Source organism: Enterobacter sp. NFIX59, assembly GCF_900113755.1.
Classification (GTDB): domain Bacteria; phylum Pseudomonadota; class Gammaproteobacteria; order Enterobacterales; family Enterobacteriaceae; genus Enterobacter; species Enterobacter pseudoroggenkampii.
In genome coordinates, this window is record NZ_FOQN01000002.1 from 414184 (window position 1) to 470591 (window position 56408).

General features: G+C 57.9%; 57 protein-coding genes, 1 tRNA gene, 1 pseudogene and 1 riboswitch (2 of these 60 only partly in view). Of the genes and pseudogenes, 26 read left to right on the forward strand and 33 right to left on the reverse strand.

What is annotated here, in order from left to right; all coding sequences use genetic code 11:
* From ftsP to BM007_RS10765, 4 genes are all read right to left on the reverse strand, one after another.
* A protein-coding gene (gene ftsP, locus BM007_RS10750; protein ID WP_061714469.1) for a cell division protein FtsP crosses the window boundary here: on the reverse strand, positions 1-195 show its 5' portion. 1218 nt of this gene lie to the left of the window's left edge; 195 of the gene's 1413 nt are visible here — the first part of the coding sequence; its start codon is at positions 193-195; its stop codon lies off the left edge, out of view.
* Positions 196-253: 58 nt separating this feature from the next.
* Positions 254-991 carry a 1-acylglycerol-3-phosphate O-acyltransferase gene (plsC, locus tag BM007_RS10755; RefSeq protein WP_024906505.1) on the reverse strand — a complete coding sequence of 246 codons (738 nt, stop codon included), beginning with the start codon at positions 989-991 and terminating at the stop codon, positions 254-256.
* 163 nt (positions 992-1154) lie between these two features.
* Positions 1155-3413 carry a DNA topoisomerase IV subunit A gene (gene parC / locus BM007_RS10760; RefSeq protein WP_024906504.1) on the reverse strand — a complete coding sequence of 753 codons (2259 nt, stop codon included), beginning with the start codon at positions 3411-3413 and terminating at the stop codon, positions 1155-1157.
* Positions 3414-3531: 118 nt separating this feature from the next.
* Complete coding sequence (locus BM007_RS10765) at positions 3532-3933, reverse strand: YgiW/YdeI family stress tolerance OB fold protein (RefSeq protein WP_090418683.1); 402 nt, start codon at positions 3931-3933, stop codon at positions 3532-3534.
* A gap of 138 nt (positions 3934-4071) precedes the next feature.
* On the opposite strand from BM007_RS10765, the gene qseB reads away from it, so the two are divergent.
* The 4 genes from qseB (at position 4072) to BM007_RS10785 (ending at position 7110) form a co-directional block, all read left to right on the forward strand.
* The gene (gene qseB / locus BM007_RS10770; RefSeq protein WP_090418686.1) at positions 4072-4731 is read left to right on the forward strand and encodes a quorum sensing response regulator transcription factor QseB; all 660 of its coding nucleotides are present in this window, start codon (positions 4072-4074) and stop codon (positions 4729-4731) included.
* The gene (gene qseC, locus BM007_RS10775; protein ID WP_090418689.1) at positions 4728-6077 is read left to right on the forward strand and encodes a quorum sensing histidine kinase QseC; all 1350 of its coding nucleotides are present in this window, start codon (positions 4728-4730) and stop codon (positions 6075-6077) included. Before qseB ends, qseC begins: the two co-directional genes overlap by 4 nt.
* Before the next feature lie 105 nt (positions 6078-6182).
* Positions 6183-6764, forward strand: coding sequence for an NAD(P)H-dependent oxidoreductase (locus BM007_RS10780; protein WP_047650114.1), 582 nt, complete (start codon positions 6183-6185; stop codon positions 6762-6764).
* 31 nt (positions 6765-6795) lie between these two features.
* A complete protein-coding gene (locus BM007_RS10785; protein WP_008502984.1) occupies positions 6796-7110 on the forward strand; it encodes a putative quinol monooxygenase in 315 nt (104 codons plus the stop codon).
* 96 nt (positions 7111-7206) lie between these two features.
* Here BM007_RS10785 and BM007_RS10790 read toward each other — a convergent pair whose 3' ends face one another.
* The 5 genes from BM007_RS10790 to BM007_RS10810 are packed head-to-tail and all read right to left on the reverse strand — an operon-like array spanning position 7207 to position 11868.
* On the reverse strand, positions 7207-8082 hold the full coding sequence (locus tag BM007_RS10790) for a MurR/RpiR family transcriptional regulator (RefSeq protein ID WP_090418692.1): 876 nt from the start codon (positions 8080-8082) through the stop codon (positions 7207-7209).
* Positions 8079-9029 carry an iron-siderophore ABC transporter substrate-binding protein gene (locus BM007_RS10795; RefSeq protein WP_090418938.1) on the reverse strand — a complete coding sequence of 317 codons (951 nt, stop codon included), beginning with the start codon at positions 9027-9029 and terminating at the stop codon, positions 8079-8081. The genes BM007_RS10790 and BM007_RS10795 overlap by 4 nt, the downstream gene beginning before the upstream one ends.
* A gap of 9 nt (positions 9030-9038) precedes the next feature.
* Positions 9039-10079, reverse strand: coding sequence for a FecCD family ABC transporter permease (locus BM007_RS10800; RefSeq protein WP_090418696.1), 1041 nt, complete (start codon positions 10077-10079; stop codon positions 9039-9041).
* Positions 10076-11059 (reverse strand): FecCD family ABC transporter permease, encoded by a 984-nt coding sequence (locus BM007_RS10805; protein WP_090418699.1) that lies wholly within the window; start codon positions 11057-11059, stop codon positions 10076-10078. Before BM007_RS10805 ends, BM007_RS10800 begins: the two co-directional genes overlap by 4 nt.
* Complete coding sequence (locus BM007_RS10810; RefSeq protein ID WP_090418941.1) at positions 11056-11868, reverse strand: ABC transporter ATP-binding protein; 813 nt, start codon at positions 11866-11868, stop codon at positions 11056-11058. Before BM007_RS10810 ends, BM007_RS10805 begins: the two co-directional genes overlap by 4 nt.
* Positions 11869-12250: 382 nt before the next feature.
* Between BM007_RS10810 and BM007_RS10815 the strand changes: the two genes are divergently transcribed.
* Positions 12251-14392 (forward strand): TonB-dependent siderophore receptor, encoded by a 2142-nt coding sequence (locus BM007_RS10815; protein WP_090418702.1) that lies wholly within the window; start codon positions 12251-12253, stop codon positions 14390-14392.
* Between the two features lie 83 nt (positions 14393-14475).
* Here BM007_RS10815 and parE read toward each other — a convergent pair whose 3' ends face one another.
* Genes parE through nudF form a run of 5 tightly spaced genes read right to left on the reverse strand, consistent with a single transcriptional unit; the run spans position 14476 to position 18884 of the window.
* Positions 14476-16368 carry a DNA topoisomerase IV subunit B gene (gene parE / locus BM007_RS10820; protein WP_024906494.1) on the reverse strand — a complete coding sequence of 631 codons (1893 nt, stop codon included), beginning with the start codon at positions 16366-16368 and terminating at the stop codon, positions 14476-14478.
* Between the two features lie 28 nt (positions 16369-16396).
* Complete coding sequence (yqiA, locus tag BM007_RS10825; protein WP_008502976.1) at positions 16397-16978, reverse strand: esterase YqiA; 582 nt, start codon at positions 16976-16978, stop codon at positions 16397-16399.
* Positions 16978-17805, reverse strand: coding sequence for a 3',5'-cyclic-AMP phosphodiesterase (cpdA, locus tag BM007_RS10830; protein ID WP_090418705.1), 828 nt, complete (start codon positions 17803-17805; stop codon positions 16978-16980). Before cpdA ends, yqiA begins: the two co-directional genes overlap by 1 nt.
* 27 nt (positions 17806-17832) lie before the next feature.
* Positions 17833-18255, reverse strand: coding sequence for a DUF1249 family protein (locus BM007_RS10835; RefSeq protein WP_014833293.1), 423 nt, complete (start codon positions 18253-18255; stop codon positions 17833-17835).
* Positions 18252-18884 carry an ADP-ribose diphosphatase gene (nudF, locus tag BM007_RS10840; protein WP_024906492.1) on the reverse strand — a complete coding sequence of 211 codons (633 nt, stop codon included), beginning with the start codon at positions 18882-18884 and terminating at the stop codon, positions 18252-18254. Before nudF ends, BM007_RS10835 begins: the two co-directional genes overlap by 4 nt.
* 204 nt (positions 18885-19088) lie before the next feature.
* Between nudF and tolC the strand changes: the two genes are divergently transcribed.
* From tolC to BM007_RS10860, 3 genes are all read left to right on the forward strand, one after another.
* Positions 19089-20576 (forward strand): outer membrane channel protein TolC, encoded by a 1488-nt coding sequence (gene tolC / locus BM007_RS10845; protein WP_024906491.1) that lies wholly within the window; start codon positions 19089-19091, stop codon positions 20574-20576.
* 190 nt (positions 20577-20766) lie between these two features.
* Positions 20767-21435 (forward strand): DUF1190 family protein, encoded by a 669-nt coding sequence (locus tag BM007_RS10855; RefSeq protein WP_024906490.1) that lies wholly within the window; start codon positions 20767-20769, stop codon positions 21433-21435.
* 2 nt (positions 21436-21437) lie between these two features.
* Positions 21438-22598 (forward strand): glutathionylspermidine synthase family protein, encoded by a 1161-nt coding sequence (locus BM007_RS10860; protein ID WP_090418708.1) that lies wholly within the window; start codon positions 21438-21440, stop codon positions 22596-22598.
* A gap of 93 nt (positions 22599-22691) precedes the next feature.
* Here the strand turns inward: BM007_RS10860 and ygiD are convergent, their stop codons facing one another.
* Entirely contained in the window at positions 22692-23480 is a 789-nt protein-coding gene (ygiD, locus tag BM007_RS10865; protein ID WP_090418712.1) for a 4,5-DOPA-extradiol-dioxygenase, read from the reverse strand.
* 196 nt (positions 23481-23676) lie between these two features.
* On the opposite strand from ygiD, the gene zupT reads away from it, so the two are divergent.
* Complete coding sequence (zupT, locus tag BM007_RS10870) at positions 23677-24450, forward strand: zinc transporter ZupT (RefSeq protein WP_024906487.1); 774 nt, start codon at positions 23677-23679, stop codon at positions 24448-24450.
* Between the two features lie 32 nt (positions 24451-24482).
* Here the strand turns inward: zupT and ribB are convergent, their stop codons facing one another.
* The gene (gene ribB, locus BM007_RS10875; protein WP_010435670.1) at positions 24483-25136 is read right to left on the reverse strand and encodes a 3,4-dihydroxy-2-butanone-4-phosphate synthase; all 654 of its coding nucleotides are present in this window, start codon (positions 25134-25136) and stop codon (positions 24483-24485) included.
* A gap of 106 nt (positions 25137-25242) precedes the next feature.
* Positions 25243-25393: riboswitch (FMN riboswitch) on the reverse strand.
* Between the two features lie 119 nt (positions 25394-25512).
* Here ribB and ubiK point away from each other — a divergent pair.
* Positions 25513-25809 (forward strand): ubiquinone biosynthesis accessory factor UbiK, encoded by a 297-nt coding sequence (gene ubiK / locus BM007_RS10880; protein ID WP_014071796.1) that lies wholly within the window; start codon positions 25513-25515, stop codon positions 25807-25809.
* An 80-nt stretch (positions 25810-25889) separates the two neighbouring features.
* On the opposite strand, the gene hldE is transcribed toward ubiK, so the two are convergent.
* From hldE to BM007_RS10895, 3 genes are read right to left on the reverse strand one after another with little or no spacing between them, the layout of a single operon-like run.
* Entirely contained in the window at positions 25890-27320 is a 1431-nt protein-coding gene (hldE, locus tag BM007_RS10885; RefSeq protein ID WP_003862540.1) for a bifunctional D-glycero-beta-D-manno-heptose-7-phosphate kinase/D-glycero-beta-D-manno-heptose 1-phosphate adenylyltransferase HldE, read from the reverse strand.
* Between the two features lie 40 nt (positions 27321-27360).
* Positions 27361-30216 (reverse strand): bifunctional [glutamate--ammonia ligase]-adenylyl-L-tyrosine phosphorylase/[glutamate--ammonia-ligase] adenylyltransferase, encoded by a 2856-nt coding sequence (gene glnE, locus BM007_RS10890; RefSeq protein WP_090418718.1) that lies wholly within the window; start codon positions 30214-30216, stop codon positions 27361-27363.
* A gap of 21 nt (positions 30217-30237) precedes the next feature.
* A complete protein-coding gene (locus BM007_RS10895) occupies positions 30238-31539 on the reverse strand; it encodes a CYTH domain-containing protein (RefSeq protein WP_090418721.1) in 1302 nt (433 codons plus the stop codon).
* 229 nt (positions 31540-31768) lie between these two features.
* Here BM007_RS10895 and BM007_RS10900 point away from each other — a divergent pair, with 229 nt between their 5' ends.
* Complete coding sequence (locus BM007_RS10900; protein WP_024906484.1) at positions 31769-32389, forward strand: TIGR04211 family SH3 domain-containing protein; 621 nt, start codon at positions 31769-31771, stop codon at positions 32387-32389.
* Positions 32390-32449: 60 nt separating this feature from the next.
* Positions 32450-33691, forward strand: coding sequence for a multifunctional CCA addition/repair protein (locus tag BM007_RS10905; protein ID WP_032650479.1), 1242 nt, complete (start codon positions 32450-32452; stop codon positions 33689-33691).
* A 10-nt stretch (positions 33692-33701) separates the two neighbouring features.
* Here BM007_RS10905 and bacA read toward each other — a convergent pair whose 3' ends face one another.
* Complete coding sequence (bacA, locus tag BM007_RS10910; protein ID WP_048990523.1) at positions 33702-34523, reverse strand: undecaprenyl-diphosphate phosphatase; 822 nt, start codon at positions 34521-34523, stop codon at positions 33702-33704.
* Between the two features lie 105 nt (positions 34524-34628).
* Positions 34629-34997: a bifunctional dihydroneopterin aldolase/7,8-dihydroneopterin epimerase gene (gene folB, locus BM007_RS10915; RefSeq protein ID WP_032645073.1), complete on the reverse strand. Its 369-nt coding sequence runs from the start codon at positions 34995-34997 to the stop codon at positions 34629-34631.
* A 107-nt stretch (positions 34998-35104) separates the two neighbouring features.
* Here folB and plsY point away from each other — a divergent pair, with 107 nt between their 5' ends.
* The 10 genes from plsY to ureG all read left to right on the forward strand — a co-directional run bounded on the left by plsY (position 35105) and on the right by ureG (position 42877).
* Positions 35105-35725, forward strand: a complete 621-nt coding sequence (gene plsY, locus BM007_RS10920) for a glycerol-3-phosphate 1-O-acyltransferase PlsY (RefSeq protein WP_023309216.1) — start codon at positions 35105-35107, stop codon at positions 35723-35725.
* A gap of 84 nt (positions 35726-35809) precedes the next feature.
* Entirely contained in the window at positions 35810-37276 is a 1467-nt protein-coding gene (locus BM007_RS10925; RefSeq protein ID WP_048990527.1) for an MFS transporter, read from the forward strand.
* A gap of 115 nt (positions 37277-37391) precedes the next feature.
* Positions 37392-38219 carry an urease accessory protein UreD gene (locus BM007_RS10930; RefSeq protein ID WP_090418724.1) on the forward strand — a complete coding sequence of 276 codons (828 nt, stop codon included), beginning with the start codon at positions 37392-37394 and terminating at the stop codon, positions 38217-38219.
* A 10-nt stretch (positions 38220-38229) separates the two neighbouring features.
* Positions 38230-38532: an urease subunit gamma gene (locus tag BM007_RS10935; protein WP_090418727.1), complete on the forward strand. Its 303-nt coding sequence runs from the start codon at positions 38230-38232 to the stop codon at positions 38530-38532.
* Positions 38533-38542: 10 nt separating this feature from the next.
* Positions 38543-38857 (forward strand): urease subunit beta, encoded by a 315-nt coding sequence (locus tag BM007_RS10940; RefSeq protein WP_024906478.1) that lies wholly within the window; start codon positions 38543-38545, stop codon positions 38855-38857.
* Positions 38850-40553 (forward strand): urease subunit alpha, encoded by a 1704-nt coding sequence (gene ureC / locus BM007_RS10945; RefSeq protein ID WP_090418730.1) that lies wholly within the window; start codon positions 38850-38852, stop codon positions 40551-40553. The genes BM007_RS10940 and ureC overlap by 8 nt, the downstream gene beginning before the upstream one ends.
* Positions 40554-40562: 9 nt before the next feature.
* Positions 40563-41027, forward strand: coding sequence for an urease accessory protein UreE (ureE, locus tag BM007_RS10950; RefSeq protein WP_090418735.1), 465 nt, complete (start codon positions 40563-40565; stop codon positions 41025-41027).
* A 9-nt stretch (positions 41028-41036) separates the two neighbouring features.
* Complete coding sequence (locus BM007_RS10955; RefSeq protein ID WP_090418738.1) at positions 41037-41576, forward strand: HupE/UreJ family protein; 540 nt, start codon at positions 41037-41039, stop codon at positions 41574-41576.
* Complete coding sequence (locus BM007_RS10960) at positions 41576-42250, forward strand: urease accessory protein UreF (protein ID WP_090418741.1); 675 nt, start codon at positions 41576-41578, stop codon at positions 42248-42250. The genes BM007_RS10955 and BM007_RS10960 overlap by 1 nt, the downstream gene beginning before the upstream one ends.
* A gap of 9 nt (positions 42251-42259) precedes the next feature.
* A complete protein-coding gene (ureG, locus tag BM007_RS10965) occupies positions 42260-42877 on the forward strand; it encodes an urease accessory protein UreG (protein WP_024906473.1) in 618 nt (205 codons plus the stop codon).
* An 87-nt stretch (positions 42878-42964) separates the two neighbouring features.
* Here ureG and tsaD read toward each other — a convergent pair whose 3' ends face one another.
* Positions 42965-43978 carry a tRNA (adenosine(37)-N6)-threonylcarbamoyltransferase complex transferase subunit TsaD gene (tsaD, locus tag BM007_RS10970; RefSeq protein WP_032650276.1) on the reverse strand — a complete coding sequence of 338 codons (1014 nt, stop codon included), beginning with the start codon at positions 43976-43978 and terminating at the stop codon, positions 42965-42967.
* A gap of 236 nt (positions 43979-44214) precedes the next feature.
* Between tsaD and rpsU the strand changes: the two genes are divergently transcribed.
* From rpsU to rpoD, 3 genes and pseudogenes are all read left to right on the forward strand, one after another.
* Complete coding sequence (gene rpsU / locus BM007_RS10975) at positions 44215-44430, forward strand: 30S ribosomal protein S21 (protein WP_001144069.1); 216 nt, start codon at positions 44215-44217, stop codon at positions 44428-44430.
* Positions 44431-44544: 114 nt separating this feature from the next.
* Positions 44545-46348: pseudogene (gene dnaG, locus BM007_RS10980) on the forward strand (DNA primase).
* Between the two features lie 95 nt (positions 46349-46443).
* Positions 46444-48291 (forward strand): RNA polymerase sigma factor RpoD, encoded by a 1848-nt coding sequence (rpoD, locus tag BM007_RS10990; RefSeq protein WP_023309228.1) that lies wholly within the window; start codon positions 46444-46446, stop codon positions 48289-48291.
* A 102-nt stretch (positions 48292-48393) separates the two neighbouring features.
* Here rpoD and mug read toward each other — a convergent pair whose 3' ends face one another.
* Positions 48394-48900 (reverse strand): G/U mismatch-specific DNA glycosylase, encoded by a 507-nt coding sequence (gene mug, locus BM007_RS10995; RefSeq protein WP_024906471.1) that lies wholly within the window; start codon positions 48898-48900, stop codon positions 48394-48396.
* 125 nt (positions 48901-49025) lie between these two features.
* Here mug and BM007_RS11000 point away from each other — a divergent pair.
* Positions 49026-49101 (forward strand) — tRNA-Ile (locus BM007_RS11000).
* A gap of 82 nt (positions 49102-49183) precedes the next feature.
* Here BM007_RS11000 and BM007_RS11005 read toward each other — a convergent pair.
* The 10 genes from BM007_RS11005 to BM007_RS23425 all read right to left on the reverse strand — a co-directional run.
* On the reverse strand, positions 49184-49384 hold the full coding sequence (locus BM007_RS11005; protein ID WP_032650280.1) for an ogr/Delta-like zinc finger family protein: 201 nt from the start codon (positions 49382-49384) through the stop codon (positions 49184-49186).
* A gap of 67 nt (positions 49385-49451) precedes the next feature.
* On the reverse strand, positions 49452-50606 hold the full coding sequence (locus BM007_RS11010; RefSeq protein ID WP_090418744.1) for a phage late control D family protein: 1155 nt from the start codon (positions 50604-50606) through the stop codon (positions 49452-49454).
* Positions 50603-51067, reverse strand: a complete 465-nt coding sequence (locus tag BM007_RS11015; RefSeq protein ID WP_090418747.1) for a phage tail protein — start codon at positions 51065-51067, stop codon at positions 50603-50605. Before BM007_RS11015 ends, BM007_RS11010 begins: the two co-directional genes overlap by 4 nt.
* A gap of 17 nt (positions 51068-51084) precedes the next feature.
* Positions 51085-53358 (reverse strand): phage tail tape measure protein, encoded by a 2274-nt coding sequence (locus tag BM007_RS11020; RefSeq protein WP_090418750.1) that lies wholly within the window; start codon positions 53356-53358, stop codon positions 51085-51087.
* On the reverse strand, positions 53351-53470 hold the full coding sequence (locus tag BM007_RS11025; RefSeq protein ID WP_023616176.1) for a GpE family phage tail protein: 120 nt from the start codon (positions 53468-53470) through the stop codon (positions 53351-53353). The genes BM007_RS11020 and BM007_RS11025 overlap by 8 nt, the downstream gene beginning before the upstream one ends.
* A gap of 32 nt (positions 53471-53502) precedes the next feature.
* Entirely contained in the window at positions 53503-53811 is a 309-nt protein-coding gene (locus tag BM007_RS11030; RefSeq protein WP_024906448.1) for a phage tail assembly protein, read from the reverse strand.
* A gap of 56 nt (positions 53812-53867) precedes the next feature.
* Positions 53868-54386 carry a phage major tail tube protein gene (locus BM007_RS11035; protein ID WP_023309235.1) on the reverse strand — a complete coding sequence of 173 codons (519 nt, stop codon included), beginning with the start codon at positions 54384-54386 and terminating at the stop codon, positions 53868-53870.
* Positions 54387-54397: 11 nt separating this feature from the next.
* Complete coding sequence (locus BM007_RS11040) at positions 54398-55585, reverse strand: phage tail sheath protein (RefSeq protein ID WP_090418752.1); 1188 nt, start codon at positions 55583-55585, stop codon at positions 54398-54400.
* A gap of 154 nt (positions 55586-55739) precedes the next feature.
* A complete protein-coding gene (locus BM007_RS11045; protein WP_254780648.1) occupies positions 55740-56348 on the reverse strand; it encodes a tail fiber assembly protein in 609 nt (202 codons plus the stop codon).
* Positions 56348-56408, reverse strand: the end of a protein-coding gene (locus BM007_RS23425) for a phage tail protein (RefSeq protein WP_244319931.1). The gene runs 1697 nt beyond the window's last position; 61 of the gene's 1758 nt are visible here — the last part of the coding sequence; its start codon lies beyond the right edge, outside the window; its stop codon occupies positions 56348-56350. The genes BM007_RS11045 and BM007_RS23425 overlap by 1 nt, the downstream gene beginning before the upstream one ends.

A 56408-nucleotide genomic window follows, 5' to 3' on the forward strand; every position in this document is an offset into this window, starting at 1 on the left:
TGCACGCGTCCCCTGGGTAAAGGACCAGTGGCTGCGCTGCAGCGTCAGAAAAAGCGGCTGACCGCGACGGGATTCAATGAGTGGCGGAATAGGCAGCGGCTGTTGCTGCCCGGCGGCGCTGGCTGTCAGCGGCATCGCACCCGCACAAAGGGCGATCCCCGAAGCCTGAATAAACTGACGCCGACTGAGTGACATATAAGCTCCATCTGAAACGACTAACAACGCGGGAATTCGTTTTCCCTTCAACGCCGGATTAAATCTTACCGGCGGCTTCTCTCTCTGCGACTTCTTTGTCGAGCAGCGCAATATGCTCAGCCATCAGATCACGGCAGTGCGCGGCCAGCTCGCGCACCTGATCTTTACCGTATTTGCTGGTATCGACGGGTGGCAGCATTTCGACAATCACCAGCCCGTTATTCAGGCGGTTAAGATTAATCTTATTCGAAGTATTGGAAACGCACACAGGAATAATTGGAACACCTGCCGCAATTGCGGCATGAAACGCACCGGTTTTAAACGGCAGCAGGCCGCGGCCGCGGCTACGCGTCCCTTCCGGGAACATCCAGATTGAAATTTTGCGCTTTTTAAAATGATTCACCACTTCCGCAATGGTGCTATGCGCTTTTGCACGGTTGTTACGGTCGATCAGCAGGTTACCGGTAAGCCAGTACAGCTGACCAAAAAACGGGATCCACAGCAGGCTTTTTTTGCCCACCGTCACGGTCGGTGGAAGCACGATATTAGAGGCCGTCACCATATCGTAGTTGTTCTGATGGTTGGCGATATAGATGGCGTTACCGAAATTCTCCGCCCCTTCCGGCAGACGTTTTTCAACTTTCAGACCAAACAGCGGTGCAAGGCGCCCGAACATATGGCCAAAGGTGGCGACATGCTTCGGATTACGCGGGCTGAACAGGCAGTAAATAGAGCCGAAAATACAGACCAGAATACAGTAGATAACGGTAAGAATAAGACGAACAATATATAGCATAGCGACCTCTGAAGCCCCAACAGCTGACAATTATACTTCACCTGTGGCCAGGTAAGGACTTTATTACGAGCGCGTATTGTTAATCGCAACGCACGAATTAACAACGATTTTACGGGAAATTTTATTGAAATTCCCCCTCCGGACAGAGGGGGGTATCACGACATTACTCTTCGCTGTCACCCGCGGTGCTGCGTGCAGGAGAGTCAATCTCCACGCGGTCGATGCGCTGCAGACCGCGCATCAGCGAGCCGCGGCGACCGCGCTCACCCACCACCTTCTGCAGCTCTTCCGGACGAAGCTTGATTTTGCGCTTGCCGACGTGAATGGTCAGCGTGCTCTGCGGCGGCAGGAGGAAGAGGTGCGCCAGGCCATCTTCGCCTTTCGCGGCCTCCGCCGACGGGATGTTGATGATCTTGTTGCCCTTGCCTTTCGACAGCTCCGGCAGATCGCTGACCGGGAACATCAGCATACGTCCGGCGGTGGTGATCGCCAGCAGCATGTCGCTTTCGTTCTCAATCACCAGCGGCGCCATCACGTGAGCGTTGTCCGGCAGGCTAATCAGCGCCTTACCGGCACGGTTGCGGGAAACCAGATCGTTAAAGGTACAGATAAAGCCGTAGCCCGCATCGGACGCCAGCAGCAGCTTCTGGTCATCGGCTTCCATCAGCATATGGTCAACCGTCGCGCCCGGCGGCAGCGTCAGCTTGCCGGTGAGCGGCTCGCCCTGCCCGCGCGCGGAAGGCAGCGTGATCGGGTCGATGGCGTAGCTGCGGCCGGTGGAGTCGATAAACGCCACCGGCTGGTTGCTCTTCCCTTTCACCGCCGCTTTGAAGCTGTCGCCCGCTTTGTAGCTCAGCCCCGGCGCGTCGATATCGTGGCCTTTGGCGCTGCGCACCCAGCCGCTCTGCGACAGGACAATGGTCACCGGCTCGGACGGCTGCATGTCGTGCTCGTTCATCGCCTTCGCTTCTTCGCGCTCGTGCAGCGGAGAACGACGGTCGTCGCCAAACGCGTCGGCATCGGCCTGCAGCTCTTTCTTCAGCAGGGTGTTCATCTTGCGTTCGGACGCGAGGATTGCCTGCAGCTGATCGCGCTCTTTTTCCAGCTCGTTCTGCTCGCCGCGGATCTTCATCTCTTCCAGTTTGGCGAGATGGCGCAGCTTCAGCTCGAGGATCGCTTCGGCCTGGGTTTCGCTGATGCCAAAGCGCGACATCAGGGCGGGCTTCGGCTCGTCCTCGGTACGGATGATCTCAATCACCTCGTCGATATTGAGGAACGCCACCAGCAAACCTTCAAGGATATGCAGGCGCTTAAGCACTTTCTCCAGACGATGGTTCAGACGACGGCGTACCGTATCGCGGCGGAACGTCAGCCATTCGGTGAGGATCTCCAGCAGGTTTTTCACCGCCGGGCGCCCGTCGAGGCCGATCATGTTCAGGTTGATACGGTAGCTTTTTTCCAGATCGGTGGTGGCAAACAGGTGGTTCATCACCTGCTCCATGTCCACGCGGTTGGAGCGCGGCACAATCACCAGACGGGTCGGATTCTCGTGGTCAGATTCGTCGCGCAGATCGTCCACCATCGGCAGCTTTTTATTGCGCATCTGGGAGGCGATCTGCTCCAGCACTTTGGCACCGGAAACCTGATGCGGCAGCGCGGTGATCACCACGGCGCCGTCTTCTTTATTCCACACCGCGCGCATGCGCACGGAGCCGCGACCGTTCTGGTAGATTTTGCGGATTTCCGCACGCGAGGTAATGATTTCGGCTTCGGTCGGGAAATCCGGACCCTGCACGATATCCAGCAGATCGTCGAGCGAGGCTTTCGGCTGCTCTATCAGGGTGATGGCGGCTTTCGCCACTTCACGCAGGTTGTGCGGCGGAATGTCCGTCGCCATACCGACCGCAATACCGGTGGTGCCGTTCAGCAGGATATTCGGCAGACGCGCAGGCAGCATCTTCGGCTCCTGCAGCGTACCGTCGAAGTTCGGTACCCAGTCAACGGTTCCCTGACCCAGTTCGCCCAGCAGCACTTCGGCATATTTAGACAGACGGGATTCGGTATAACGCATCGCCGCGAAGGATTTCGGATCGTCCGGCGCCCCCCAGTTCCCCTGGCCATCCACCAGCGGGTAGCGGTAAGAGAACGGCTGGGCCATCAGCACCATCGCTTCATAACAGGCGCTGTCGCCGTGCGGATGGTATTTACCCAGCACGTCACCGACGGTACGGGCGGATTTCTTGAACTTGGCGGTGGCGTTCAGCCCCAGCTCGGACATCGCATAGACGATGCGGCGCTGAACGGGCTTCAGGCCATCCCCGATAAACGGCAACGCCCTGTCCATGATGACGTACATGGAGTAGTTCAGGTAGGCGTTTTCCGTGAATTCATGTAGCGCGAGGCGCTCTGCCATATCGCTCATTACGTGTGATTCCTCAACTCAGAAACCGAAGGGTTTCAGGCAATATTGCCGCAGATACTACCTTATCTGGCGAGTTGAGTCACAAAGAAAAAGGGCCGCTTATGCGGCCCTTTCCGGGTTATTTGTTCAGCTTAATGACCTGCTTCACGTCGATTTCAAAATCGTTCCACTCTTTATCGACCTTGCCCTGGATTTCCACTTTATCCTGAGGAGTGACGGTCACGCCGTTCCAGCGCTTGTGGTCAATTTCCACGTTCACCGTGCCGGTCTCATCGCGGAAGGTGTAGCGGTCATCGGACAGGCGCTGGGTGATGTTCCCGCGCAGCTTCACCCAGCTGTCGTCCTTCATCTCTTTCACCTTCACCGCGCTGGTGAGGTTAGCGTCGTTATCGACAAAACCGCCTGCCTGCGTTTGGGTCTGGGTCTGTGCGGCAGACGGGCCGTTAAATCCGCCCTGCGCGGCAAAAACGGGGGCAGTGGTCATCATCATGATGGCGGCAATAGCAGCGAATTTTTTCATATTAACTCTCCCTTTAATCTGGTTTCGCAGTCCATTAAACAGGGTAATCCTTAACAACTTCTTAAGGGAAAAATTTATTTATTATTGCTGTACAGCAGGCGCTTACAGAGGGTTTACTGACGGCATCAAGGAGGGAACATGCGCATTTTACTGGTAGAAGACGACAGGTTAATCGGTGACGGTATCAAGGCGGGGTTAAGCAAAATGGGCTTTAGCGTGGACTGGTTTACCGACGGTAAAACCGGTCAGGCCGCGCTCGCTTCTGCGCCCTATGATGCCGTGGTGCTGGATCTGACGCTGCCGGAAATCGACGGTCTGGAGATCCTGCGCGCGTGGCGCGAAAGCGGGCGCAGCGAGCCGGTATTGATCCTGACCGCACGGGATGCGCTTAACCAGCGCGTCGAAGGATTGCGTCTTGGCGCGGATGATTATCTCTGCAAGCCGTTCGCGCTGATTGAAGTGGGTGCCCGCCTTGAGGCGCTGGTCCGCCGCAGCCACGGCCAGACGCATAGCGAGCTACGCCACGGCAAGGTCACGCTCGATCCGACCCGACTCGTCGCCACGCTGGACGGTGAGCCGCTGACGCTGAAGCCGAAAGAGTTCGCGCTGCTGGAGCTGTTAATGCGTAACGCGGGTCGGGTGCTGCCGCGAAAGCTTATCGAGGAAAAACTGTATACCTGGGACGACGACGTCTCCAGCAACGCCATCGAAGTTCACGTTCATCATCTGCGCCGCAAGCTTGGCAGCGAGTTTATCCGCACCGTGCACGGCATCGGCTATATCCTGGGTGACGCATGAAGCTGACGCAACGCCTGAGCCTGAAGCTGCGCCTGACGCTCCTTTTTTTAGCGCTTTCCCTGACGGCATGGTTTGCCGCCAGCCTGGTGGCCTGGCAGCAGACCACCCACAAGCTGGATAAGCTCTTCGATACGCAGCAGATGCTGTTTGCCAAACGGCTGCTGACGATGGATCTTGACGAGATCCGCGCCCCCGAACGGATGCGCGAGATCCCCAAAAAAGTGAAGCATGGCCGTCTCGATGACGACGCGCTGGCTTTCGCCATTTACAGCGTCGAGGGCAAAATGCTGCTGAACGACGGCGAGAACGGGCGCGATATTCCGTACCACTATCGCCGCGACGGGTTTGATAACGGGCAGCTCCAGGACGACAACGACGAATGGCGTTTCCTGTGGCTGACCTCACCCGACGGGAAGTACCGCGTGGTGGTCGGTCAGGAGTGGGAGTACCGCCAGGATATGGCGCTGGACGTGGTCAGCTCACAACTGACCCCCTGGCTGGTGGCGCTGCCCGTGATGTTGCTGCTGCTGGTTCTCCTCCTCAGTCGGGAGCTGAAGCCACTGAAAAAGCTGGCGCTGACCTTGCGATCCCGCTCGCCGGATGCCACAGATAACCTGCCGACGGAGGGCGTACCAACAGAAGTACGTCCCCTGCTCGACGCGCTGAATCACCTCTTCGCGCGTACCCAGGAAATGATGACCCGCGAGCGCCGCTTCACGTCCGATGCAGCCCACGAGCTGCGCAGCCCGCTGGCGGCCCTGAAGGTGCAAACTGACGTGGCGCAGCTCTCTCATGACGATCCGCAGGCGCGGGAAAAGGCGCTGATGCAGCTGCATGCGGGAATCGACCGCGCTTCCCGGCTGGTGGATCAGCTCCTCACGCTGTCGCGTCTGGACTCGCTGGACAACCTGGACGATGTCGAACCGATAACGCTTGCCGATCTACTGCAGTCGGCGGTGCTGGATATCTGGCATCCGGCGCAGCAGGCGGGCATTGATGTTCGCCTCAACAACCATGCCCCGCAGGTCAAGCGACAGGGACAGCCCCTGCTGCTCAGCCTGCTGGTGCGCAACCTGCTGGACAATGCCATCCGCTACAGTCCGCGCGGCAGCGTGGTGGACGTGACGCTGGACGCGCGTAGCTTTAGCGTGCGCGACAACGGTCCCGGCATTTCAACGGACGCGCTGGCGCGCATCGGCGAGCGCTTTTATCGTCCGCCGGGGCAGGATGCCACGGGCAGCGGACTGGGACTCTCTATCGTCAGGCGCATTGCCGCGCTGCACAGAATGCGCGTCTCGCTGAGCAATGCGGTGGAAGGCGGCTTTGAGGTGAAGGTCAGCTGGTAACGGATTATTGCATCTCCAGCAAAAGACTTTGCACATTTTGCTCATTTTTCCACTCCGTCCTCGCGCGTAGAATACCCGGCATACTCTCATCGTCGAGGACAAATAATGAGCAACATTCTGATTATTAACGGTGCAAAAGAATTTGCGCACTCTAAAGGCCAGCTGAATGACACCCTGACCGAGGTCGCGGACGGTTTCCTGCGCGACGCCGGGCATGATGTTAAGGTCGTGCGTGCAGACAGCAACTACGACGTGAAAGCCGAAGTGCAGAACTTCCTGTGGGCTGACGTGGTGATCTGGCAGATGCCAGGCTGGTGGATGGGCGCGCCGTGGACCGTAAAAAAATACATGGACGACGTGTTCACCGAAGGTCACGGCTCACTGTATGCCAGCGACGGTCGCACCCGCTCTGACGCGTCCAAAAAATACGGTTCAGGCGGTCTGATTCAGGGCAAAAAATATATGCTGTCACTGACCTGGAACGCGCCGCTGGAAGCCTTCACCGAGAAAGATCAGTTCTTCGAAGGCGTGGGCGTGGACGGTGCGTACCTGCCGTTCCACAAGGCGAATCAGTTCCTGGGCATGGATCCGCTGCCGACGTTTATCGTCAACGACGTAATTAAAATGCCTGATGTCCCGAGCTATATCGCAGAATATCGCAAGCATCTCGCGGAAATTTTTGCTTAACTGGTAGCCTGGAATTAAAGGAGTAGTAAACATGCTTACCGTTATCGCAGAAATCCGTACTCGTCCAGGTCAACATCACCGCCAGGCGGTGCTGGATCAGTTCGCGAAAATCATCCCGACCGTACTGAAAGAAGAAGGCTGCCACGGCTACGCGCCGATGGTGGATGCCGCCACTGATGCCAGCTTCCAGGCGACCGCGCCAGACTCGATCATCATGGTTGAGCAGTGGGAAACCGTCGCGCATCTTGAAGCGCACCTGCAGACCGCGCACATGAAAGCGTGGAGCGACGCGGTGAAGGGTGACGTGCTGGAAACCCACATCCGCATTCTGGAGCAAGGGGTTTAAGTTCGTGGAATTTGCCGGGTGGCACTGCGTTTACCCGGCCTACAAAACCTGAACCGTAGGCCCGGTAAGCGCTAGCGCCACCGGGCTTTGTTGTTTTTAGCTGCTTTTCTTCCCCGGTTTTAACCCGCGATGGAGCTCGTTGATGCGCTTCATTGACTTAATGGTGCGCTGCGGCTCGGTGGAGGCGACGGACAAAATGATCATCTCCAGACACAGCAGCACCGTGCCGTGGAGCGGGATTTTGCCCTTTTCGCCGCCGCGCGGAACGTGGATCACCACGCTGGCCTCCTTACTGAAACGCGAATCAAGGGCGTTGGTCAGCAGGATGGTGGGAATGCCCAGACGTTTTGCTTCACGCAGGGTGGTTTGCCCCTCCCGGTGCGCGGATTTCTGCGCCATCATTACCAGCACGTCGCCGCGCTGAAGCGCAATCAGCTGTTCGGCAAGCCCGATCCCGGTACGGTTGAGCGGCGTGGCGGGTAACCCCATACGGCTGAAAAGCCTGGCGGTGTACTCGGCCAGAATGCCGGATGCACCAATGCCAAATATGGCGACCTGCCTTGCCTGCGCCAGAAGAGAGACCGCCTGCGCCATCGCGTAGCGGTTGTGGGGCTCGGATAACACCTCGCAGGTGTGCTGATGCCCCTCCAGCACGAAATCAATGCTCGCGTTGACGTCGCTGGCGAGCGTGTTCACCGTGGTGGACATCTTTTCGCTGGAGGTGACCACTGGGCCAAACCACTGCTCCAGCGTCTGCTTGAGATCGCGCAGCCCGGCGAAACCCAGCGCCTGAATGGCGCGGACTACCGTGGCGTCCGAGGTTTTCAATACGGCGGCAATCTCCATGGCGGTCTGCTCCATTACCACCTCGCGGTTGTCATGAATATAGCGTGCGACCTGCAGCAGACGCGGCGTCAACTGATGCGCCCGCGAGCGGAATCGCTCACCGTAAACATCGACTCTTCGGATCACCGTGACGCCTCCGGCAGCGGACGCCCGGCAATCTGCGACTGCACCTGCGCGGCCATCAGCCCTAATGACGCGAACGAATTCGAGATCGCCTCTTCACGCGAGATCAGCACGTAGCGCCCGGTTCGGCAGGCATTCAGGAACTGACACCAGCCCGGCATGACCGCATCCATCGCCGCCAGCTCGTCCTGCGGTTTACCGCCCGTATCCCCGCGCCAGGTGGCGAAGACGAAATCGGCATCCAGCTCCGGCAGGCGCTCGGCGCTGACGTCAATCCGCCCCCCTTCCGGGATGGACTCAATCAGCGGCGGGAATTTGAATCCGGCGTCACGCAGCACGCGGCCCAGCGAGTGGTAGCTATGCATGGCGTTGATTTTCCCCTGATTAGCCTGGATCACGGACACGGTCACCTTGCTGGTATCAATTGTCGCCTTCAGCGCCTTAATCTGCTCCTGATAGCGCCGCTCCAGAACCTTGAGCCTCGCCTGCGTTCCCGTCAGCTGAGCCAGCTTGCGGTAGATCTCCGGCGCGCCGCCGTCGAGATGATCGATGCTTACCGTCGGGGCAATTTTTTCCAGCTGTTCCACCGGGGTGTTGCGCGTCGGCTCGGTGATAATCAGGTCAGGCTTTGCGGCGGCGATGGCCTCTATGTCGATATCGGCCGTGCCGATAAATTTAATATCGGAATTATCGAAGTCGACGCCGGTTAACATGCCGCTGGAGCGCAGAAAGTGGCTGCCGTCCGGCCGCGTGCGGCCATGGCTCGCCACAGGCGGCACGCCAAGCTCAATCAGCGGAATGGTGATATCCAGATCGTGTAATGAAACAATCCGCTTCGGATGAACCGGCACAACGACTTCGCGTCCCAAATCGTCGGTAAATACCTGCGTCGGCTCCGCCGCGCTCACCGCGAACCCCACCAGCAACAGCATCGAAAACAGTACGCGCATCATAGTCCCCTAAAATCTGTCCCGACGCTGCCAGAGCAGCAGCAGGAAAAACGGTCCGCCAATCAATGAAATTACAATCCCCGCCGGCAGCTGCAGCGGGAGGAATGCCAGACGTCCGACGTTATCCGCCAGCAGCACCAGCAGCGCCCCCAGCACGGCGCTTCCCGTCAGGAGCGCGGTTTGCCCACCGCGCAGCAGCAGGCGCGCCATGTGCGGGGCAATCAGCCCCACGAAGCCAATGCTGCCCACGCAGGAGACGCAGGCCGCCGTCAGCACCACCGGGGCGAGAACCCGCAGCAGCGCCAGCCGGGTTGTGCGCACGCCAAGACCTGCGGCGGCCTGATTGCCAAGCAACGCCACGTCCGCGGCCCGCGCGGTAAACAGCAGCAGCGCAAACGCGGGAGCCGTCCAGAGCGCGGCCAGCCCTACCAGCGTCCAGTTGGCCGCGTGCAGGCTTCCCGCCAGCCACAGCATCGCCGTCTGCACGTCGCGCACGTCGGCGGTGGTCATAAAGACGCCCATCGCCGCGGCAAACGCCCATGACACGCCGATACCGATCAGGATGAACCGCGGACGCGAGATATCGCGCGCCAGGGCGATGACCAGCAGCGCGGTGAGCAGCCCGCCGGCCATGCCGACCAGAGGACGCCAGGCCAGGCCCAGCGCCGGGAACTGAAAAATCAGCAGCAGTACCGCCGCGCTACAGCCCTCCTTCACGCCGATAAGCCCGGGGTCAGCCAGACCGTTGCGGGTGATGGACTGCATTGTCGCCCCTGCCATGCCGAGCATGGCGCCGCACAGTATCGCCATCAGCAGGCGCGGCAGGCGGATGTCCATCACGACGTAGCGCGTCTCGGCCGCCAGGCTTTCTGGATAAAAGAGCGCGCGCCCGATGGCAGAGGCGGGAATGGGTAGAGAACCGTGCGTCAGGCCAAAGCCCAGCAGGCTTAGCGCCGCCAGCGCGAAAAGCGACAGGTACGCCAGCGCCTTCGGACGAACCAGCGCCGACAGGTAGCCAACGCGGATCGCGCGGAGTCCGGCCCGGTTCATTTGAACATCCTCGACGCCATAAAGATGAACACGGGCGCGCCGACCAGGGCCGTCATGATGCCGGTTGCCAGCTCCCAGGGGGTAAACAGCGTGCGGGCAGCGATGTCCGCCAGCAGCAGTACCAGCGCGCCGCACAGGGCCGACAGCGGCACCATCACGCGTAAATCGACCGACACCAGACGGCGGATGAGCTGCGGCACGACCAGGCCGATAAAGCCAATCGGCCCGGCGATGGAGACGGCCGCACCGCAGAGGAGCGCGATGGCCAGCAGGGCGAGCAGGCGAGTTTTCAGCAGCGACACGCCGAGCCCCTGGGCCATTCTGTCGCCCAGCGCCAGCATGTTGAGCGAGGGCGACAGCCCGATAGCGAGAACAAAACCGGCTGCTGCCGCCCACAGGGCGCTCTGAAGCATCTGCGCATTGACCCCGGCGATATCACCCGCCAGCCAGGTGCGCAGGGCGAGCAGCGTCTGTTCATCCAGAATTAACACCGCGGCGGTAATCGACGAGGCAAACGCCGACATCGCCACGCCGCACAGGGTGACCTTCATCGGCGTGAGCCCGGTGCGACCGGACGAGGAGAACATCAGCACCAGCAGAAACAGCGCGGCGGCACCGGCGGCGGCAATCAGCGGGCGACCAAACGGCAGCGACAGCCCAAGCGCGCTGGTAATCACTACCGCCAGCGCGGCCCCGGCGTTGAGTCCCAGAATATGCGGCTCGCCGAGCGGGTTGCGGATCACGGACTGCAGCAGCACGCCCGCCACGCCGAGCGCGGCGCCCGTCACCATCGCGGCGCAGAGGCGCAGCAGTCGTAGTCTGATGATGACGTTATGGTCGAAATTGCGCGGTTCGAAATGGAAGAATGCCTCCACCACCGTTCGGGGAGGAATAAACCGCGCCCCGATGCCAAGATGCATAATCGCGCCCAGCGCCAGCAGCAATGTAAAAATCAGGAAGGCCAGAGAGGAGCGCATCATGGTTGAACAGCGCCCTGCCGAAACGGCATAAAGAACGGCTTGCCGGTCAACGGGTTTAGGGACATATGCACGTCCACATCAAACACCGCTTTGATCAGCTCCGGCGTGCAGGCATCGCCCTCATGCAATACGCCCTCAACTTTTCCCTGACGTAAAAAGACCAGCGAATCGCCGTAGTTCACGGCGAAGTTGAGATCGTGCAGCACCACCACCACCGTACGCCCGTGCTGGCGGGTCAGGGTGTGCAGCAGCTCCAGGATCTCCACCTGGTAGCGGAGATCGAGATACGTCGTCGGCTCGTCAAGCAGGATATACGGCGTTTGCTGCGCCAGCGCCATGGCGATCCAGCAGCGCTGACGCTGGCCGCCGGACAAGCTTTCCACCGGCATAGGGGCAAACTCTGCCGTGCCGGTCAGGCGCAGGGCCTCTTCCACCGCCCGCTCGTCCTCGTCGCTCCACTGGCGCATAACGTTCTGCCAGGGAAAACGCCCGCGCGAGACCAGTTCAAAAACGGTCAACCCTTCCGGCAGCAGCGGAGACTGCGGGAGAATGCCAAGCTGACGGGCGACCGCTTTGGTGGGCTGCTCATGAATGGCTTTACCGTCCAGCAGCGCGGTTCCCCCCAGCGGCTGCAGCAGCCGCGCGACAGTGCTCAACAGCGTGGATTTCCCACAGCCGTTCGCCCCTACCAGCACCGTCATTTTCTGCGAAGGGATGGCAAGGGAGATATCATCAACGATGATTTTTTTCTGATAGCCCGCAGAGAGGTTCTCCAGAACCAGACCCGGTTTGTGTGTGTTGTGAGCCACGTGAACGCCAACGTAATGAAAAACCAACAAATAAAAATAAAACTCATTCTCTTTTGAGAGTTTGACGCTGCGCCATGTAGTAGTCAAGCGAAGAAACACCCTGAATAAATCAGGGGTAACCCAGAGTAAAGATGAACGCATTAAGGTTTATAAAAACATTAATTTCAATAAGTTAATTAACATCCCTCTGCGCTTATCCGCACGCTTAAACGCTGTAGTCGATTTTTTCTTTTTTCCATTTACTACTACATTCCCGCATGGTTGAATGATTCTCAATTACATGTCCGATGCCACTTCCGGCTAACGGACAGACCGTAAAGGGCAATGACTCACACAGTTTGCCGCGAACGCATTCGCGGTATATTTCGGGATAACAGATGTAATGGCTACGTTCACACCTTCACTCTCTGGGGTAAAAGGGCGCGCGCTCTTTTCACTGCTGTTTATGGCGCCGCTGGCGCAGGCAGCAGACACCACCGCGGCTAAAGACGGCGAAACGCTTACCGTCACCGCCGATCCAAATACTGCGGCGGAAGCCACCAACGGCTATCAGCCGCTGAATACCTCCACCGCGACGTTAACCAACATGCCGATGCTGGATATCCCGCAGGTGGTGAATACCGTCAGCGATAAAGTGCTGGAGGATCAGCACGCCACCACGCTGGACGAAGCGCTCTATAACGTCAGCAACGTGGTGCAGACCAACACCCTGGGCGGCACGCAGGATGCCTTTGTGCGCCGCGGGTTTGGCGCGAACCGCGACGGGTCAATCATGACCAACGGTCTGCGCACCGTCCTGCCTCGCAGCTTTAACGCCGCCACCGAGCGCGTGGAGGTGCTGAAAGGTCCGGCCTCGACCCTGTACGGCATTCTCGATCCGGGCGGCCTGATTAACGTCGTCACCAAACGCCCGGAGAAAACCTTCGGCGGCTCGATTTCTGCCACCTCTTCCAGCTTTGGCGGCGGCACCGGACAGGTCGATGTGACCGGCCCGATCGACGGCACGCGCCTGGCGTATCGCCTCACGGGTGAGTATCAGGACGAGGATTACTGGCGTAATTTTGGCAACGAACGCAGCACCTTTATCGCCCCGTCGCTCACCTGGTTCGGCGATGATGCCACCGTGACCGTGCTCTATTCGCATCGTGACTATAAGACGCCGTTCGATCGCGGAACGATCTTCGATCTCAACACTAAAAAGGCCGTCGATGTCGATCGCAAAACCCGCTTTGACGAGCCGTTTAACATCACCGACGGCCAGTCCGACCTCGCTCAGCTCAACGCGGAATATCGCCTCAACAGCCAGTGGACCGCGAAGTTTGACTACAGCTACAGCCAGGACAAATACAGCGATAACCAGGCCCGGGTCATGGCCTACGATTCAAAAACCGGCAACCTGACCCGCCGCGTGGATGCGACCCAGGGCTCGACCCAGCGCATGCACAGCACCCGTGCGGATCTGCAGGGGAACGTGGATATCGCAGGCTTTTACAACGAGATCCTGACCGGCGTGTCGTATGAGAATTACGATCTGCTGCGCACGGACATGATGCGCTGTAAAAACGTGAAGGATTTCAATATCTATCACCCGACGTATGGCAATCTCGGCAAATGCACCACCGTGTCGGCGTCCGACAGCGACCAGACGCTCAAGCAGGAAAGCTACTCTGCGTACGCGCAGGATGCCCTGTACCTGACCGATAAGTGGATCGCCGTCGCCGGGATGCGCTATCAGTATTACACCCAGTACGCGGGCAAAGGCCGCCCGTTCAACGTCAACACCGACAGCCGCGACGAACAGTGGACGCCGAAGCTGGGGCTGGTTTACAAGCTCACGCCAGCGGTCTCGCTGTTTGCCAACTACTCGCAGACGTTTATGCCGCAGTCGTCCATTGCGAGCTACATCGGCGACCTGCCGCCGGAAACGTCGAATGCTTACGAAGTGGGCGCAAAGTTCGACCTGTTCGACGGCATTACCGCCAACATCGCGCTGTTTGACATCCACAAGCGCAACGTGCTGTATAACGAAAGCGTGGGGGGTGAAACCATCGCCAAAACGGCGGGCCGCGTGCGCTCCCAGGGCGTGGAGGTGGATCTGGCCGGATCGCTGACCGAGAACACCAATATCATCGCCAGCTATGGCTATACCGACGCTAAGGTGCTGGAAGACCCGGACTATGCGGGCAAACCGCTGCCGAACGTGCCGCGCCATACCGGCTCCCTGTTCCTGACCTACGATATTCACAATGCGTTTGCCGGGAATACCCTGACGCTGGGCGGCGGCGGGCACGGCGTAAGCCGTCGTTCCGCAACCAACGGTGCGGATTACTATCTGCCGGGCTATTTCGTGGCGGATGCGTTTGCGGCGTATAAGATGAAGCTGCAGTATCCGGTGACGCTGCAGGTGAACGTGAAGAACCTGTTTGATAAGACTTACTACACCTCATCTATCGCCACCAACAATCTGGGTAACCAGATTGGCGACCCGCGCGAAGTGCAGCTGACGGTGAAGATGGAGTTTTGACGTAAAAAAGCCCGGTGGCGCTAACGCTTACCGGGCCTACGATCCATTCCCTCTCCCTGTGGGAGAGGGTTAGGGTGAGGGCATCAGGCCTCAATATCCGCCATATCGCCTTTCTCCTGTAGCCAGTTACGTCGGTCTTCCGAACGTTTCTTGGCAAGGAGCATATCCATCATGGCGTTGGTCTGCTGTTCGTCTTCGTCGCTGATCGTCAGCTGCACCAGGCGGCGCGTGTTCGGATCCAGCGTCGTTTCGCGCAGCTGCATCGGGTTCATCTCGCCCAGCCCTTTAAAGCGCTGCACGTTAGGCTTGCCCTTCTTACGCTTCAGCTGTTCCAGCACGCCCGCTTTCTCTTCTTCCGTCAGCGCGTAGTAAACCTCTTTGCCGAGGTCGATCCGGTACAGCGGCGGCAGCGCCACGTGGACGTGACCGTTTTTCACCAGCGTGCGGAAGTGCTTCACAAACAGTGCGCACAGCAGCGTGGCGATGTGCAGACCATCGGAGTCCGCATCCGCGAGGATACAGATCTTGCCGTAGCGCAGCTGGCTCAGATCGTCGCTGTCCGGATCGATGCCGATCGCCACCGAGATATCGTGGACTTCCTGCGAGGCCAGCACTTCATCAGACGAGACCTCCCAGGTGTTCAGGATCTTACCCTTGAGGGGCATGATCGCCTGATATTCACGATCGCGCGCCTGCTTGGCCGACCCGCCCGCCGAGTCCCCTTCCACAAGGAACAGTTCGGTACGGTTGAGATCCTGCGCGGTACAGTCCGCCAGCTTGCCCGGCAGTGCAGGGCCGCTGGTCAGCTTTTTACGCACCACTTTCTTGGCGGCGCGCAGACGACGCTGGGCGCTGGAAATGGCCATTTCCGCCAGCATTTCTGCCGCCTGCACGTTCTGGTTCAGCCACAGGGTAAACGCATCTTTCACCACGCCGGAAACGAACGCCGCGCACTGGCGTGACGACAGGCGCTCTTTGGTCTGACCGGCAAACTGCGGATCCTGCATCTTCACGGAGAGCACGTAGGCACAGCGATCCCAGATATCTTCCGCCGACAGCTTCACGCCGCGCGGCAGGATGTTACGGTATTCGCAGAACTCACGCATCGCATCCAGCAGGCCCTGACGCAGGCCGTTGACGTGCGTACCGCCCAGCATGGTTGGGATCAGGTTAACGTAGCTTTCGGTCAGCAGCTCGCCGCCTTCCGGTAGCCACAGCAGCGCCCAGTCCACCGCTTCGGTGTCGCCGGTGAAATTGCCGACGAACGGTTTTTCCGGCAGCGTCGGCAGGCCGTTTACCGCTTCGCACAGATAGTCATTAAGGCCATCTTCGTAGCGCCAGGTCTGCTCGGTGTTGTTGACGTTATCCTTAAAGGTAATTTCCACGCCCGGGCACAGCACCGCTTTGGCTTTCAGCAGGTGCGTCAGGCGGGAAACGGAAAAGCGCGGACTGTCGAAGAAGCTTTCGTCAGGCCAGAAGTGAACGCTGGTGCCGGTGTTGCGTTTGCCGCACGTGCCGACAATCTGCAGATCCTGCACCTTCTCGCCGTTCTCAAACGCGATGTTGTACACCTGACCGTCGCGACGGACGTTCACTTCCACGCGTTTTGACAGGGCGTTGACGACGGAAATCCCCACGCCGTGCAGGCCGCCGGAGAACTGGTAGTTTTTGTTGGAGAACTTGCCGCCCGCATGCAGACGACAGAGGATCAGCTCAACGGCCGGGACGCCCTCTTCCGGGTGGATATCCACCGGCATGCCGCGCCCGTCGTCAATGACTTCCAGCGACTGATCGGCGTGCAGGATGACGTCAACGCGTTTGGCATGGCCCGCCAGCGCTTCGTCCACACTGTTATCAATAACTTCCTGGCCCAGATGGTTTGGGCGCGTCGTATCGGTGTACATCCCCGGGCGGCGGCGAACCGGCTCAAGCCCGGTGAGGACCTCAATGGCATCAGCGTTATAGGTTTGCGTCATGATTTAAACTAGCAATTCGCATTGATTGTCAGTGGCTGTGCAGTCCAAGAAAATCGACAATCTGGGTGAAATGATTCTCAAAGCCCGTGAAAGCATGGTTTCCGCCCTCTTCTATTGTCTGGCGGCAGGAGGCGTAATACGCCACTGCCTGGCGGTAATCCAGCACTTCATCTCCCGTCTGCTGCAGCAGCCAGATGAGATCCGGCGCCTCGAGCGGGTCGACCTGCATAACTTTGAGATCGTAAATATGGCGTGACTCTAGCACATATTGCTGGCCCGTGTAGGGGTTCTCGTTTTCGCCAAGAAAGTCCCGCAGCAGCTCAAATGGCCGAACCGCCGGATTAACCACAACGGCGGGCAGCATAAAGCATTGCGAGAGCCAGGTGGCGTAATACCCGCCCAGGGATGAACCGACCACACCGAAGGTTTCGCCGCCGTGCGCAAGCACAATGGATTCCAGCATCTCCGCGGCTTCTGCCGGGTAAGGCGGCAGCTGAGGGATAATCATCTCAACGTCGGGGTGATGCTCGCTCAGCCACTGGCGAAACTGTGTCGCTTTTGCGGAGCGTGGCGAGCTGTTGAATCCGTGCAGATAAAGGAGCGTAGACATCAATAGCCTTCTGAAGCGGTATCCGGGCGGAATTTTGCACCGGTCAAACGGCAGACTTCCGTGGTCAGCGTGCCGTCGGCATGCAGTTCCAGCCAGCGCCAGCCTGGCGCGATGGTATCCAGCGTAAAGTTGGCGCAGTGCGGCTTAAACTGAACGCAGGTCGACGGCGTCGCCAGCATGCGGCGCCCGTTCCAGTCGAGATCCTGTTCCTGGTGAATATGCCCACACAGCAGATTTTTCACCCGCGGGAACTTCGCCAGCACGCGATCCAGCGCCGCGGAGTTGCGCAGACTGTGCTGATCGAGCCAGCTGCAGCCCGCCGGCAGAGGGTGATGATGAAGCAACAGCAGCGTATGACGTTCAGGTTCAGCAACCAGTTTGGTCTCAAGCCAGTCGAGCTGAAACTCGCTTAGTTCACCGTGCGGGACGCCAAACACCTGACTGTCCAGCAGCAGGATCTGCCACTGTTCACCCGCAAAAACACATTTCGCCGGAGAAATACCCGCATCCTGAAGAGAACTGTACATGGCAGGTTGGAAGTCATGGTTTCCCGGCAGCCAGACGCAAGGCACGCTAAAGCTCGCGATGCCTTCAGCAAAATGCTGGTAGGCCGCGGAAGATTGGTCCTGCGCCAGATCGCCCGTTGCGACAATCAGATCGCATGCACGGTTTTCAGCGTGAATGGCGCTCAGTACCGCCTGATAACTCTCCCAGGTATTCACCCCCAGCAGCGTTTCATGCTTTTCGGCAAAAAGGTGGGTATCGGTGATTTGTAATATCCTGACTGGCGCCCCACCAGCAACAGTCAGGTTCAACAGGCTTTCCAAATGGTGTCCTTAGGTAGGTTTATGACGCTAACAAACCGGAATCGCCATTGCTCCATGTGCTAAACAATATCTTAGCCAGTCGGCTAAAAACTGGTTAATTTGATGCTTTTCGTCGCGTTGATGCAACTTTTTATTCGGGTAATCATACCGCGCCTTGAAGCGAAAGATCTGCTGGCTTGAACACACTTCAGCGACCATCGCGTCGTGATAGAGACGTACCGTCATCGACGGCAGGCTCCAGTAGCTAATGCTGGGTGCCGTTTGCTCAATCTCCACCAGCGTAGTGTAGCGCGTTGATTCTGTTATCGTTAATCGATACTGCGCGTTGCTCACCTGATAGCTTACCGTTTCGCCGGGTGCGTCGTTTTTCGGCAGCAGGCGGCGCAATTGTGCGAAATTGGTTTCGCACAGGCGCATCATTTCTGGGAAGTCAGGCGTATAGCGCTTCATTTTTTCCACTCGTTTCGTAATGTCTGATAATGCAGCTGTAGCCATTGCAGGGCGATGACAGATGCTGCGTTGTCGATTTTCCCCTCTTCTACCCACTGATAAGCCTGCTCCCGGCTTACCACATGAACCCGAATATCTTCGTTTTCATCAGCCAGACCGTGAATGCCTTCTGCGGTCGTGGCGTCCACTTCGCCCACCATTATGGATAAGCGTTCGCTGGTGCCTCCCGGGCTTGCCAGATAGCTCAGCACCGGTTTGGTACGGCCGACCACCAGCCCCGCCTCTTCCAGCGCCTCGCGCCGGGCGACGTCCTCGACCGACTCGCCTTCTTCGATCATCCCGGCCACCATCTCCAGCAGCCACGGGCTCTCGCTGACGTCATAAGCGGCGATGCGGATCTGCTCCACCAGCACAACTTCGTCACGCACTGGGTCAAAGGGTAGCAAGACTGCCGCATGCCCGCGCTCAAAAATTTCGCGTCTGATTTCGCCGCTCATTTCCCCGTTAAACAGGCGATGCCTGAAACGGTAAAGATCCATTGAAAAAAAACCGCTATAAAGCGTTTCTCGTGCAATAATTTCTACATCGTTTTTGGCGAAAGTCACGGGCAACTTATCTGGTTTTTGCATGAGTCGAGTCCTGGTAGCAATGGTGATGAAATTGTGAATTTCAAGGCTGTTTGGCTGCCGTTTGTAAGGCTATATGGTAGATTGGTGCAAATTACCGCCAGATGGCACGTAACGCCAACCTTTTGGTATGGAAGATTCTGTTAGAATCGGCAATTATTTTTTAATTAGATCAGCGCTAATACTGCTTCACAACAAGGAATGCAAATGAAGAAATTGCTCCCCATCCTTATCGGCCTGAGCCTGACGGGCTTCAGTGCAATGAGCCAGGCGGAAAACCTGTTACAGGTCTACCAGCAGGCACGTCTGGGCAACCCTGATTTACGTAAATCAGCGGCCGATCGTGATGCTGCGTTTGAAAAGATTAACGAAGCGCGTAGCCCCTTGCTGCCACAGTTAGGGTTAGGTGCAGATTATACCTACAGCAACGGTTTCCGCGACGCTAACGGCGTAAACTCCAATGCTACCAGCGCCTCACTGCAATTGACACAGACGCTGTTTGATATGTCCAAATGGCGTGCCCTGACCCTGCAGGAAAAGAGCGCAGGCATCCAGGATGTGACCTATCAGACCGACCAGCAGACGCTGATCCTGAACACGGCCACGGCGTACTTCAACGTGCTGAGCGCGATTGACGCACTCTCCTACACCGAAGCGCAGAAACAGGCGATTTACCGCCAGTTAGATCAAACTACCCAGCGCTTCAATGTGGGTCTGGTGGCGATCACCGACGTGCAGAACGCCCGTTCACAGTACGACACCGTGCTGGCCAACGAAGTGACCGCGCGTAACAACCTCGATAACGCGCTGGAATCCCTGCGTCAGGTCACCGGGAATTATTATCCTGAGCTGGCGTCTCTGAACGTCGACAGCTTTAAAACGGATAAACCACAGGCCGTTAACGCCCTGCTGAAAGAGGCGGAAAACCGCAACCTGACGTTGCTGCAGGCGCGTCTGAGCCAGGACCTGGCCCGCGAGCAAATTCGTCAGGCGCAGGACGGTCATCTGCCAACCCTGAGCCTGAGCGCCTCTACCGGCATCTCTGACACCACCTACAGTGGCTCTAAAACGAATGGTGCCAATTCGCAGGGTTATAATGACAGCAATATGGGCCAGAACAAGGTGGGTCTGAGCTTCTCCCTGCCGCTGTACCAGGGCGGTCAGGTCAACTCCCAGGTGAAACAGGCGCAGTACAACTTTGTTGGCGCGAGCGAGCAGCTGGAAAGCGCCCACCGTAACGTGGTGCAGACCGTGCGTTCCTCCTTCAACAACGTGAACGCCTCGATCAGCAGCATCAACGCCTATAAACAGGCCGTTGTGTCTGCACAGAGCTCCCTGGACGCGATGGAAGCGGGTTACTCGGTCGGTACACGTACTATCGTTGACGTGCTCGACGCGACCACTACGCTGTACAACGCGAAGCAGCAGCTCTCCAGCGCGCGTTATCAGTACCTGATTAACCAGCTGAACATTAAGCAGGCTCTGGGTACGCTGAACGAGCAAGACCTGCAGATGCTGAACAGCGCACTGGGCAAACCGGTCTCCACCTCTCCGGAGAGCGTTGCACCTGAGAATCCTGACCAGGTTGCCGCGGTTGATAACTTCAACGCTAACAGCAACACCCCTGCTGCACAGCCCGCTGCCGCACGCACCACAGCGCCTGCCAGCAAGGGCAATAATCCGTTCCGTAACTAAGAGTGCCATCAGGCCTGCTGCGGCCTGATGCCCTCACCCCGCCCCTCTCCCACAGGGAGAGGGCGCATCTGAATCACATCCGAACGTAAGCCAACGTAAAGATCCCCCTGATTCCGCCCCTCTTCGCTTCATTTTCAACCACTCATCCTCTATCCTGAGCGTTATTACCACTGGGTCCTGGAAGACAAAGATGAAACGGACAAAATCTATAAATCACGCTTCGTTCCGCAAGAGCTGGAACGCGCGTCACCTCACCCCTGTTGCGCTGGCGGTCACGGCTGTCTTTATGCTGGCAGGCTGTGAGAAAAATGACGAAACGGTTTCGCTGTATCAAAACGCAGACGACTGCTCTGCCGCAACCGGCAAAGCCGCCGAGTGTAAAACGGCTTATACGAGCGCGCTGAAAGAAGCAGAACGTACCGCGCCGAAATATGCCTCACGCGAAGACTGCGTGGCGGAATTCGGTGAAGGTCAGTGCCAGCAGGCACCGGCCCAGGCCAGCACCGCACCTGAAAATCAGGCGCAGGCGCAGTCCAGCGGCAGCTTCTGGATGCCGCTGATGGCAGGCTACATGATGGGTCGCCTGATGGGCGGCGGTGCAGGCTACCAGCAGCAGCCGCTGTTTAGCTCGAAAAACCCGGCCAGCCCGGCTTACGGTCAATATACCGATGCCAGCGGTAAAGGCTACGGCGCAGCGACGCCTGGCCGCACCGTGACGGTACCGAAAACGGCAATGGCGCCGAAGCCTGCGACGACCAGCACCATCACCCGCGGCGGGTTTGGTGAATCGGTGGCGAAGCAGACCAGCATGCAGCGCAGCGCGACAGGCACCTCCTCTACTCGCTCAATGGGCGGCTGATCATGGAACGAGTCAGTATCACCGAGCGCCCGGACTGGCGTGAAAAAGCCACCGAGTACGGTTTTAACTTCCATACCATGTACGGCGAGCCGTACTGGTGTGAAGACGCTTACTACAAGCTCACGCTGGCCCAGGTTGAGAAGCTGGAAGAGGTGACGGCCGAGCTGCATCAGATGTGCCTGAAGGTCGTGGAAAAGGTCATCGACAGCGACGAGCTGATGGCAAAGTTCCGCATTCCGAAGCACACCTGGAGCTTTGTCCGCCAGTCGTGGAAAACAAATCAGCCTTCGCTTTACTCTCGCCTGGATCTGGCGTGGGACGGCAAAGGTGAACCGAAGCTGCTGGAAAACAACGCCGATACCCCAACGTCCCTGTACGAAGCGGCGTTCTTCCAGTGGATCTGGCTGGAAGACCAGGCCAATGCCGGAAACCTGCCGGAAGGCAGCGACCAGTTCAACAGCCTGCAGGAGAAGCTGATCGAGCGCTTCGCCGAGCTGCGCGAGCAGTTTGGCTTCAACCTGCTGCATCTTGCCTGTTGCCGCGACACGGAAGAAGACCGTGGCACGGTTCAGTATCTGCAGGACTGCGCTGCCGAAGCGGAGGTGGCGACCGAGTTCCTCTATATCGAGGATATCGGCCTGGGTGAAAAAGGTCAGTTTACGGATACGCAGGATCAGGTGATCAGCAACCTGTTCAAGCTCTACCCGTGGGAGTATATGCTGCGCGAGATGTTCTCCACCAAGCTGGAAGACGCGGGCGTGCGCTGGCTGGAACCGGCCTGGAAGAGCATTATCTCTAACAAAGCCCTGCTGCCGATGCTCTGGGAGATGTTCCCGAATCACCCGAACCTGCTGCCGGCGTATTTTGCGGAAGATGATTACCCGCAGATGGAGAAATACGTCGTTAAGCCGATCTTCTCCCGCGAAGGCGCGAACGTGTCGATTATCGAAAACGGTAAGACGCTGGAAGCGGTTGAAGGGCCGTACGGCGAAGAAGGGATGATCGTCCAGGAGTTCTATCAACTGCCGAAATTTGGCGACAGCTATACGCTGATTGGCAGCTGGCTCATCAACGATCTGCCAGCCGGAATTGGCATTCGCGAAGATCGCGCGCTGATCACGCAGGATCTGTCGCGGTTCTATCCGCATATTTTTGTGGAGTAAGACTGCGGCCTGATGCCCTCACCCCAGCCCTCTCCCACAGGGAGAGGGTGCACACACTAAAAACGGCAACCTGAAGTTGCCGTTTTGCTTTTATTACCCCACCTGCACCGACAGCATACTCAGACTCCCCATCTCAATACCGTCAACCGGGATCGTAACCGGCTCCTGACCATCCCACGCGCCAAGCACGTACAGCAGCGGCAGGAAGTGTTCCGGCGTCGGGTTAGAGAGCGAACCGCCCTCATGATCCAGATAGTTCACCAGCGGATGCTCCTCAGCCGAACCCTGCCAGGTCAGGTTCGCTTTAACGTAGTCGTTAAAAGCGGTCGCCCATGGATATGGCGTGTTTTCACCGTGCCAGCGCGCCGTACGAAGGTTGTGCACCACGTTGCCGCTTGCCACCAGCATGATGCCTTCATCACGAAGCGTTGCCAGCTTGCGGCCCATCTCCAGATGCCAGGCGGCCGGTTTGGTGCTGTCGATGCTCAGCTGCACCATCGGGATATCCGCATCAGGATACATTTTAATCAGCACGCCCCACGAGCCGTGGTCAAAACCCCAGGCTTCTTTATCCAGCGTTACAGGGACAGGCGCCAGCAGATCCACCAGCCTTTGTGCCAGCTCAGGCGAGCCGGGGGCTGGATAGTGCGTGTCATACAGCGCCTGCGGGAAGCCGCCAAAATCATGAATGGTCTTTGGCGCTTCCATGGCGGTCACGCCCGTTCCACGGGTGAACCAGTGCGCGGATACCACCACAATCGCTTTTGGACGCGGCAACGTCTCGCCCAGGCTACGCCATGCGCGGGTATAGACGTTGTCTTCCAGAACGTTCATAGGGCTGCCGTGACCTAAAAACAGGGCTGGCATACGGGAAGAAGTCATGGTGATATCCTTACAGAAGGTGTCAATTTAATGGTGCTACATTACGCGCAATCCGGCAAAGATGAACGCAGATAAGCGTGAAGATCATCATCAGGAAATTTGAATGTAAGGAATATGTAAAGCCGGGGTTCGCCCCTCGCTTTGCCAGAAATGAATCATTTATATTAATGAGAATCATTATCACAAGGAGTTATGCATGTCAGTCCCCTTGATCCTGACCATACTCGCGGGCGCTGCGACCTTTATCGGTGCGATCCTCGGCGTACTTGGTCAAAAGCCCTCTAACCGCGTACTGGCCTTCTCGCTGGGCTTTGCTGCCGGGATCATGCTGCTCATCTCCCTGATGGAGATGCTGCCTGCCGCGCTGGGCACAGAAGGCATGTCTCCGCTGCTGGGCTACGGCATGTTTGTCTTTGGCCTGCTGGGATACTTTGCCCTCGACCGTATGCTACCGCACGCGCATCCGCAGGATTTAATGCAGAAAAACGTGACGCCTATGCCGCGCAATATCAAGCGTACAGCCGTGCTATTAACGCTTGGTATCAGTCTGCATAATTTCCCGGAAGGGGTCGCCACCTACGTGACGGCCAGCAGCAATCTGGAAATGGGCTTTGGCATTGCGCTGGCGGTCGCCTTACACAATATTCCTGAAGGACTGGCCGTCGCCGGACCGGTATATGCCGCCACGGGCTCGAAACGCACCGCGGTGTTCTGGGCAGGTATTTCCGGAATGGCCGAAATCCTTGGCGGCGTGCTGGCCTGGCTGATCCTTGGTAGCCTGGTCTCTCCGGTAGTGATGGCGGCGATTATGGCAGCGGTAGCCGGGATCATGGTTGCACTTTCGGTGGATGAACTGATGCCGCTGGCGAAGGAGATAGATCCTAACAACAACCCCAGCTATGGCGTGCTGTGCGGAATGTCGGTGATGGGATTAAGCCTGGTTCTGCTGCAGACCGCAGGAATCGGGTAAAAAAACGCCGGGATATCCCGGCGTTTTTATTATCAGCTGGCTTTGCGCTCGTGCGCCTGGCGATACTCCACCAGATCTTCAATCGTGACCACCGGCATGTTGTGCAGACGCGCAAAGGTGATGCACTCCGGCGCGCGCGCCATAGTGCCGTCATCGTTGGTCAGTTCACACAGCACACCCGCAGGTTTGAAGCCCGCCAGCGTCACCAGGTCGATGGTCGCTTCGGTGTGACCGCCGCGGGTCAGGACGCCGCCCGCCTGCGCGCGCAGTGGGAAGACGTGGCCTGGACGATGCAGATCGGATGGCTTCGCACCGTCAGCAATCGCGGCACGTACGGTGGTCAGACGGTCAGCCGCAGACACACCGGTGGTCACGCCATGCGCCGCTTCAATAGTCACGGTAAAACCGGTACCAAAGGCGCTGGTGTTGTTTTCGACCATCATCGGCAGCTCGAGCTGCTTACGACGATCTTCGGTAATACACAGGCATACGATGCCGCTGCCGTGACGGATGGTCAGCGCCATCTGTTCAACGGTCATGTTTTCGGCGGCGAAAATCATGTCGCCTTCGTTTTCACGGTTTTCATCGTCAAGCACCATCACACCGCGGCCTTCGCGCAGTGCATCCAGTGCATGTTCAACACGTTGAGTTGAAGTGCCAAAAGAGGAAAGTAGCGTCTGATTCATGGTAAAAAAACCTCATTAACATTATGGTTACCAGAATCAGGGCAGTCTTAGGAGCGCCGTATAAGCGGCAAAAAGATAACGTGAGCGGGCCCATGCCCGACTGGATCGTTACTCTCTCCCATCCGGACTCTAACCGTCGGCCCCGGAATTACACCGGATCTGCTGACCTTTGAGTTTTCACCCAAAGCGCTCGCGGGCTTTCAGCGTCACGCTGATTTACCGCCGGTGGGGAATTTCGCCCCGCCCTGAGAATAAGCGAGATAACTATAACGCTATTGATTATCCTGGGCAATGCATAAGCATCAAACAATTTTGTTTACCCCGGGCATGACGCGCTACAATGGACACTAACACCTTTCCATCAAGGGAAACGACAATGATTGACCCGAAGAAAATTGAGCAGATCGCGCGTCAGGTTCATGAATCCATGCCAAAAGGCATTCGTGAATTTGGTGATGACGTTGAGAAGAAAATCCGCCAGACGCTGCAGGCGCAGTTGGTTCGCCTTGATTTAGTCAGCCGCGAAGAGTTTGACGTGCAGACCCAGGTTCTGCTGCGCACCCGCGAGAAGCTGGCGCTGCTGGAACAGCGTCTGACCGAGCTGGAAAACCGCAATGCGCCGGAAGAAGTGAAGCCAGCACCGGCCATTCCACCGGTGGATGACCAGGAGTAAGTGCGGCCTGATGCCCTCACCCCAGCTCTCTCCCACAGGGAGAGGGTGAAAAAATAAACGGGCCAGCTGGCCCGTTTTTCTTACTGACTGTCTTTCTGGATCTTCTTGATGATGTTGGTGGTGGAACACCCGTCCTCAAAGTTGAGCACCATCACTTCACCGCCATTGGCCCAGACCTCTTCGCTGCCCGCGATTTGCTCCGGCTTGTAATCCCCGCCTTTTACCAGCAGATCCGGCAGAATACCGGCAATCAGACGCTGCGGTGTGTCTTCTTCAAACGACACCACCCAGTCCACGGCTTCCAGCGCGCCGAGCACGATCATCCGCTGCTCAAGCGGGTTCACCGGACGCGTTTCACCCTTCAGGCGTTTCGTCGACGCATCGCTGTTGACCGCCACAATCAGGCGATCGCCCAGCTTGCGCGCATTCGCCAGATAGGAGACGTGGCCCGCGTGCAGGATGTCAAACACACCGTTGGTCATCACCACTTTCTCACCGCGCTTGCGCGCGGCGGCGACGGCCACTTTAAGCTCGTCTTCGGTCATGACGCCAAAACCGGTGTCCGCACGGCCGCGCACCGCGTTTTCCAGCTCGATTGGGGAAACGGTTGAGGTACCGAGTTTACCGACGACCACACCCGCCGCGGCGTTAGCGAAGTAGCACGCCTCTTCCAGGGAGTTTCCTGCGGCCAGAGTCGCCGCCAGCACGCCGATCACCGTATCACCGGCACCGGTCACGTCGTACACTTCCTGCGCCTGGGTTGGCATATGCAGCGGCGCCTTGCCCGGCTGCAGCAGCGTCATCCCCTGCTCGGAGCGGGTCACCAGCAGCGCGGACAGCTCAAAGTCAGCAATGATCTTCATGCCGCGCTCAACCAGTTCTTCCTCAGTTTTGCACTTGCCCGCCACCGCCTCAAACTCGGAGAGGTTTGGCGTCAGCAGCGTCGCGCCGCGATAGCGCTCAAAGTCGGTGCCTTTCGGGTCGATCAGCACCGGCACGCTGGCTTTACGCGCCAGCTGGATCATCGTCTGCACGCTCGCCAGCGCGCCTTTCGCGTAGTCGGACAGCACCAGCGCGCCGATATTGCCCAGCGCCTGGTTAATGCGCTCGTGCAGCGGCTCGGGATCAACGCCTTCGAACCCTTCTTCAAAGTCGAGGCGGATCAGCTGCTGGTTGCGAGACAGCACGCGCAGCTTGGTGATGGTCGGGTGAGTCGGAACAGAAACGAAGTCGCACTTCACGTTCACGTCCGCCAGCGACTTACTCAGCGCGCGCGCCGCATCGTCGATGCCGGTCAAGCCCACCAGACGCGAGTGCGCGCCCAGAGAGGCAATGTTCATCGCCACGTTTGCCGCGCCGCCGGGACGCTCTTCAATGGTGTCGACCTTTACCACCGGTACCGGTGCTTCCGGAGAGATGCGGCTGGTCGGTCCATACCAGTAGCGATCCAGCATCACATCCCCAACAACCATTACCCCAGCACGTTCAAACTCTGGCAGTGTTACTTTCATTCCTGACTCCAGAAAGATTCACAATTTGCGCGCGATAATATCACACTTGATTTGTTACGCACGGTTCCACCAGCCACTTCTGCCAGCTGGCCGTTACCTGAGCACGTTCATGAGCAAAACAGTCCAGCGCCACATGCCCCGGTTCCTCCTGCAGCGCCAGGTGATGAAGCTCATCGCGCAGCGTGGTGTAGGCGCGGGTTAAGGCCTGCGCCTCCTGTTCGTCCATGATGTCGTTTTGCGCCAGCAGTTCCAGAATGCGCACGTTATCAGACCAGCGGGTCAGCTTCGGCTTGTCGTGGGCGTGGAGCAGCACCAGATACTGGGTAATGAACTCAATATCGGTGATCCCGCCCTCGTCGGCTTTGATATCAAAACGATCGCGGTGTTTATTGCCGAGATGCGCGCGCATTTTCTCGCGCATCTCGCGCACTTCGGTCTGCAGCGTACTGCCCTCGCGCGGGGTGGTCATGACGTCCTTACGAATGGCATCGAACTGCGTTTTGAGCTGCGGATCGCCATACACCACGCGGGCGCGCACCAGTGCCTGATGCTCCCACGTCCAGGCTTCATTCTTCTGGTAATCGGCGAAGGATTCCGTTGAGGTCACCAGCATGCCCGCCGCGCCGGACGGACGCAGGCGCGCATCGACTTCATACAAAATGCCCGACGAGGTGCGGGTGCTGAACAGGTGCATGATGCGCTGCGCCAGGCGCAGGTAGAACTGACGCCCGTCAATCTCGCGCTCGCCGTCGGTCATCACGTCAACCGGGCAGTCGTGCAGGAAGATTAAATCCAGATCGGAGCTGTATCCCAGCTCCCAGCCGCCAAGCTTGCCGTAACCGACCACGGCAAACCCTCGCCCCTCACGGTCAGCAAGGTGCTTCGGCTGGCCGTAGCGGGCCACCATCTGCACCCACGCCTGCTGCACTACCGCGTCGATGATCGCCTCCGCGAGCCAGGTTAAGTGATCGCTCACTTTCATCACCGGCAGCGTTCCGGCGATATCCGCAGCCGCCACGCGCAGCATCTGCGCCTGCTTAAACTGCCGCAGCGCCTCCAGCTGCTGCTCTTCGTCTTCTTCCGGCACGCGCAGCAGATACTGACGCAGCTCGTCCCGGTAGGCATCCGTCGCCGTGGGTTGATACAGGGTGTTCGGGTCGAGCAGTTCATCCAGCAGCAGCGGATAGCGCGCCAGCTTGTTGGCCACCATCGGCGAGGCGGCGCAGAGCGTAATCAGATGCTTCAGCGCCCCCGGAAACTCGCTCAAAAGTTCAAGGTACGTGGTGCGCGTGATGATCCCGCTCAGCAGCGGCATCATGCGCGACAGCGGCACCGGCGCATCCGCCCGCGAGCAGACCTCGCTCAGCAGGTGCGGCATCAGGTGATCCAGCACCTGACGGCCGCGCGGGCCGATGGCGCGTTTGTTCAGCTCAAGACGGAAATCGGCGATCAGCGCCACCACGCGATGGCGCGCGTCGTCGGTTAAGTGCGTCAGCACCGGCGTGGTGTCATCTTCCTGGAGCGCATCCTGCCACAGCTCGCGCCAGTGCTCGGAAAGCGCATCGTCCTGCGATTCGCTTTCGTCATCACCGATCAGTTCGTTAAAGATGCGGCGCACGCCTGCCATATGGGCATCGAGCCGTTCGGTCAGCGTTGACCAGTCGTCCACGCGCATCCCCCAGGCCAGACGCGCCCGATTAAGGTCATCCCCCGGCAGGGTCTGAGTCTGTTCGTCGTTGATACTTTGCAGCAGGTTTTCCAGACGACGCAGGAACAGATAGGCCTCGCGCAAGGTTTGCGCGTCGCCGTCCGGCAGCAGGTGCAGCTGCTCGATGGCGCTCAGCGTCGGCAGCAGTGAACGGGACTGTAACGACGGCTCACGCCCGCCGCGAATCAGCTGGAAGACCTGGACGATAAATTCGATTTCGCGAATGCCGCCCGCGCCAAGCTTGATGTTGTCCTTCAGCCCACGACGGCGAACCTCACGGGCGATCATCCCTTTCATATTGCGCAGGGACTGGATGACGCTGAAGTCGATATAGCGACGGAACACGAACGGGCGCAGCATGGCGCGCAGCTCGTTGGCGTAGGCGTCGTCGCTGTCGCCCATGATCCGCGCTTTAACCATCGCATAACGCTCCCAGTCGCGCCCCTGCTCCTGGTAATAATCTTCCAGCGCGGCAAAGCTCAGCACCAGCGGGCCGCTGTCGCCAAACGGACGCAGGCGCATGTCCACACGGTAAACAAAACCGTCCTGCGTGGGCTGATCCAGCGCCTTAATCAGACGCTGACCGAGACGGGTAAAGAACTGGGCGTTGTCCAGCTCGCGACGGCCGCCGCGCGTGGAGCCGTTCTCAGGCCAGGCAAAAATCAGGTCGATATCGGAGGAGAAGTTCAGCTCGCAGCCGCCCAGCTTGCCCATCCCCAGAATCAACAGCGGCTGAGGAACCCCTTCCTCGCTGCACGGCGTGCCCCACTCTTTACAGCAGGCGGCGTAGAGCCAGTCGCGCGCGGCGACAATCAGCGTTTGCGCCAGCTCGCTTAGCTGCTGCAGCGTACTCTCTTCGCTCACCAGCTCCAGCGCCTGAGCCCAGGCAATGCGCACCATCACCCGACGGCGGAACTGACGCAGGACGCGCATCAGCGTCGTCTCATCCGCTACGTCTTCGAGTGCGGCATGCAGCCAGCCGGCATAGTGCCGCCACTCGTCCGCCTGCGGCGGTGCGTTCTCAAGCTCAGCCAGCCAGTCCGGGAAGACGGTGATGCTTTCCTGCACAAAATCACTGAAGGCGAGCACGCTTTTCGCCTGCTCGCTTAAGGATGACGCCGGTAATGATTCAGGCAGACGTTCGCACACGGTCTGCCACTGCTGCTGTAACGGTGAAGAAAGCGGCATTTTAGGGGTTCCTTGCCAGAGTTAACGTTTTCCGCTGTGCAGCCAGAACGGCTCCTGCGAAATGGCCTCGTTACGGAAATGCTCGATCTCAATATGCTGGCGGGTTTCGATGGCATGCTTCAGCCCCTGCCAGTTTTCCAGCCACGCCTGCGCCAGTGGCCCGTCGTAGGCACCGGAAAGGAGCAGCATGCTGTCGATGTTGCGCGACAGACGGGGAAGCTGATCGCCATACTTATCGCCGAGCGGATAGGCAAAGGTGCTCTTCAGTTCAGCGGCATGACGGGAAAGATGAATATCCGCGAAACGCTTAAAGTTTTCCGCGATTTTGGCCTCTGCTTTCGCATCCAGGAAGGCGCGCCAGCCGCGCGTCACCAGAAACTCGGTCAGCGCCAGTTTTGCCGTGGCGGTTTGCGGGCTGTAGATCGCCGTTTGCGCCGAGACATCGGAGAGCATCAGCGTTTCGGTCTGCGTCAGCAGGTCACGTAAGTGAGCGCTCGCTTTGCGAGGAACAATACCGCCGAACAGCGCAAGGGTATGGCGCACCAGAGCAATCGCCGCCAGCACGTGGGATTTGGCGTTTTTCACATTCCGCACCCACAGCTCTTCATGGTATTGCCACTGAGAAAGCGCCAGCTCCAGCGCGGCTTCCAGACCCTGTTCAACGCTGGCTTTCGGCGCAACGTGCAAAATGGTCGTCTCTTTCAGCACGCGCGGCGCATTTCCGGCGGCCAGATGGTAACCTCGCGCGGCTTTACTCAGGCTTCCCTGACGTAATCCGGACTGGTTTACCAGCCTGCGCGCCAGCTTCAGCACGTCATTGGCGTCCCCTTCCAGCAGCTCAAGCTCCAGTTCGCAAATCGGTTCCTGGAACTCACCCGCCTTCACGTCCCCCAGATCGAGGGCAATTTCGATGCGGCTTTTACCTTCCGTCACCAGCCATTTTTCGCGCCAGAAATCGGTGCTGAACAGCGGCTGCACCTGTTCCGCCAGCGTGGAAGGCAGCTCGCCTTCCGGCCAGACCTCCGCCGGAAAACGTTCCAGCTCAAGTTCTGGCTTGCTGATGTCGATATTGTATTCCGGGCGCTGATGTAAACCGCCGACCACGCGGCCGGCAATTTTCATCGTCATCTCGTAGCGCCCGCCCGCGCCGCGGATACGCAGCCCCATATCGTGGCGGCGCAGCCAGTTGTCTGGCGTTTCGTAATAGATATTAAGCAGCTGTACCGGTGCATGGTGTTCGCCGGAAAGCGTATGCAGATGCTGGCGGAGTGCGTCAACGCTGTCTTTTTCGACGATAAACTTTAATTCGATTTCTTGTGCCATAGCCTTGTACTTTTGCGTGCGTCACAGACGCGTCAATGAGGGCGAACTTCCTCGCCATTTGTTTGTCAGTACATAGTATTTTGCGCCAAATTGCCATGCAATGAGCAATTTGTCGGGCGTAAATGTGTAGAGTCGTGACACAGATGATTCTGATTGCTGACGAATGCTTTGCGTAGAGACACTGTTGCCACTACTATCGTTCCACTATTTATGAAAATAACGACTAATGATGCTTAAATTACGCCTGATTGGACTTACTTTACTCGCTTTTAGCGCCGCAACCGCCGTGCACGCTGAAGAAAAGCGTTACGTTTCTGACGAACTGAACACCTGGGTACGCAGTGGCCCCGGAGATAATTATCGCCTCGTGGGCACGGTAAATGCCGGCGAGGAAGTCACCCTGTTACAAACCAATGCGGACACCAACTACGGTCAGGTTCGCGACAGTACCGGTCGTACTTCCTGGATCCCGCTGAAAGAGTTGAGCACCGTGCCAAGCCTGCGCACGCGCGTGCCGGATCTGGAAAACCAGGTGAAGACCCTGACCGACAAGCTGAACAACATCGACGGCACCTGGAACCAGCGCACCGCTGAAATGCAGCAGAAAGTGGCGCAAAGCGACGGTGTGATTAACGGCCTGAAAGAAGAGAACCAGAAACTGAAAAACGAGCTGATTGTCGCGCAGAAGAAAGTGAATGCCGCCAACCTGCAGCTCGACGACAAACAGCGCACCATTATCATGCAGTGGTTTATGTATGGCGGTGGCGTGCTGGGCGTGGGTCTGGTACTGGGTCTGGTCCTGCCGCATCTGATCCCAAGCCGTAAGCGTAAAGACCGCTGGATGAACTAATTCGTCTTCTCTGCCAGACTTACGTATCATTCTGGAAAAGAGAAAACGGGAGAGTTGGGCGTGAAGAGTTATCTGGTCGGTGGTGCGGTACGTGATGCGTTGTTAGGTCTGCCGGTCAAAGATAAAGACTGGGTGGTGGTTGGCGCCACCCCTGAAGAGATGCTCGACGCGGGCTACCAGCAGGTAGGCCGCGATTTTCCCGTGTTCCTGCACCCGAAAAGCCGTGAAGAGTATGCCCTGGCGCGTACCGAGCGGAAATCGGGCTCGGGCTATACGGGCTTCACCTGCTATGCCGCGCCGGACGTGACGCTGGAGCAAGATCTCCTGCGCCGCGATCTCACCATCAACGCGCTGGCGCAGGACGAGCACGGGCAGATCGTTGACGCCTATGGCGGTCAGGACGATCTGCGCAACCGTCTTTTACGTCACGTCTCCCCGGCGTTTTCTGAAGATCCGCTCCGCGTGCTGCGCGTGGCGCGCTTTGCCGCGCGTTACGCCCATCTCAGTTTCCGTATTGCCGATGAGACAATGGCGCTGATGACCGCCATGACCGAGGCGGGCGAGCTGGAACACCTGACGCCAGAGCGCGTCTGGAAAGAGACGGAAAATGCGCTCACCACGCGTAACCCGCAGGTCTTTTTCCAGGTCCTGCGCGACTGCGGCGCGCTGAAGGTGCTGTTCCCGGAAATAGACGCGCTGTTTGGCGTACCTGCCCCGGCAAAATGGCACCCGGAAATTGATACCGGCGTACACACACTGATGACCCTGAGCATGGCGGCCATGCTCAGCCCTGACGTGGACGTGCGCTTTTCCACCCTGTGTCACGATCTCGGCAAAGGCTTAACGCCAAAAGAATTCTGGCCTCGCCACCACGGGCACGGTCCGGCAGGGGTGAAGCTGGTCGAGGGGCTGTGCCAGCGTCTGCGCGTGCCGAACGAGATCCGCGATCTGGCGAAACTGGTTGCCGAATTCCACGATCTGATCCACACCTTCCCGATCCTGAAACCGGCCACCATCGTTAAGCTTTTCGATAACATCGACGCCTGGCGCAAACCCCAGCGCGTGGAGCAAATCGCGCTGACCAGCGAAGCTGACGTGCGCGGGCGTACCGGGTTTGAAGCGTGCGACTACCCGCAGGGACGTTTACTGCGTAAAGCCTGGGAGGTGGCGAAAGCGGTGCCGACGAAGGACGTTGTCGAGGCGGGATTCAAAGGACCGGAAATTCGCGAAGAACTCACGAAACGGCGAATTCAGGCGGTGTCTGACTGGAAAGAAAAGCATTGCCCTCAGCCAAAAGACTGAGGGCCATCGGTCAGAAGAAGACCACGTACACCGCAGCCGCGACGATAAAGCGATAGATCGCGAACGGAATAAACGAGATACGCTTAATCAACTGCAGGAAGGTTTTGATGGCAATCAGCGCCACGATAAACGCGGTGATGAAGCCAACGGCGAACATCGGAATGTCGCCAGCCGTCAGGAAGTGATAGCTCTTATAGACGTCGAGTACAGTAGCGCCCATCATCATCGGCACTGCCAGCAGGAACGAGAACTCTGACGCGGCGTAACGGCTTACGCCCATCAGCATCCCGCCGGAGATGGTAGCGCCTGAACGTGAGAAGCCCGGCCACAGCGCCAGACACTGGAAGCAGCCAATGATAAACGCCTGACGATACGTCATATCGTCCAGCCCTTCCGCGCGCGGCGTTTTTGGCTTCAGCACTTCCGCGGCGATCAGCAGGAAGCCTCCCACCACCAGCGCGTACATCACGTTAATCGGGTTAAACAGAGATTTGATGGCGTCGTGGAAAACCAGGCCCAGCGCCACCGCCGGGACCATCCCGAGCAGAATATGGATCAGCGACAGGCGACCTTTACTCATCCCTTCGTGCTGCGGCGGACGGCCAAAATGGATACCAATCAGACCAAACAGACGGCGCCAGAACATCACGACCACCGCCAGAATCGAACCCAGTTGGATCACCACTTCAAACGTTTTTGCGGTATCCCCTTCAAAGCCCAGCAGATGGCCAACGATAATCATATGGCCCGTACTGGACACCGGCAAAAACTCCGTCAATCCTTCGACCACACCCAGTATTGCCGCCACCAGCAGCGAGTGCATATCGCTCATCTATAAACCCCTAAAAAGATATAAAAAAACGGTGTCCCACACGGACAACCGATAAGATACAGTCCTGAGACCGGTATAACCTAAATTGGTTTAGCAATTATGACGTTAATTCTTGCCTTTCAGATTTGTGCCACGCTCAATGATGACGCCAACGTTGGCGGCGCGCGCCACCGCGCCCGGTTTGCTCAGCTTGATGCGCACCCACGGTGAGTTGAATTTTTTCAGCAGCAATTCTGCGACTTCTTCAGCCACCCGTTCGACCAGCGCAAAACGTTGCCCTTCCACATGGTTGATGACCGTTTCACTGATGTCGGCATAGCTCAGACAGTCGTTCACGTCATCGCTTTTTGCCGATTTGCGGTTATCCCAGCCCATTTCGATATCGAACACCAGTTTCTGCTCGATGGTCTGTTCCCAGTCGTAAACACCAATAGTGGTGATTACCGAAAGTTGCTCTATAAATACAATATCCATCACGACCTGCCTGCTTTTTGGCTAAACCGGATACCACTTCCGGCGAATTATGCGTATTATCCACAGATGCTGAGAATACAGATACATTTTCAAAACGGAACAGCGTTATGAGTGCAATCGCGCCTGGAATGATCCTCCTCGCCTATCTTTGCGGCTCAATCTCCAGCGCCATTCTGGTCTGCCGCATTGCCGGGTTACCTGACCCGCGTGAAAATGGTTCCGGGAATCCGGGGGCGACCAACGTACTACGAATTGGCGGCAAGGGAGCAGCCGTAGCGGTTTTGATTTTTGATGTTCTGAAAGGGATGCTACCCGTCTGGGGCGCGTATGCGCTGGGCGTCACGCCGTTCTGGCTGGGGCTCATTGCTATTGCTGCCTGCGTCGGCCACATCTGGCCCGTATTCTTCGGCTTCAAAGGTGGTAAAGGTGTGGCGACCGCCTTTGGTGCCATTGCCCCCATTGGCTGGGACTTAACCGGCGTCATGGCCGGGACCTGGCTTCTGACCATTCTGCTGAGCGGCTATTCGTCGCTGGGCGCTATCGTCAGCGCGCTGATCGCCCCGTTCTACGTCTGGTGGTTCAAACCCCAGTTCACCTTTCCGGTGTCGATGCTCTCCTGTCTTATCCTGCTGCGTCATCACGACAATATCCAGCGCCTGTGGCGTCGTCAGGAGACCAAAATCTGGACGAAGCTCAAGAGGAAGAAAAAAGACGCTCCGAAGGGTTAGTTATGCCTTATAGCCAAATGTGATTTTGGTCACCTTCTGCCTGTGGTAACTGTTAGGGACACAACACAACCACATAAGAAGAAAATGGCTGAAATCACAGAATCTACTCCCCTTTCAACGGCAGGTATTCCCCCTGATGGCGACATCCAGTGGGTGCGCAGTGCATCGGATGTATCACGTCTCGTTAATGACGGTTCTCAGGGCCGGGCAAACGCCCGTATCGTAGTCGGTATCGCGCTGGGCGGAATTTTCCTTGATGCCTACGATCTGGGCGCGCTGGCATTCGGCATTAAAGACATCACCCGCGAATTTAACCTGACGCCCGCCGGTACCGGTATGGTGGCCTCGGCCATTACCTTTGGCGCCATTGTCGGGGCGCTGCTTGGCGGCTATCTCACGGATAAAATCGGGCGCTACCGCGTGTTTATGGCTGATATGGTGTTCTTCGTGGTGGCCGCCATCGCCTGTGCACTGGCCCCGAACGAATATGTGCTCGCGGGCGCCCGCTTTGTGATGGGGCTCGGGGTCGGGATCGACCTTCCCGTAGCGATGGCGTTTTTAAGCGAGTTCGCCAGGCTGAAAGGGCCCGGTAATAAGGCCTCCAGCGTCGCGATGTGGTGCCCCACCTGGTATGCCGCCATCAGCATCTCCTACCTGCTGGTGCTTTTCTTCTACGCCGTGCTGCCGGAAAGCCACAGCGACTGGCTGTGGCGTTTGATTCTCGGCTTTGGCGCGGTGCCCGCGCTGGTGATTATCGCCATCCGCAGCCGCTACATGAGCGAATCGCCGGTCTGGGCGGCGAATCAGGGCAACCTGAAAGAGGCGGCGTCCATTTTACGCCAGTCGTATAACATCAATGCCCACGTGCCGCAGGACGCGCTCAGCCAGCCCGCACCTGTCGTGAATAAAGCGAAATGGTCAAACTATCTGAACCTGTTCCGCGGCATCTACTTACGCCGCACGACGCTCGCCACGCTGCTGTCCGTCGTCTCCTCGTTTGCCTATAACGCCGTGGCGTTTGGCCTGCCGGTGATCATCTCCAGCTTCTTTGTCCAGTCGATGCTCACCACCATCCTGATATCTCTGGCGCTTAACCTGCTGTTTGCCTTCGTTGGCGGACTGCTGGCGGTACGCTACGTACCGCGCTTCGGCGCCTGGCGGATGTCGCTTGCGGGTTATGCCTGCCAGCTGGTCGCGCTGCTGGGACTGGCGCTGATTGGTCGCCCTGAAGGCGCCACCGAGGGCGTTCTCGCCGTGGCGATGCTGGCGCTATTCCTGTTCGGTCAAGGCTTTGGCCCGGGCGCGCATACCATGACGTTCGCCTCGCTGAGCTACCCGACCTCGCTGCGCGGCGTTGGCGTGGGCCTTAACCAGACGCTGATGCGCAGCAGCTCGACGCTGTCGCTGTTCTTGTTCCCGCTACTGGTCGCCTCGCTGGATACCGCCGTGTTCTGGGTAATTGCGCTGGCGCCGTTTATCGGCCTGGCATCGCTGCTGGCAATCCGCTGGGAGCCGTCCGGGTATGATGTGGATGCGGAGGATTACCGCTAGTCCCGCAAACCGGCTCACAAGAGCCGGCTTTTTTATCCATAAGCGACTCATATGACAGCCTTCATTTCTGCCAGGGCATACTGAAAAGACCCGATGATGAGCAGATGGATGCAGCATGTTAGCAGCTCAGGTCACTGATAATTCGTACAAAGGCTGGCTGGCGTCGCTTGCCCTGCAGTTTTGTCACACCCCTGAGAAAACCCTCCTGCACTCCGCTCATCACGTCGGGCCGCTTACCGTTCAGCGTCCATTTTATCCCGAAGGCGAGACCTGCCACCTCTATCTTCTGCACCCGCCGGGCGGGGTTGTGGGCGGGGATACGCTGGATATCACCGTGCGTCTGGACGCCAAAAGCCATGCGCTTATCACCATGCCCGGCGCCAGCAAGTTCTATCGTAGCAGCGGCCCGCAGGCTCGCCTGCATCAGCACTTTTATCTCGATGAGGGATCCACGCTGGAGTGGCTGCCGCAGGACACCATTATCTTCCCCGGTGCGAATGCCGCGCTGCGCTCCGTCTTCCACCTGAAGGCCTCCAGCACGCTGCTGGCGTGGGAGCTGTACTGCCTGGGACGACCGGTAATCAATGAGACCTTCAGCCACGGCACGCTGGAGAGCCGCCTTGAAGTCTGGGTTGAGGACGAGCCACGCCTGATTGAACGTCAGCACCTTGCCGACGGCGATCTCACGCCCGTCGCCGGGCATCCGTGGATTGGCACGCTGCTGTTCTACCCGGCCAAAGAAGCACATCTCGACGCGGCGCGTGCACTGCTCGCCCCGCTGGATACGTTTGCGGGCGCCACGCTCGCAGACGATCTCATGTCGGTGCGCTTTCTCTCCCACGATAACCTGATTTGTCAGCGGGTGATGCGCGACGTCTGGCAGTCGCTTCGCCCGCTTCTCACCACCAAAACCGCCTGTTCGCCGCGTATCTGGCAGACATAAGAGAAACGTTATGGAACTGACCCCCAGAGAAAAAGACAAGCTGTTGCTGTTCACCGCTGCGCTGGTTGCCGAACGCCGCCTTGCGCGCGGGGTAAAGCTCAATTACCCGGAATCGGTCGCGTTGATCAGCGCCTTCATCATGGAAGGCGCGCGCGATGGTGAAACCGTCGCCTCGCTGATGGAGGCAGGCCGCCACGTCCTGAGCCGCGACCAGGTGATGGAGGGCGTGCCGGAGATGATCCCGGATATCCAGGTGGAAGCCACCTTCCCGGACGGTTCCAAGCTCGTCACCGTCCACAACCCGATCGTCTAAGGAGCGCATGATGATCCCAGGCGAATACCAGATCCAGCCCGGCGCGATTGCGATCAACGTCGGGCGCGAAACCCAAACCGTGATTGTCGAAAATCACGGCGACAGGCCGATCCAGGTCGGATCGCACTATCACTTTTACGAGGTCAACCCAGCGCTGAAGTTTGACCGTGAGGTGACCCGAGGCTACCGGCTGAACATCCCGGCAGGCACCGCCGTGCGCTTTGAGCCCGGCCAGAAGCGTGAAGTAACGCTGGTTCAGGTCACGGGTGCGCAGCGCATTGTCGGCTTTCGCGGCGAGGTGATGGGCGAGGTGAAACATGGCTGAGATTTCGCGCCAGGCCTATGCCGATATGTTCGGCCCCACCACCGGCGATAAAGTGCGGCTGGCCGACAGCGAGCTGTGGATTGAAGTGGAAGACGATCTCACGATCTACGGCGAAGAGGTCAAGTTCGGCGGCGGGAAGGTGATCCGCGACGGCATGGGCCAGGGGCAGATGACCGCAGACGACTGCGTGGATCTGGTGCTGACCAACGCGCTGATCGTCGATCACTGGGGGATCGTGAAAGCCGATATCGGCGTCAAGAACGGGCGGATTTTTGCCGTCGGCAAAGCCGGCAACCCGGACATTCAGCCCGGCGTGACGATCCCGATTGGCGCGGCAACGGAAGTGATTGCCGCCGAAGGGAAGATCGTCACCGCAGGCGGGATCGACACCCACATCCACTGGATCTGCCCGCAGCAGGCGGAGGAGGCGCTTGTCTCCGGCGTCACCACCATGATCGGCGGCGGCACCGGACCCGCAGCGGGCACCAACGCCACCACCTGCACGCCAGGGCCATGGTATATCGCCCGCATGCTGCAGGCCGCCGATACGCTGCCGGTGAACATCGGCCTGCTCGGCAAAGGTAACGGATCCAATCCGGACGCCCTGCGCGAGCAGATTGCTGCGGGCGCCATCGGGCTTAAAATCCACGAAGACTGGGGCGCGACGCCTGCGGCGATCAACTGCTCGCTGGAGGTGGCCGAAGAGATGGACATTCAGGTGGCGCTGCACAGCGACACGCTGAACGAGTCCGGGTTTGTCGAAGATACGCTGGCCGCCATTGGCGGGCGCACCATCCACACCTTCCACACCGAAGGGGCGGGCGGTGGCCACGCGCCGGATATCATCACCGCCTGCGCGCACCCGAATATTCTGCCCTCCTCCACCAACCCGACGCTGCCCTACACGGTGAATACCATCGACGAGCATCTCGACATGCTGATGGTTTGTCATCACCTCGACCCGGATATCGCCGAGGACGTGGCGTTTGCCGAATCCCGCATTCGTCGGGAGACCATCGCCGCCGAAGACGTGCTGCATGACATCGGCGCGTTCTCGCTCACGTCGTCAGATTCGCAGGCCATGGGCCGCGTCGGGGAAGTGATTATCCGTACCTGGCAGGTGGCGCACCGCATGAAGGTCCAGCGCGGCGCGCTGCCGGAAGAGACCGGCGAGAACGACAACTTCCGCGTGAAGCGCTACGTCGCCAAATACACCATTAACCCGGCGCTGACCCACGGTATCGCCCATGAAGTGGGTTCGATTGAGGCGGGCAAGCTGGCGGATCTGGTGGTCTGGTCCCCGGCGTTCTTCGGCGTCAAACCCGCCACCATCGTCAAGGGCGGGATGATCGCCTGCGCGCCAATGGGGGATATCAACGCTTCAATCCCCACGCCGCAGCCGGTGCATTACCGCCCGATGTTTGGTGCGCTGGGCGCCGCGCGCCACGCCACCCGACTGACGTTTGTCTCGCAGGCGGCCAGTGCGAACGGCATCCCGCAGCAGCTCAACCTGCAAAGCGCCACCGCGGTGGTAAAAGGCTGCCGGACGGTGAAAAAGGCGGACATGATCCACAACGGCCTGCAGCCGAATATCACCGTCGACTCGCAAACCTACGAGGTGCGTGTTGACGGCGAACTGATTACCAGCGAACCGGCTGACGTTCTGCCGATGGCGCAACGCTATTTCCTGTTTTGAGGAGTGATGATGATCTATTTAACCCAACGCCTGGACCATGCGCATCAGACTACCGCCAGCGTCACGCTGCCGATTGACGTGCGGGTGAAAAGCCGCGCCCGCGTGGCGCTGAACGACGGCCGCGAAGCCGGGCTGATGCTGCCGCGCGGCCTGCTGCTGCGCGGGGGCGACCTGCTGACTACCGACGACGGCAGCGAGGTGATCGAAGTGATCGCCGCCCCGGAGTCGGTCTCCGTGGTGCGCTGCGCCGATCCGTTCCTGCTCGCCCGCGCCTGCTACCACCTGGGCAACCGCCACGTGCCGCTGCAGATCATGCCCGGCGAGCTGCGCTATCACCACGACCACGTTCTCGACGACATGCTGCGCCAGTTCGGGCTGGACGTGGGCTACGCCAGCCTGCCGTTTGAACCGGAAGCGGGCGCTTATACCAGCGGTGCCCACAGCCACGGCCATTCTCACGCTCATTCACATTAAGGATCCATCATGCGCAAGTATTTACCGCTGTTACTGCTGGCTTTTTCCGTTCCCGCGCTCGCGCATCCCGGCCACGGCGCCGACAGCTTTCAGGCCGGTTTTCTCCACCCGCTGACCGGGCTCGATCATCTCCTGATGCTGACCGGTGCAGGCGTGCTCTCGGCGCTGAGCGGCCGCAAGCTCCTGCTGCCGTTTGCCACCCTCGGGATGATGCTTGTCGGCGCTATTGCGGGCAGCCTGCTCGGCGGCTTCAGCGGCATGGAGATGCTGATTATCGCCTCGCTGGCGGTCAGCGGCGTGATGATGTTTAAAACGGAAAATCGTCTGCTGCTGGCGGTGCCTGCCCTGGCGATGTTCCACGGCTGGGCGCACGGCGTGGAGATGTCCGGCCACAGCTTCTGGCTCTTCACCAGCGGCTTTATGCTGGCCAGCGCCGCGGTGCTGTGCGCCAGCTTTGCCGCAGGGCTGCTGCTGCGCCGTCACGACGGTCTGCGTAAAACCTTCGGCGGCGGGCTGATTGTCTCCGCCCTGCTGGCGCTGATGAGCTGATGGAGCACGCCCGCCAGAGGCTGCGCCTGATGCAGCTCTCCAGCAGCAGCCTGCCGGTCGGGTCGTTTACCTGGTCGCAGGGGCTGGAGTGGGCCGTTGAGGCGGGCTGGGTCACGGACGCCGGGGCCTTTAAACGCTGGCAAATACAGCAGATTGAGCAGAGCTTTTTCTGCGTCGATCTGCCGCTGTTTATCCGTCTTTATCAGGCCTGTGAGCAATCCTCTCTTACAAATGCAAAACGCTGGACGGCATACCTTCTCGCCTGCCGTGAAACGCGCGAGCTGCGCGAAGAGGAGCGCAACCGTGGGGCGGCCTTTACGCGACTGATTAAGAGCTGGGAACCTGACTGTCCGCCCGAATGGCTGCCGCTGTTTATGCAAAGCCAGCTCTGCGGCATGGCCTGGCTCGGCGTACGCTGGGGCATTAGCGTGCGCGAGCTGGCGCTGAGCCTTGGCTACAGCTGGATTGAGAGCGCGGTGATGGCAGGCGTCAAGCTGGTGCCGTTTGGGCAGCAGGCCGCACAGCAGCTGATTATCGAACTGAGCGATCGCTACGCCGCTGGTTTTGAACAGGCATTTTTACGTCGCGACGACGCGCTGGGGGCAGCAACGCCGCTGTCCGCCATCGCCTCCGCGCGCCACGAAACCCAATATTCTCGACTATTCCGTTCCTGAGGAGTCAATATGGCTGATTACAAACATCCCCTGCGCGTGGGCGTAGGCGGCCCGGTAGGGTCGGGCAAAACCGCGCTGCTGGAAGCGCTCTGCAAGGCGATGCGCGATACCTATCATCTTGCGGTGGTGACCAACGATATCTACACCAAAGAGGATCAGCGCATTCTGACCGAGGCGGGCGCGCTGGCGCCGGAGCGCATCGTGGGCGTGGAGACGGGCGGCTGTCCGCATACCGCTATCCGCGAAGACGCCTCAATGAACCTGGCGGCGGTGGAAGCGCTCAGCGAGAAGTTCGGCAATCTGGATCTGATCTTCGTTGAAAGCGGCGGGGATAACCTGAGCGCGACGTTCAGCCCGGAGCTGGCGGATTTGACTATTTACGTGATCGACGTGGCCGAAGGGGAAAAAATCCCGCGCAAGGGCGGGCCGGGGATCACCAAATCCGATTTTCTGGTGATCAACAAAACCGATCTCGCGCCGTACGTCGGTGCGTCGCTGGAGGTGATGGAGCGCGATACCAACCGCATGCGCGGCGAGCGTCCATGGACCTTTACCAACCTGAAGGCGGGGGACGGTTTAGCGACGATTATTGCGTTTCTGGAAGAGAAAGGGATGCTGCGGGTGTAGTGCGGTTTGTTGCCGGGTGGCGGCTTCGCCTGACCCGGCCTACAAAACCGTAGGCCCGGTAAGCGCAGCGCCACCGGACAAAAAAACTCACGCCTCAGGCAGTTCCGCCAGCGGCCAGCGCGGACGCACGGACACGCTCAGGTCGGACGTTGCGCCAGCGTTCAGGCGCACCATACCCGCGTAGGCGATCATTGCCCCGTTATCGGTACAGAATTCCGGACGGGCATAGAACACTTCCCCGCGACGCTTTTGCATCATCTCGGCGAGCTTCGCGCGCAGCGTACGGTTGGCACTCACGCCGCCCGCCATCACCAGACGCTTGAAGCCGGTCTGATCCAGCGCGCGCTTGCACTTGATCATCAGCGTATCCACCACTGCGTCTTCAAACGCGCGGGCGATATCGGCGCGGGTCTGCTCGCTGTCATCGTTATTGCGGATCGTATTGGCCGCGAAGGTTTTCAGCCCGGAGAAGCTGAAGTCCAGCCCCGGACGGTCTGTCATCGGGCGCGGGAAGACAAAGCGCCCTTCCGTTCCCTGTGACGCCATTTTCGACAGCATCGGCCCGCCAGGGTAATCGAGTCCCAGCAGCTTGGCGGTTTTGTCGAACGCTTCACCGGCGGCATCGTCGATTGACTCGCCCAGCAGCTCGTATTTGCCAATGCCCGTTACGCTAATCAGCTGCGTGTGACCGCCGGAGACCAGCAGCGCCACAAACGGAAATTCAGGCGGATTCTCTTCCAGCATCGGCGCCAGAAGGTGCCCTTCCATATGGTGAACCGGGATCGCTGGCACATCCCACGCGAACGCCAGCGAACGGCCAACCGTTGCGCCAACCAGCAGCGCACCGACCAGGCCCGGGCCTGCGGTATACGCCACTGCATCAATCTCTTTTGCCGTTAATCCTGCTTCTTTCAGCGCCGCCTGAATCAGGGGAACCGTTTTACGCACGTGGTCACGAGAGGCCAGTTCAGGCACGACGCCGCCGTAGTCAGCGTGCAATTTCACCTGACTATACAGCTGGTTGGCCAGAAGCCCTTTTTCGTCGTCGTAAATGGCGATGCCGGTTTCATCGCAGGATGTTTCAATACCCAGTACACGCATGACTTGTTTTACCTCGTTTCAATACCGCGCAGTGTAGAGCCTGGGCGGGTTGATGTAAAACTTTGTTCGCCCCAGGAAGAAGGCTCGTGTATACTCCTCACCCTTATTAAAGTCCCTTTCAAAATCGCATCGGTGCTTTACAAAGCAGCAGCATTTGCAGTAAAATTCCGCACCATTTTGAAATAAGCTGGCGTTGATGCCAGCGGCAAACCGAATTTATTAAAGGTGAGAGTTACATGCCGGTAATTAAAGTACGTGAAAACGAGCCGTTCGACGTAGCACTGCGTCGCTTCAAACGTTCATGCGAGAAAGCAGGTGTTCTGGCTGAAGTTCGTCGTCGTGAGTTTTATGAAAAACCAACGACCGAACGTAAGCGCGCTAAAGCTTCCGCTGTGAAACGTCACGCGAAGAAACTGGCTCGCGAAAACGCACGCCGTACTCGTCTGTACTAATTGGTTGAGGGCCTCAGCCCTCAATTGACAGACAGAGTAATAGTCGTAAGGCCGTGCTTCCGGAAGGAATGCGCGGCTTGTTTTCGTTTATAAGTCGCTTAAATTTTGGGGCATATGGCCGGAAGAATCCCACGCGTTTTCATCAATGACCTGCTCGCCAGAACCGACATCGTCGATCTCATCGACGCGCGGGTAAAGCTGAAAAAGCAGGGCAAGAATTACCATGCGTGCTGTCCGTTCCATAACGAAAAAACCCCCTCCTTCACCGTAAACGGTGAAAAGCAGTTTTACCATTGCTTCGGCTGTGGTGCTCACGGTAATGCCGTTGATTTTTTAATGAACTACGACAAGCTCGAGTTCGTTGAAACCGTCGAAGAGCTGGCGGCGATGCATAACCTTGAAGTGCCGTATGAAGCAGGCAGTGGGCCAAGTCAGATCGAGCGCCATCAACGGCAAACGCTGTATCAACTGATGGATGGCCTGAATTCGTTTTACCAACAGTCTCTTAAGCACTCTGCGGCTGAGCCTGCGCGTCAGTATCTGAACAAGCGCGGACTGAGCGACGATGTCATTGCGCGTTTCGCTATTGGCTACGCCCCGCCCGGCTGGGACAACGTGTTAAAGCGTTTTGGCGGCAATAGCGAAGATCGTAAATCTCTCATCGATGCAGGCATGCTGGTCACCAACGACCAGGGACGAAGCTACGACCGCTTCCGCGAACGGGTGATGTTCCCAATCCGCGACAAGCGAGGCCGGGTAATTGGTTTTGGTGGTCGCGTGCTGGGTGATGCCCTGCCGAAGTACCTCAACTCCCCGGAAACCGATATTTTCCATAAAGGCCGCCAGCTTTACGGTCTTTATGAGGCGCAGCAGGATAACGCGGAACCTCCGCGTCTTCTGGTCGTCGAAGGCTATATGGACGTCGTTGCGCTGGCGCAGTACGACATCAACTACGCGGTGGCGTCGTTAGGAACGTCCACGACAGCGGATCACATTCAGCTGCTGTTCCGCGTGACCAACAACGTGATTTGTTGTTACGACGGAGACCGCGCCGGACGCGACGCCGCCTGGCGCGCGCTGGAAACCGCGCTACCCTATATGACCGACGGGCGTCAGCTGCGCTTTATGTTCCTGCCCGACGGTGAAGACCCGGATACGCTGGTGCGTAAAGAGGGCAAAGCGGCGTTTGAAGCGCGGATGGAGCAGGCTCAGCCGCTCTCCACGTTTTTGTTTAACAGCCTGATGCCGCAGGTCGATTTGAGTACCCCTGACGGGCGCGCGCAGCTCAGCACGCTGGCGCTGCCGTTAATCAGCCAGGTGCCCGGCGAAACGCTGCGCATTTACCTGCGTCAGGAGTTAGGCAACAAGCTCGGCATTCTGGATGACAGCCAGCTTGAACGTTTAATGCCTAAACAGGCTGAAAACGGCGCGGTTCGCCCCGCGCCTCAGCTAAAACGCACAACCATGCGTATACTGATAGGGTTATTGGTGCAAAACCCCGAACTGGCGCCACAGGTGCCGTCGCTGGCGGGTTTGAACCACGAAAAATTGCCCGGACTTGGCTTATTTTCAGAACTGGTCAACACGTGTTTGTCTCAGCCAGGTCTGACCACCGGACAACTTTTAGAACATTATCGCGGCACAAAAGAGGCCGCTACCCTTGAAAAATTGTCGATGTGGGACGATATAGCAGATAAGGACATTGCAGAAAAAACGTTCACCGACTCACTCAACCATATGTTTGATTCGATGCTTGAGCTGCGCCAGGAAGAGTTGATAGCTCGCGAGCGCACACACGGTTTAAGCAGCGAAGAACGCCGGGAGCTCTGGATGATTAACCAGGAACTGGCGAAGAAATAAAAAATTTAACGGCTTAAGTGCCGAATATCGATCGGGAAGCCCCCGGCAGCCGCACTGAGAGGCAGCGGCAAAAATATAAGTACGCCCTCGCTTTAAAGGTTGGCAGCCCCATCGCCGACACCAATCAAACGAATTAAGTGTGGATACCGTCTTATGGAGCAAAACCCGCAGTCACAGCTGAAACTTCTTGTCCAACGTGGTAAGGAGCAAGGCTATCTGACCTATGCCGAGGTCAATGACCATCTGCCGGAAGATATCGTCGATTCAGATCAAATCGAAGACATCATCCAAATGATCAATGACATGGGCATTCAGGTGATGGAAGAAGCACCGGATGCCGATGATCTGTTGCTGGCTGAAACCTCCAACAACACTGACGAAGATGCGGAAGAAGCTGCTGCACAGGTACTGTCCAGCGTGGAATCTGAAATCGGGCGTACCACTGACCCGGTCCGCATGTACATGCGCGAAATGGGTACCGTTGAACTGTTGACCCGCGAAGGCGAAATTGACATCGCAAAACGCATCGAAGACGGGATCAACCAGGTTCAGTGCTCTGTTGCCGAGTACCCTGAAGCGATTACCTATCTGCTGGAGCAGTACGATCGCGTTGAAGCGGAAGAAGCGCGCCTGTCTGACCTGATCACCGGTTTTGTCGACCCGAACGCTGAAGAAGATATGGCGCCTACCGCCACTCACGTCGGTTCTGAACTGTCTCAGGAAGAGATGGATGATGACGAAGACGAAGATGAGGAAGAGAGCGACGACGACACCGCGGATGATGACAACAGCATCGACCCGGAGCTGGCGCGCGAGAAGTTTGCCGAGCTGCGTACCCAGTACGAAGTGACGCGTGACACCATCAAAGCGAAAGGCCGCAGCCATGCTGCCGCACAGGAAGAGATCCTGAAACTGTCTGAAGTCTTCAAACAGTTCCGCCTGGTGCCAAAACAGTTCGACTACCTGGTAAACAGCATGCGCGTGATGATGGATCGCGTACGTACCCAGGAACGCATCATCATGAAGCTGTGTGTTGAGCAGTGCAAAATGCCGAAGAAGAACTTCATCACCCTCTTCACCGGCAACGAAACCAGCGAAACCTGGTTCAACGCGGCTATCGCGATGAACAAGCCATGGTCTGAAAAACTGCACGACGTGAAGGACGATGTGCATCGCGGCCTGCAGAAACTGCATCAGATTGAAGAAGAGACCGGCCTGACCATCGAGCAGGTTAAAGACATCAACCGCCGTATGTCCATCGGTGAAGCGAAAGCCCGCCGTGCGAAGAAAGAGATGGTTGAAGCGAACTTGCGTCTGGTTATCTCTATCGCCAAGAAATACACCAACCGCGGTCTGCAGTTCCTGGATCTGATTCAGGAAGGCAACATCGGTCTGATGAAAGCGGTAGATAAGTTTGAATACCGTCGTGGTTACAAGTTCTCCACCTACGCAACCTGGTGGATCCGTCAGGCGATCACCCGCTCCATCGCGGATCAGGCGCGCACCATCCGTATTCCGGTGCATATGATTGAGACCATCAACAAGCTCAACCGTATTTCCCGCCAGATGCTGCAGGAGATGGGCCGCGAGCCGACGCCGGAAGAGCTGGCCGAGCGCATGCTGATGCCGGAAGACAAGATCCGTAAAGTGCTGAAGATCGCCAAAGAGCCAATCTCCATGGAAACACCAATCGGTGATGATGAAGATTCGCATCTGGGTGATTTCATCGAGGATACCACCCTCGAGCTGCCGCTGGACTCTGCAACCACCGAGAGCCTGCGTGCCGCAACGCACGACGTGCTGGCTGGCCTGACCGCCCGTGAAGCGAAAGTCCTGCGTATGCGTTTCGGTATTGATATGAACACCGACCACACGCTGGAAGAAGTGGGTAAACAGTTCGACGTTACCCGCGAACGTATCCGTCAGATCGAAGCGAAGGCGCTGCGTAAGCTGCGTCACCCAAGCCGCTCTGAAGTGCTGCGTAGCTTCCTGGACGACTAACCTGTCCTGACCGTGAAAAAGCTCCCAATCGGGAGCTTTTTTTTTGTTTATTCCCTCTCCCTGTGGGAGAGGGCCAGGGTGAGGGCATCAGGCCGCAGAGGATTACAGCCCCCGCACCATCAGCGCCTCATCCAGCTCCCGATACGCCTCTACCAGCTTATCCAGCGTCGCTCTGTTGAGCCCGCTTGGATTTGGCAGCACCCACACCTGCGTCACGCCAATCATGATGCTCTGCTTACCCCACTTAGCCCCGCGCTGGCTAAACGCCTGCTCGTAGGCCTGCTTGCCGAGGATCGCCAGCGCGGCCGGCTGATAATCCTCTATCTTCTTGATCAGCTCCCGCCCGCCGCTGCGCAGTTCATGCAGGTTGACCTCACTCGCCTGCACCGTCGGCCGCTCGACCAGCATGGTGATCCCGCAGCGCGTGTCCAGCAGATGCTGCTCCTCTTCGGGCTTGAGTAACCTGTCGGTAAACCCGGCCTGGTAGATCACCTTCCAGAAGCGATTCCCCGGATGGGCGAAGTGAAAACCGGTGTGCGCCGAGGACTTGCCCGGGTTAATTCCGCAGAACACCACCCGCAGGCCAGGGGCCAGAATATCGTTGATCATCTTTACTCCCGCTCGATACATCGTCAGGGAAGTATAAAGGATTGATTATGCGTTGTTTATAAAAACAGCAGGCAGGTGTGAATGGCTGGATTGCTGCGGGGAGTTACTTTATAATTCACCGCCACGGCCCCTTAGCTCAGTGGTTAGAGCAGGCGACTCATAATCGCTTGGTCGCTGGTTCAAGTCCAGCAGGGGCCACCAAATTTTAGCAGTAGAATCATATGATTAAGCCACTCGATTGAGTGGCTTTTTTATTGGCTTTTTTGAGCCGGTGACGCAGCCACTAACCCTGGTTCAGCGAAGCCGTCTGGACACGTTCAGAAACACCGGGGGTCGCAATCAGGCGCTCCACGGACTCCATCGTCACGAACGTACAGCTGCAGTCCACATTGGTGCACTGGTGATAGCGCTCTTTGGTATTTTCACTTAGATAGCGACTGGTACGCGCATGCGCAGAGTGCTTGCACTTAGGACAATGAAACATGTACCCCTCCACTTGATTCACATTTTGTGAATCAATAATACCCAAAATAAAACCAATAGCAACTGTATTACTCACTATCAACAGTAAATTTTTCGTCAGTGGCATTCAGTTCAAGCTTAAGCTGCGTGGTAAATCCGCTATCGTTGAGGGTATGCACCACCTCGCGGATGATCCACGCCTGCTCGTCAATAACGCGTTTAAAACCGTTTACCAATACCGGCGTTTCGGGGTACAGATCGGCTCGCCCCAGCGCCAGTTGGATAGAGAAATTCACGGTACCCCGCTGCAGCGCGCGCCACTTCGCCTCTGCGGCCCTGAGAGCCTGCTCTTCAGAGGCATACACCGTGGTGAGCTCAAATACGTTTTCCGCCGATCCCACCAGCCTCTCTTGCGGCTTCTGCTCCTTGCCTCCCGTTTCTGCAATCGGCACGGCGGCATCGGGGTGCTGCAGCCCCTCTGTCGCTTGCCCCTCAGGCAGACGATTAATACTCAATTGAGTATTTTGCTGTTTTGGGTCGCGCGTTTGCAGCCATTTGGCCGTCACGCCGGAATAGTTTTCACGATCGGCAACGTAAAAAAGGTGCTTATCGCCGTCCCCACGCTCAATCATCATTAAGGGGATCGGCGTGCCGCTGGCCGTCACGGCGTGCCCCGCTTTCATAAAAATAACCTTGCCGGCTTTGATTGAAACAAAGGCACCATTACGTTCGGCCAGGCGGGTGAGAAACGCAGCATCGGTCTCCTGAGACTGATCGATATGAGAAATAGCAATCGATGAAAGTCCCGCCGCAACGCTGGCAGTTAACTGGTTACGCTGAGCGATAGTATTGACTATCGCGCCGATCGTCGTGTCATGCCACGACTGTTCGCGCCGCACGTTTAGCTTTCCACGAAAATCAGCGCTGCATCCCCGAATGGTCAGCGTGTCCGGCGCGCCCCGAAATTCAATTGTATCGATCGTAAAGTTCCCTTTCGGCTGGAGCGGGGTTCCCTCCCATCCCAGCCATAAGGAGAGCTTTGCCCCCCGGGCCGGCAAGTCTAACAGCCCGTCGGAATCATCCAGTTGAATATCCAGCTGATCGGCTTCCAGTCCACGTTTGTCGATCATGCTCAGACTGATAAGACGATGGCTGAAATTTTGTGTGATATCGCGATCGTCAAGCTTAAGCATAAAATCAGGGGCGATTTTCCCACCCGCCCGGATATTCATTTCCGTAATCATCCCACCAGCCCTCCAATGCTATTACGTGCGCTCGTCACCAGCTCTTCGACCTGGGTTCTCAGATCGCCAAACATCGTCATCAGCGATTCGTCCACGCGTTTCAGTTCCAGCGTAAAATTAATTTTTCGGGCGGTACCGTCACTGTAAAAATCCGAATGCGTATGCGTGACTTTTTCAATGATAAACATGCCGTGAATGATGCCGGTACCGTCTATCAACGGCCATGCCCGCCCCTCATTCGCCATCAGCTCAACCGCCTTGAGGGAAAGCCGCCCTCCCGTGAGCTCAGGGTAAAGCAGTCCGGAGAGGGTAAAAGATGTCTCGCCTTCGCCAAGGTACTGCCAGGCTTTAGGTTTCCCGATCCGATTGTTGGACACCCAGCGATAATCCTTTGTAAACTGCATTGTCTGATAGGGTAAGGTTCGTCGTTCAAAGACAAACAGACCCAGCACCATTAACATTTTCTCTCTCCTCAACCTTACATAAAGCTGGCTTGCTGCCGTCTCGCTTTATCCTGTTCAATGCTATCTATTGTCTCCCGGATTTGACGCGTCAGATCCGTTCCTGAAGCCGTGCCCCCCTGCAGCGTGATGTTGTATTCGCTTTTACTCTGATCGACGTAAGAGCGTCCTCCCGGCACGAGGGTTGGCTGATACCCCAGGCCGACGCCAGAGATCCCCGCCACCGGAATGGACGAACTGCCCGCAGAAGAGGATGTCGCGCCTGCTTTTTCCGCCGCGGCATCGAGATTACCCGACTCGTTTTTGATAAGACCGAGTTTCTCCAGCAGCCAGCTGGCCTTGCCGCTCAGGCTGTTAAAGAGATTAAGCGGTGCCATTAACGCATCACCCAGCGCCTGTCCAAAAATCACGCCAGCGTTTTTACAGCCATCCAGCGTTTCCTGCGTCGCCTTGATCGGCGTGATTAAGTCGGTGAACCATTGCCAGATACCGCCCAGCTTCTCCGAGATAGCGTCAAATACCGCCATCACCGGTGAGAACAGCGCACCCAGCGGTGCGAAAGCCGTTGAAAGCCCTTCCATCACTCCGCCAAAGAAGGCGCTGATGGGCTCCCAGTATTTGAAAATCAGTAAGGCGCCGGCGGCAATCGCCGCGCCAAGGGCAATCACCGGCCAGCTAAGGGCACCCAGCACCGTCATGATGGCGCCGCCCACCACGCTGAATACCGTTCCTAACATCCCGGCCGCGGTGATAACCATATTGACGCCCGTTAGAACCGGGCCGAGAACCGTGCCTACGCCACCCAGTACGCCAGCAAACGCCTGCGCGCCGACAACTACGCTGGCGAGGGTCTGCGTCAGCTCAGGGTTGGCATTCACCCAAAGGGAGGCCGTGCCAAGCCAGCCGGTTGCGGTTGTTATCAGGTTACGCAGAGCGCCATCCGCTTTATCAAATACATCAATCTTCAACCCGTTCCACGCGGCCTGGAGTCGGTTGATATCGCCGTCAAGATTATCGGTCTGCACGGAAGCCGCGAGCGCGGTACTGCCCTTCGCCCCTTGCAACTGCTGGCGTTTTTCATCAAGCGATCCATCACCCGCGGCGGAAGCCAGCGCCCCCGAGGCTTTTATAGAATCCGGAGTCTGAACATGGCGCAACATCGCGCTAAGCGCGTCCCCGGCGGCGGCGCCTTTCATCCCTTTTTCCGCCAGAACGCCCAGCAGCGCGGTGGTCTCTTCAAGCCCCATACCGGCGGCATCCGCAGCGGGCGCTGCAGAGGTGACGGCCGCCACCATCTCAGCGAGGCTGGTATTCGAAGAGGTAAAACCGCGGGTAAGCACATCTGCGATGCGTCCCGCATCCGCATCGGCCAGGCTATACGCGGCCTGCGTGCTGGCGATCATATCGGCCGCTTTAGCCGCGTCGACATTCCCCGCCAGGCTGAGGTTGACCGTTGGCGCGGTGGCCGCAAGCAGCCCATCGGCGTCATAGCCTGAACGAGTCAGTTCGGTTTGTGCCCGAAGGACCGTATCTGCAGGTACTCCGGTCCTGGCACTGACCTCCCGCGCCTGCTGGCGAATCGCCTCAAGCCGGGAATCCCCCTTCGCCAGGCCAAGGTTTGCCTGAATGGCCGACATCTGCTTTTCAACGCTGATGCCTGGCGCCATAAACCGGGACGTCTGGTCAAAGCCCGCTTTGGCCATGCCCACACCCGCATTCGCAAGCTGGCGCACCCGCGCGGTAACGCGTTTGCCTGACTCATAGCGATTCTGAACGGTACTCAGCCGCTCCTGCTGCTGGTTGACGCGGGCCAGCGCATCCCGCTGTCGGTTAAGCTGCTGCGTTTTTTCGCTGATGTGAGTTCGTAAACGACGCTCATCAGACGAGAGCGTACGCGTGTTGACTCCCGCCAGGGCGAGTTCAGTGCGCTGGCGCTGTACCGAATAGCGTAAGCTGTTGTACTCAAGCTTAAGGTCGGCCGCCGATTTTCGGGCTGCGGACAGCGCATCAGCCTGTGCCTGGGTAGGGTTTTGCGTGTTTTTAAGCTGCACCGCCAGCGCCGCTGCCTGCTGTTTCGCCTGAGCAAGCGACTGCTCCGTCACGGAGAGCTGGGCGTTTGCTTTCCTGAAGCCGTTAATACGCCCCGCCTGCTCATCAAGCGCCCCCAACGCCGTCTGCGAATCGTGGATATCGCTTGCGAGAGTGACGCTGGCGTTCTGGAGAGCGTTAAGCGGTCGGGTTGCCCGGTCGACTGCCTTAAGCAGCTCCTGAAGACTGACATTATTACTCATGGTGGTTTCCGCTTCGCTGCAGCGCTTTTTCGCGCCATAAGAGGAGTTCGGTCACGCTAAGGGAGTACAGTTCTGACGGCGGCCAGTGAAAGATCACCGCGATATCCGCCATCAGATCGTCGACCGACAGATTTTCGGGAAATTTCAGCGAGCCGAAGCCGGTGACAAAAAACCGATCACCTTACCTGCAAAAGAGAGCAGATCGCAGGCATCCAGGCGCGCAACCTCATGCTCGGTCAGGGCCGGAGAGGTCATTCGCGGCAGCACCTTAATCAGCGCATCGACGTCAGATTGCGCCAGCGACGCCAGCGATACCCCGCGCAGGGTTCCCGCATTGGGTTTAGAAACCGTCACCTGTTCAATTTTCTGCTCACCGCGCTGAACGGGGCTATCAAGCGTGACGATATGTGGGTTTTCACTTTCGTGCATGGCGGTCTCGTTGATATTTTCCATTTCTTTACTCTTCAGAAAGTTAACTCACCGGCCGGTAATCCCGGCCGGTTAAAGGGTTACAGGCCGATGGCCTTACGGTGTTCTGCCAGACGATCGACGCCGTCGACTTTCAGCACCATGTTGATGATGTCGATCTCGATGATCTCTTTGCCATCAATGGTCAGCTGGTAGTACGCGCACTCGGTGGACATCTTGGTGGTGCCGCTCTCGCCCTGCTTGTTTTCACCGCCATCGAACTCTTTATGACGGCCGCGCATGACGATTTCGACGGCGGAGATTTCGCCGGTATCATCGCGCTGATAAGAGCCGGTAAAGCGCAGCGGCACGCTGTCCGCGCCCGGAGAGGCATACTGCGCCCACAGCGCGGCGTCCGGCAGACCGCCAACGGTCCACTCCAGCGCCAGGGCATCATCGTCCAGACCGAGGTCGACAGAGACCGAGCCCGGCATACCGCCGCCGCGATACTTCTCCAGCTTGCGGGTAAGCTTAGGTAAGGTGACAGACTCAACAACGCCCATATAGCTCAGGCCATCGTTGAACATATTCAGGTATTTAAGTTTGCGTGGTAACGCCATGCTGCAGCTCCTTAGCTATTAACCGAATCTGACAGGTCTGCCAGATAGGTATCGGTGATGCGCTGGCGCAGGGTCAGATTTTCCAGCGGCGGGACAGGGGTGTAGTCGTAATCGATATACAGTTTCCCCGCTTTCAGGGTTGATGCATCGTTAGACTCAGGGTCATACCAGCAGGAGCCGTCGACGATATAGCCGTTGGTTTTCAGCTCGCGGAACTTGGCATTAATACCGGAAACGATGTCGCGGATAAGCGTTGGCGTGATGGGTTTATCCATCGCCCACGCGTGCGCTTCCGCCATGGTATCGGCCAGCACCTGCGCGGTACGGGTGTAGTTTTCAAAGACGAATAACGGGTCGTCTGAGCAGGTACGGTTACCCCAGAATTTGAAGCCGTCGTTGCGAATCAGCGTGGTGACGCCCGCCTGGTTAAGCAGGTTCGCATCGGTAGCCTGTTCCTGCAGATCCCAGGAGACAGAGGCGCTTACGCCCGTAACGCCGTTGACGCCAACGTTTGACAGGGTTTTATGCCAGCCGATTGTCTGGTCGATTTTGGCGCGCAGGCCAAGCGCGCGGGCGGTTGCCCAGGCCGTCGTCGTTGCGTTCGTGGTGGTATCCCATGCCAGAAAATCAGGATGGATAACCATCAGCTCGCGCTGGCTGAAGTTTTTGCGGTAGTTGATCGCGTCAGAGATGGTTTTACAGCCCCATGCGCTGACGTAGCCGAACGCGCGCAGGCTCTGGCACATCGCGGCCAGTGCGGTCGCCACTTCCTGAGAATCCAGCCCCGGGACGCCGAGAATACGTGGCTTAACGCCGGTTACCGTTTTCGCAGTCAGAAGCGCCTTCAGGCCGGTATATTTACCGTTTTCATCGGTGGTACCGATGATGTTGGAAACGGTCTGCTTGCGCGCCTCTTCCGGTGTTTCAGCGGTGCCTTCAGCCACGCGAACAACAACGACAACCGGTTTACACTGGTCAGCGATCGCCTGCAGAGAAGCGGACAGCGTCCCCGCCTTACCGGCTTTCGCAATCGCATTTTGCACGTTGGTAATGAGCACGGGCTCGTTTAAAGGAAATGTCTTGTCGTCAGCATCGCTGGCCGTACAGACCATACCGATGATTGCCGTCGAGACGGTGGAAATGGTGCGGGTGCCATCGTTGATTTCGATAACTTCCACGCCGTGGTGATAGTCGCCCATCCGGTTAACTCCTTCGTTTAGTGGTGAGGCTATTGTCTGTGGAGTGCGTGATTGATGCGACGTATTGGGGTTGGGGAAAGGATTACACAACAAACGAAAAACCCTCCGGATGGAGGGTTTGGGTTTAGTCAGGCAATGGCACGATCTTGCTGACTCATATCTCTGTATCTGGTAATGGAGGCCAGTCCGGTTTACTCACGTCAACGCGGTTCAATAACACACGGAATTTTTTCCACTTCTGCAGTTTCGCAGCTTCTTCCTCGGTCGCCATATCCAGCTCAATCGCATCCTGAAGCATGGCAATCGCATTATTTGCCTGTTTTAACAGTTCCAGTTTTTTGCGTTGTGCTTCTACCCGATGCTCCACTGGAGCAAGGGTTACCTTCCCATCATCAAAAATAAACGCGCCACCTAGCGCATTATTTCCAGCATTAGTAAATTCATCAGGCACATTGTCTGGTTCAACTTCCACGACAATCTGATTAATAGGAAAAATAGCGCTAGCATCGTAAGAGAAGTGAATAATTTCTTTTGATTCTGGATTAAAAGATATCTTAAGCGTTTCTTTTGAAAGTCTCTTTAGCCACTGATACCAGTCATTGCCATTCTCATCTTTCAGAAAAATAACATTCATAACTGGAGATTTCGCAATATAATATAGCTCAAGTTCCTCCTGTGAAAGTTTAGCCACTTTCGCAGCAGTATACTCTCCCCATTTGTCTAACGGATTATATTTTTCGAATACACCTGATTGCATTGTCATTAAGCCACCCACGCTGTGTACCAGTTTCCACCGATGTTATATTGAAGGGAGCGATATTGT

Excerpts from the sequence above, each read along its gene's own strand:
- plsC (WP_024906505.1), bottom strand. The coding sequence starts at position 991 with ATGCTATATATTGTTCGTCTTATTCTTACCGTTATCTACTGTATTCTG.
- parC (WP_024906504.1), bottom strand. The coding sequence starts at position 3,413 with ATGAGCGATATGGCAGAGCGCCTCGCGCTACATGAATTCACGGAAAAC.
- BM007_RS10765 (WP_090418683.1), bottom strand. The coding sequence starts at position 3,933 with ATGAAAAAATTCGCTGCTATTGCCGCCATCATGATGATGACCACTGCC.
- qseB (WP_090418686.1), top strand. The coding sequence starts at position 4,072 with ATGCGCATTTTACTGGTAGAAGACGACAGGTTAATCGGTGACGGTATC.
- qseC (WP_090418689.1), top strand. The coding sequence starts at position 4,728 with ATGAAGCTGACGCAACGCCTGAGCCTGAAGCTGCGCCTGACGCTCCTT.
- BM007_RS10780 (WP_047650114.1), top strand. The coding sequence starts at position 6,183 with ATGAGCAACATTCTGATTATTAACGGTGCAAAAGAATTTGCGCACTCT.
- BM007_RS10785 (WP_008502984.1), top strand. The coding sequence starts at position 6,796 with ATGCTTACCGTTATCGCAGAAATCCGTACTCGTCCAGGTCAACATCAC.
- BM007_RS10795 (WP_090418938.1), bottom strand. The coding sequence starts at position 9,029 with ATGCGCGTACTGTTTTCGATGCTGTTGCTGGTGGGGTTCGCGGTGAGC.
- BM007_RS10800 (WP_090418696.1), bottom strand. The coding sequence starts at position 10,079 with ATGAACCGGGCCGGACTCCGCGCGATCCGCGTTGGCTACCTGTCGGCG.
- BM007_RS10805 (WP_090418699.1), bottom strand. The coding sequence starts at position 11,059 with ATGATGCGCTCCTCTCTGGCCTTCCTGATTTTTACATTGCTGCTGGCG.
- BM007_RS10815 (WP_090418702.1), top strand. The coding sequence starts at position 12,251 with ATGGCTACGTTCACACCTTCACTCTCTGGGGTAAAAGGGCGCGCGCTC.
- parE (WP_024906494.1), bottom strand. The coding sequence starts at position 16,368 with ATGACGCAAACCTATAACGCTGATGCCATTGAGGTCCTCACCGGGCTT.
- yqiA (WP_008502976.1), bottom strand. The coding sequence starts at position 16,978 with ATGTCTACGCTCCTTTATCTGCACGGATTCAACAGCTCGCCACGCTCC.
- BM007_RS10835 (WP_014833293.1), bottom strand. The coding sequence starts at position 18,255 with ATGAAGCGCTATACGCCTGACTTCCCAGAAATGATGCGCCTGTGCGAA.
- nudF (WP_024906492.1), bottom strand. The coding sequence starts at position 18,884 with ATGCAAAAACCAGATAAGTTGCCCGTGACTTTCGCCAAAAACGATGTA.
- tolC (WP_024906491.1), top strand. The coding sequence starts at position 19,089 with ATGAAGAAATTGCTCCCCATCCTTATCGGCCTGAGCCTGACGGGCTTC.
- BM007_RS10855 (WP_024906490.1), top strand. The coding sequence starts at position 20,767 with ATGAAACGGACAAAATCTATAAATCACGCTTCGTTCCGCAAGAGCTGG.
- BM007_RS10860 (WP_090418708.1), top strand. The coding sequence starts at position 21,438 with ATGGAACGAGTCAGTATCACCGAGCGCCCGGACTGGCGTGAAAAAGCC.
- ygiD (WP_090418712.1), bottom strand. The coding sequence starts at position 23,480 with ATGACTTCTTCCCGTATGCCAGCCCTGTTTTTAGGTCACGGCAGCCCT.
- zupT (WP_024906487.1), top strand. The coding sequence starts at position 23,677 with ATGTCAGTCCCCTTGATCCTGACCATACTCGCGGGCGCTGCGACCTTT.
- ribB (WP_010435670.1), bottom strand. The coding sequence starts at position 25,136 with ATGAATCAGACGCTACTTTCCTCTTTTGGCACTTCAACTCAACGTGTT.
- ubiK (WP_014071796.1), top strand. The coding sequence starts at position 25,513 with ATGATTGACCCGAAGAAAATTGAGCAGATCGCGCGTCAGGTTCATGAA.
- hldE (WP_003862540.1), bottom strand. The coding sequence starts at position 27,320 with ATGAAAGTAACACTGCCAGAGTTTGAACGTGCTGGGGTAATGGTTGTT.
- glnE (WP_090418718.1), bottom strand. The coding sequence starts at position 30,216 with ATGCCGCTTTCTTCACCGTTACAGCAGCAGTGGCAGACCGTGTGCGAA.
- BM007_RS10895 (WP_090418721.1), bottom strand. The coding sequence starts at position 31,539 with ATGGCACAAGAAATCGAATTAAAGTTTATCGTCGAAAAAGACAGCGTT.
- BM007_RS10900 (WP_024906484.1), top strand. The coding sequence starts at position 31,769 with ATGCTTAAATTACGCCTGATTGGACTTACTTTACTCGCTTTTAGCGCC.
- bacA (WP_048990523.1), bottom strand. The coding sequence starts at position 34,523 with ATGAGCGATATGCACTCGCTGCTGGTGGCGGCAATACTGGGTGTGGTC.
- folB (WP_032645073.1), bottom strand. The coding sequence starts at position 34,997 with ATGGATATTGTATTTATAGAGCAACTTTCGGTAATCACCACTATTGGT.
- plsY (WP_023309216.1), top strand. The coding sequence starts at position 35,105 with ATGAGTGCAATCGCGCCTGGAATGATCCTCCTCGCCTATCTTTGCGGC.
- BM007_RS10925 (WP_048990527.1), top strand. The coding sequence starts at position 35,810 with ATGGCTGAAATCACAGAATCTACTCCCCTTTCAACGGCAGGTATTCCC.
- BM007_RS10930 (WP_090418724.1), top strand. The coding sequence starts at position 37,392 with ATGTTAGCAGCTCAGGTCACTGATAATTCGTACAAAGGCTGGCTGGCG.
- BM007_RS10935 (WP_090418727.1), top strand. The coding sequence starts at position 38,230 with ATGGAACTGACCCCCAGAGAAAAAGACAAGCTGTTGCTGTTCACCGCT.
- BM007_RS10940 (WP_024906478.1), top strand. The coding sequence starts at position 38,543 with ATGATCCCAGGCGAATACCAGATCCAGCCCGGCGCGATTGCGATCAAC.
- ureC (WP_090418730.1), top strand. The coding sequence starts at position 38,850 with ATGGCTGAGATTTCGCGCCAGGCCTATGCCGATATGTTCGGCCCCACC.
- ureE (WP_090418735.1), top strand. The coding sequence starts at position 40,563 with ATGATCTATTTAACCCAACGCCTGGACCATGCGCATCAGACTACCGCC.
- BM007_RS10955 (WP_090418738.1), top strand. The coding sequence starts at position 41,037 with ATGCGCAAGTATTTACCGCTGTTACTGCTGGCTTTTTCCGTTCCCGCG.
- BM007_RS10960 (WP_090418741.1), top strand. The coding sequence starts at position 41,576 with ATGGAGCACGCCCGCCAGAGGCTGCGCCTGATGCAGCTCTCCAGCAGC.
- ureG (WP_024906473.1), top strand. The coding sequence starts at position 42,260 with ATGGCTGATTACAAACATCCCCTGCGCGTGGGCGTAGGCGGCCCGGTA.
- tsaD (WP_032650276.1), bottom strand. The coding sequence starts at position 43,978 with ATGCGTGTACTGGGTATTGAAACATCCTGCGATGAAACCGGCATCGCC.
- rpsU (WP_001144069.1), top strand. The coding sequence starts at position 44,215 with ATGCCGGTAATTAAAGTACGTGAAAACGAGCCGTTCGACGTAGCACTG.
- rpoD (WP_023309228.1), top strand. The coding sequence starts at position 46,444 with ATGGAGCAAAACCCGCAGTCACAGCTGAAACTTCTTGTCCAACGTGGT.
- mug (WP_024906471.1), bottom strand. The coding sequence starts at position 48,900 with ATGATCAACGATATTCTGGCCCCTGGCCTGCGGGTGGTGTTCTGCGGA.
- BM007_RS11005 (WP_032650280.1), bottom strand. The coding sequence starts at position 49,384 with ATGTTTCATTGTCCTAAGTGCAAGCACTCTGCGCATGCGCGTACCAGT.
- BM007_RS11010 (WP_090418744.1), bottom strand. The coding sequence starts at position 50,606 with ATGATTACGGAAATGAATATCCGGGCGGGTGGGAAAATCGCCCCTGAT.
- BM007_RS11015 (WP_090418747.1), bottom strand. The coding sequence starts at position 51,067 with ATGTTAATGGTGCTGGGTCTGTTTGTCTTTGAACGACGAACCTTACCC.
- BM007_RS11020 (WP_090418750.1), bottom strand. The coding sequence starts at position 53,358 with ATGAGTAATAATGTCAGTCTTCAGGAGCTGCTTAAGGCAGTCGACCGG.
- BM007_RS11025 (WP_023616176.1), bottom strand. The coding sequence starts at position 53,470 with ATGGCGGATATCGCGGTGATCTTTCACTGGCCGCCGTCAGAACTGTAC.
- BM007_RS11030 (WP_024906448.1), bottom strand. The coding sequence starts at position 53,811 with ATGGAAAATATCAACGAGACCGCCATGCACGAAAGTGAAAACCCACAT.
- BM007_RS11035 (WP_023309235.1), bottom strand. The coding sequence starts at position 54,386 with ATGGCGTTACCACGCAAACTTAAATACCTGAATATGTTCAACGATGGC.
- BM007_RS11040 (WP_090418752.1), bottom strand. The coding sequence starts at position 55,585 with ATGGGCGACTATCACCACGGCGTGGAAGTTATCGAAATCAACGATGGC.
- BM007_RS11045 (WP_254780648.1), bottom strand. The coding sequence starts at position 56,348 with ATGACAATGCAATCAGGTGTATTCGAAAAATATAATCCGTTAGACAAA.